At 43.4% G+C, this 57,671-nt stretch carries 51 protein-coding genes and 1 pseudogene (1 of these 52 running past the window's edge); 25 read left to right on the plus strand and 27 right to left on the minus strand.

The annotated features are described in order from the left end of the window. The first annotated feature begins 299 nt into the window (after positions 1-299). Positions 300-2,027, plus strand: a complete 1,728-nt coding sequence (locus VHA01S_RS03605) for an ABC transporter ATP-binding protein (protein ID WP_152820839.1) — start codon at positions 300-302, stop codon at positions 2,025-2,027. A gap of 63 nt (positions 2,028-2,090) precedes the next feature. Here VHA01S_RS03605 and VHA01S_RS03610 read toward each other — a convergent pair whose 3' ends face one another. Continuing rightward, a complete protein-coding gene (locus tag VHA01S_RS03610; RefSeq protein WP_023402988.1) occupies positions 2,091-2,636 on the minus strand; it encodes a DUF4136 domain-containing protein in 546 nt (181 codons plus the stop codon). Between the two features lie 770 nt (positions 2,637-3,406). Between VHA01S_RS03610 and VHA01S_RS03615 the strand changes: the two genes are divergently transcribed. Then, positions 3,407-4,699, plus strand: a complete 1,293-nt coding sequence (locus tag VHA01S_RS03615; protein WP_023402989.1) for a DEAD/DEAH box helicase — start codon at positions 3,407-3,409, stop codon at positions 4,697-4,699. Positions 4,700-4,818: 119 nt separating this feature from the next. Here the strand turns inward: VHA01S_RS03615 and VHA01S_RS18010 are convergent, their stop codons facing one another. The 6 genes from VHA01S_RS18010 to napF all read right to left on the minus strand — a co-directional run bounded on the left by VHA01S_RS18010 (position 4,819) and on the right by napF (position 9,518). Further along, a complete protein-coding gene (locus VHA01S_RS18010; RefSeq protein WP_023402990.1) occupies positions 4,819-4,959 on the minus strand; it encodes a TIGR02808 family protein in 141 nt (46 codons plus the stop codon). Positions 4,960-4,968: 9 nt separating this feature from the next. Next, entirely contained in the window at positions 4,969-5,541 is a 573-nt protein-coding gene (locus VHA01S_RS03620) for a NapC/NirT family cytochrome c (protein ID WP_023402991.1), read from the minus strand. Positions 5,542-5,573: 32 nt separating this feature from the next. Next, complete coding sequence (locus VHA01S_RS03625; RefSeq protein WP_052029571.1) at positions 5,574-6,020, minus strand: nitrate reductase cytochrome c-type subunit; 447 nt, start codon at positions 6,018-6,020, stop codon at positions 5,574-5,576. 177 nt (positions 6,021-6,197) lie between these two features. Beyond that, complete coding sequence (gene napA / locus VHA01S_RS03630) at positions 6,198-8,687, minus strand: periplasmic nitrate reductase subunit alpha (RefSeq protein WP_023402993.1); 2,490 nt, start codon at positions 8,685-8,687, stop codon at positions 6,198-6,200. After that, positions 8,684-9,013 carry a chaperone NapD gene (locus VHA01S_RS03635; protein WP_023402994.1) on the minus strand — a complete coding sequence of 110 codons (330 nt, stop codon included), beginning with the start codon at positions 9,011-9,013 and terminating at the stop codon, positions 8,684-8,686. The genes napA and VHA01S_RS03635 overlap by 4 nt, the downstream gene beginning before the upstream one ends. Then, on the minus strand, positions 9,000-9,518 hold the full coding sequence (gene napF / locus VHA01S_RS03640) for a ferredoxin-type protein NapF (protein ID WP_023402995.1): 519 nt from the start codon (positions 9,516-9,518) through the stop codon (positions 9,000-9,002). Before napF ends, VHA01S_RS03635 begins: the two co-directional genes overlap by 14 nt. Before the next feature lie 142 nt (positions 9,519-9,660). Here napF and narQ point away from each other — a divergent pair, with 142 nt between their 5' ends. Together narQ and VHA01S_RS03650 are read left to right on the plus strand one after the other, a co-directional pair. Further along, entirely contained in the window at positions 9,661-11,415 is a 1,755-nt protein-coding gene (narQ, locus tag VHA01S_RS03645) for a nitrate/nitrite two-component system sensor histidine kinase NarQ (RefSeq protein ID WP_023402996.1), read from the plus strand. A 13-nt stretch (positions 11,416-11,428) separates the two neighbouring features. Further along, entirely contained in the window at positions 11,429-12,034 is a 606-nt protein-coding gene (locus VHA01S_RS03650; protein WP_039970126.1) for a response regulator, read from the plus strand. 114 nt (positions 12,035-12,148) lie between these two features. Here the strand turns inward: VHA01S_RS03650 and VHA01S_RS03655 are convergent, their stop codons facing one another. Further along, positions 12,149-12,355, minus strand: coding sequence for a dodecin (locus VHA01S_RS03655; RefSeq protein ID WP_023402998.1), 207 nt, complete (start codon positions 12,353-12,355; stop codon positions 12,149-12,151). Between the two features lie 290 nt (positions 12,356-12,645). On the opposite strand from VHA01S_RS03655, the gene VHA01S_RS03660 reads away from it, so the two are divergent. After that, entirely contained in the window at positions 12,646-13,008 is a 363-nt protein-coding gene (locus VHA01S_RS03660) for a DUF4019 domain-containing protein (protein WP_023402999.1), read from the plus strand. 83 nt (positions 13,009-13,091) lie between these two features. Here VHA01S_RS03660 and moeB read toward each other — a convergent pair whose 3' ends face one another. Continuing rightward, positions 13,092-13,847: a molybdopterin-synthase adenylyltransferase MoeB gene (moeB, locus tag VHA01S_RS03665; RefSeq protein WP_023403000.1), complete on the minus strand. Its 756-nt coding sequence runs from the start codon at positions 13,845-13,847 to the stop codon at positions 13,092-13,094. 10 nt (positions 13,848-13,857) lie between these two features. Then, on the minus strand, positions 13,858-15,096 hold the full coding sequence (gene moeA / locus VHA01S_RS03670; protein WP_023403001.1) for a molybdopterin molybdotransferase MoeA: 1,239 nt from the start codon (positions 15,094-15,096) through the stop codon (positions 13,858-13,860). 168 nt (positions 15,097-15,264) lie between these two features. Here moeA and folE point away from each other — a divergent pair, with 168 nt between their 5' ends. Beyond that, positions 15,265-15,918, plus strand: a complete 654-nt coding sequence (gene folE, locus VHA01S_RS03675) for a GTP cyclohydrolase I FolE (protein ID WP_023403002.1) — start codon at positions 15,265-15,267, stop codon at positions 15,916-15,918. 13 nt (positions 15,919-15,931) lie between these two features. Here folE and VHA01S_RS03680 read toward each other — a convergent pair whose 3' ends face one another. Together VHA01S_RS03680 and clcA are read right to left on the minus strand one after the other, a co-directional pair. Beyond that, positions 15,932-16,906, minus strand: a complete 975-nt coding sequence (locus VHA01S_RS03680) for a TDT family transporter (RefSeq protein WP_023403003.1) — start codon at positions 16,904-16,906, stop codon at positions 15,932-15,934. A gap of 111 nt (positions 16,907-17,017) precedes the next feature. Then, entirely contained in the window at positions 17,018-18,409 is a 1,392-nt protein-coding gene (gene clcA / locus VHA01S_RS03685; RefSeq protein ID WP_023403004.1) for a H(+)/Cl(-) exchange transporter ClcA, read from the minus strand. A gap of 613 nt (positions 18,410-19,022) precedes the next feature. Between clcA and VHA01S_RS18600 the strand changes: the two genes are divergently transcribed. Both VHA01S_RS18600 and VHA01S_RS03690 read left to right on the plus strand, forming a co-directional pair. Continuing rightward, positions 19,023-19,145: a hypothetical protein gene (locus VHA01S_RS18600; RefSeq protein WP_255209301.1), complete on the plus strand. Its 123-nt coding sequence runs from the start codon at positions 19,023-19,025 to the stop codon at positions 19,143-19,145. Positions 19,146-19,328: 183 nt separating this feature from the next. Continuing rightward, positions 19,329-20,321 carry a CobW family GTP-binding protein gene (locus tag VHA01S_RS03690; RefSeq protein ID WP_023403005.1) on the plus strand — a complete coding sequence of 331 codons (993 nt, stop codon included), beginning with the start codon at positions 19,329-19,331 and terminating at the stop codon, positions 20,319-20,321. Here the strand turns inward: VHA01S_RS03690 and VHA01S_RS18305 are convergent. From VHA01S_RS18305 to VHA01S_RS17770, 3 genes are all read right to left on the minus strand, one after another. Then, complete coding sequence (locus tag VHA01S_RS18305) at positions 20,318-20,479, minus strand: hypothetical protein (RefSeq protein ID WP_023403006.1); 162 nt, start codon at positions 20,477-20,479, stop codon at positions 20,318-20,320. The two genes, VHA01S_RS03690 and VHA01S_RS18305, sit on opposite strands and share 4 nt — an antisense overlap. A 112-nt stretch (positions 20,480-20,591) precedes the next feature. Further along, complete coding sequence (ylqF, locus tag VHA01S_RS03695; protein ID WP_023403007.1) at positions 20,592-21,536, minus strand: ribosome biogenesis GTPase YlqF; 945 nt, start codon at positions 21,534-21,536, stop codon at positions 20,592-20,594. A gap of 335 nt (positions 21,537-21,871) precedes the next feature. Beyond that, entirely contained in the window at positions 21,872-22,492 is a 621-nt protein-coding gene (locus VHA01S_RS17770; protein WP_023403008.1) for a hypothetical protein, read from the minus strand. Between the two features lie 561 nt (positions 22,493-23,053). Here VHA01S_RS17770 and VHA01S_RS03710 point away from each other — a divergent pair. Next, positions 23,054-23,833, plus strand: coding sequence for a glutathione S-transferase family protein (locus VHA01S_RS03710; protein WP_023403009.1), 780 nt, complete (start codon positions 23,054-23,056; stop codon positions 23,831-23,833). 198 nt (positions 23,834-24,031) lie between these two features. Beyond that, entirely contained in the window at positions 24,032-25,228 is a 1,197-nt protein-coding gene (locus VHA01S_RS03715) for a DEAD/DEAH box helicase (RefSeq protein ID WP_023403010.1), read from the plus strand. Positions 25,229-25,379: 151 nt separating this feature from the next. Here VHA01S_RS03715 and VHA01S_RS03720 read toward each other — a convergent pair whose 3' ends face one another. The 4 genes and pseudogenes from VHA01S_RS03720 to nrfA form a co-directional block, all read right to left on the minus strand. After that, positions 25,380-25,988 carry an acetate uptake transporter gene (locus tag VHA01S_RS03720; protein WP_023403011.1) on the minus strand — a complete coding sequence of 203 codons (609 nt, stop codon included), beginning with the start codon at positions 25,986-25,988 and terminating at the stop codon, positions 25,380-25,382. A gap of 214 nt (positions 25,989-26,202) precedes the next feature. Then, positions 26,203-27,564, minus strand: a complete 1,362-nt coding sequence (locus VHA01S_RS03725) for an APC family permease (RefSeq protein WP_023403012.1) — start codon at positions 27,562-27,564, stop codon at positions 26,203-26,205. A 208-nt stretch (positions 27,565-27,772) separates the two neighbouring features. Continuing rightward, positions 27,773-28,408: a TPR domain-containing protein gene (locus VHA01S_RS03730; protein WP_023403013.1), complete on the minus strand. Its 636-nt coding sequence runs from the start codon at positions 28,406-28,408 to the stop codon at positions 27,773-27,775. 60 nt (positions 28,409-28,468) lie between these two features. Next, positions 28,469-29,830, minus strand: a pseudogene (nrfA, locus tag VHA01S_RS03735) (ammonia-forming nitrite reductase cytochrome c552 subunit); the annotation flags it as partial. Between the two features lie 552 nt (positions 29,831-30,382). Here nrfA and nrfB point away from each other — a divergent pair. The 5 genes from nrfB (at position 30,383) to VHA01S_RS03760 (ending at position 35,155) form a co-directional block, all read left to right on the plus strand. Beyond that, positions 30,383-30,967, plus strand: a complete 585-nt coding sequence (gene nrfB / locus VHA01S_RS03740; RefSeq protein ID WP_023403015.1) for a cytochrome c nitrite reductase pentaheme subunit — start codon at positions 30,383-30,385, stop codon at positions 30,965-30,967. An 8-nt stretch (positions 30,968-30,975) separates the two neighbouring features. Continuing rightward, positions 30,976-31,662: a cytochrome c nitrite reductase Fe-S protein gene (gene nrfC / locus VHA01S_RS03745; RefSeq protein WP_023403016.1), complete on the plus strand. Its 687-nt coding sequence runs from the start codon at positions 30,976-30,978 to the stop codon at positions 31,660-31,662. A gap of 1 nt (position 31,663) precedes the next feature. Further along, positions 31,664-32,611 (plus strand): cytochrome c nitrite reductase subunit NrfD, encoded by a 948-nt coding sequence (gene nrfD / locus VHA01S_RS03750; protein ID WP_023403017.1) that lies wholly within the window; start codon positions 31,664-31,666, stop codon positions 32,609-32,611. A 91-nt stretch (positions 32,612-32,702) separates the two neighbouring features. Further along, entirely contained in the window at positions 32,703-34,736 is a 2,034-nt protein-coding gene (locus tag VHA01S_RS03755) for a heme lyase CcmF/NrfE family subunit (protein WP_240432770.1), read from the plus strand. Then, the gene (locus VHA01S_RS03760) at positions 34,733-35,155 is read left to right on the plus strand and encodes a cytochrome c-type biogenesis protein (RefSeq protein WP_023403019.1); all 423 of its coding nucleotides are present in this window, start codon (positions 34,733-34,735) and stop codon (positions 35,153-35,155) included. Before VHA01S_RS03755 ends, VHA01S_RS03760 begins: the two co-directional genes overlap by 4 nt. Before the next feature lie 205 nt (positions 35,156-35,360). Here the strand turns inward: VHA01S_RS03760 and VHA01S_RS03765 are convergent, their stop codons facing one another. Beyond that, entirely contained in the window at positions 35,361-36,161 is an 801-nt protein-coding gene (locus VHA01S_RS03765) for a DoxX family protein (RefSeq protein WP_023403020.1), read from the minus strand. A 116-nt stretch (positions 36,162-36,277) separates the two neighbouring features. Here VHA01S_RS03765 and VHA01S_RS03770 point away from each other — a divergent pair, with 116 nt between their 5' ends. Continuing rightward, positions 36,278-37,198 carry a LysR family transcriptional regulator gene (locus VHA01S_RS03770; protein ID WP_023403021.1) on the plus strand — a complete coding sequence of 307 codons (921 nt, stop codon included), beginning with the start codon at positions 36,278-36,280 and terminating at the stop codon, positions 37,196-37,198. Between the two features lie 186 nt (positions 37,199-37,384). Here VHA01S_RS03770 and VHA01S_RS03775 read toward each other — a convergent pair whose 3' ends face one another. Then, complete coding sequence (locus VHA01S_RS03775) at positions 37,385-38,953, minus strand: arylsulfatase (protein WP_023403022.1); 1,569 nt, start codon at positions 38,951-38,953, stop codon at positions 37,385-37,387. A 406-nt stretch (positions 38,954-39,359) separates the two neighbouring features. Here VHA01S_RS03775 and VHA01S_RS03780 point away from each other — a divergent pair, with 406 nt between their 5' ends. Genes VHA01S_RS03780 through VHA01S_RS03810 form a run of 7 tightly spaced genes read left to right on the plus strand, consistent with a single transcriptional unit; the run spans position 39,360 to position 46,855 of the window. Then, complete coding sequence (locus VHA01S_RS03780; protein ID WP_023403023.1) at positions 39,360-40,364, plus strand: AAA family ATPase; 1,005 nt, start codon at positions 39,360-39,362, stop codon at positions 40,362-40,364. Positions 40,365-40,379: 15 nt separating this feature from the next. Next, positions 40,380-41,318: a DUF58 domain-containing protein gene (locus VHA01S_RS03785; protein ID WP_023403024.1), complete on the plus strand. Its 939-nt coding sequence runs from the start codon at positions 40,380-40,382 to the stop codon at positions 41,316-41,318. After that, complete coding sequence (locus VHA01S_RS03790; protein WP_023403025.1) at positions 41,315-41,875, plus strand: DUF4381 domain-containing protein; 561 nt, start codon at positions 41,315-41,317, stop codon at positions 41,873-41,875. Before VHA01S_RS03785 ends, VHA01S_RS03790 begins: the two co-directional genes overlap by 4 nt. Continuing rightward, complete coding sequence (locus VHA01S_RS03795; protein WP_023403026.1) at positions 41,868-42,890, plus strand: vWA domain-containing protein; 1,023 nt, start codon at positions 41,868-41,870, stop codon at positions 42,888-42,890. Before VHA01S_RS03790 ends, VHA01S_RS03795 begins: the two co-directional genes overlap by 8 nt. Beyond that, the gene (locus tag VHA01S_RS03800; RefSeq protein ID WP_023403027.1) at positions 42,883-44,601 is read left to right on the plus strand and encodes a vWA domain-containing protein; all 1,719 of its coding nucleotides are present in this window, start codon (positions 42,883-42,885) and stop codon (positions 44,599-44,601) included. The genes VHA01S_RS03795 and VHA01S_RS03800 overlap by 8 nt, the downstream gene beginning before the upstream one ends. Beyond that, positions 44,588-45,886 (plus strand): BatD family protein, encoded by a 1,299-nt coding sequence (locus tag VHA01S_RS03805; protein WP_084309052.1) that lies wholly within the window; start codon positions 44,588-44,590, stop codon positions 45,884-45,886. Before VHA01S_RS03800 ends, VHA01S_RS03805 begins: the two co-directional genes overlap by 14 nt. A gap of 60 nt (positions 45,887-45,946) precedes the next feature. Beyond that, positions 45,947-46,855, plus strand: coding sequence for a LysR family transcriptional regulator (locus VHA01S_RS03810; protein WP_023403029.1), 909 nt, complete (start codon positions 45,947-45,949; stop codon positions 46,853-46,855). A gap of 70 nt (positions 46,856-46,925) precedes the next feature. On the opposite strand, the gene VHA01S_RS03815 is transcribed toward VHA01S_RS03810, so the two are convergent. After that, positions 46,926-47,255 carry a hypothetical protein gene (locus VHA01S_RS03815; RefSeq protein WP_023403030.1) on the minus strand — a complete coding sequence of 110 codons (330 nt, stop codon included), beginning with the start codon at positions 47,253-47,255 and terminating at the stop codon, positions 46,926-46,928. A gap of 467 nt (positions 47,256-47,722) precedes the next feature. Between VHA01S_RS03815 and VHA01S_RS03820 the strand changes: the two genes are divergently transcribed. Beyond that, positions 47,723-48,808 (plus strand): DUF6765 family protein, encoded by a 1,086-nt coding sequence (locus tag VHA01S_RS03820; protein WP_023403031.1) that lies wholly within the window; start codon positions 47,723-47,725, stop codon positions 48,806-48,808. Between the two features lie 115 nt (positions 48,809-48,923). On the opposite strand, the gene VHA01S_RS03825 is transcribed toward VHA01S_RS03820, so the two are convergent. The 5 genes from VHA01S_RS03825 to VHA01S_RS03845 form a co-directional block, all read right to left on the minus strand. Further along, the gene (locus VHA01S_RS03825) at positions 48,924-49,646 is read right to left on the minus strand and encodes an SDR family NAD(P)-dependent oxidoreductase (protein ID WP_023403032.1); all 723 of its coding nucleotides are present in this window, start codon (positions 49,644-49,646) and stop codon (positions 48,924-48,926) included. A 192-nt stretch (positions 49,647-49,838) separates the two neighbouring features. Continuing rightward, entirely contained in the window at positions 49,839-50,066 is a 228-nt protein-coding gene (locus tag VHA01S_RS03830) for a hypothetical protein (RefSeq protein ID WP_240432771.1), read from the minus strand. A gap of 279 nt (positions 50,067-50,345) precedes the next feature. After that, the gene (locus VHA01S_RS03835; RefSeq protein ID WP_023403034.1) at positions 50,346-53,609 is read right to left on the minus strand and encodes a S41 family peptidase; all 3,264 of its coding nucleotides are present in this window, start codon (positions 53,607-53,609) and stop codon (positions 50,346-50,348) included. A gap of 227 nt (positions 53,610-53,836) precedes the next feature. Continuing rightward, entirely contained in the window at positions 53,837-55,516 is a 1,680-nt protein-coding gene (locus VHA01S_RS03840; RefSeq protein WP_119006097.1) for an alkaline phosphatase family protein, read from the minus strand. Between the two features lie 93 nt (positions 55,517-55,609). Continuing rightward, positions 55,610-56,395 (minus strand): formylglycine-generating enzyme family protein, encoded by a 786-nt coding sequence (locus tag VHA01S_RS03845; protein WP_023403036.1) that lies wholly within the window; start codon positions 56,393-56,395, stop codon positions 55,610-55,612. Between the two features lie 138 nt (positions 56,396-56,533). Here VHA01S_RS03845 and VHA01S_RS03850 point away from each other — a divergent pair, with 138 nt between their 5' ends. Continuing rightward, a protein-coding gene (locus VHA01S_RS03850) for an anaerobic sulfatase maturase (RefSeq protein WP_023403037.1) crosses the window boundary here: on the plus strand, positions 56,534-57,671 show its 5' portion. It continues 221 nt past the right edge of the window; 1,138 of the gene's 1,359 nt are visible here — the first part of the coding sequence; it begins with the start codon at positions 56,534-56,536; its stop codon lies off the right edge, out of view.

Raw genomic sequence — 57,671 nt, forward strand, 5'->3', positions numbered from 1 at the left:
AATGAGCAGTTATCTAGTACGATTGGTAATAGTAGAGTGTTTGTTGTTTATATTGATGATTTTTATCTGCGCCTCTCATACTAATCTTAATGCCCCATCTAGATTGAACTATCCTTTCTATGACTAAACTTCATTTCAATACATGCAGCAATGCGTACAACAACGCATACAATTAATGCAATTTGTCATCAATTCACTCTCCAAAATAAGAAGGATCTTGTGTGATAAAACAAGACGTTGGCACTGCGCCAACACTCAATAAGCAGTGGCTATATCAACAAGCATTAAAACATAAAAAAATGCTTATCTACGCCAATGTGGTGGCTTTTCTAGCTACGTTAATCAGTGTACCTATACCGTTACTGCTACCGCTTATGGTGGATGAAGTGTTACTGAATAAACCCGCACAAGGGTTAGCGTTTCTTAATAGTTTCTTGCCGCAAAGCGTACAAACCGCCTCAGGATATATAGTCACTGTACTGCTGATGATCATTGCGATGAGAATCGTTAGCCAAGCACTGAATATCTTGCAAACTCGTCAATTTACTTTGGTTTCAAAGCGTCTCACTTGTCAGCTTCGACAATGGATTTTGGACAAGTTGGGTCGCGTATCGATGCAGCAATATGAAGAAAAAGGCAGTGGCGGGCTCACATCTCACTTAGTCACCGACATTGAAACTATAGACAAATTCATTGGTTCAACACTGAGCCGATTTGTCATCAGTGTATTAACGGTTATCGGGACTGGTGGGATTTTATTGTGGCTCAATTGGCAGTTAGGCTTGTTCATTATTTTGATGAACCCCGTGGTTATTTATTTGTCTCGCCACCTTGGACAACGAGTTAAACACCTTAAAAAGAAAGAAAACCAAGCATTTGAACGCTTCCAGCAGCGACTAGTGGAAACTTTAGATGGCATCTATCAGTTGCGAGCGGCGAATCGAGAGCAAGAATATTTAGGGCGATTAAAACAAGACGCAGAATCGATTCGAGTGGATGCGGATAAATACGCATGGCAATCCGATGCGGCCAATCGTTTGTCGTTTTTAATGTTTCTGATTGGTTTTGAGATTTTCCGAGCGGCGGCCATGTTAATGGTGTTGTTTAGCGATTTGAGCATAGGACAAATTTTTGCGGTGTTTGGTTATTTATGGTTTATGTTATCGCCAGTGCAAGAACTGCTCAGTATTCAATATTCTTGGTATAGCGCATCAGCGGCAATGAAACGCTTAAATGGCATACTGGAAATGCCCGAAGAACATCGACCACAAGCCAGCGTCAATCCGTTTACTAAAGGCGAACCGATAGAGATTGAATTTAAAAACGTTAGCTTTGCGTATGACTCAGAGCGAAATATCCTCAATGATTTTTCACTGACTATTCCAAAAGGGAAGCGTGTCGCATTAGTCGGTGCTTCTGGCGGAGGGAAATCGACCTTAATTCAACTTTTATTAGGGATTTACCAGAAAGACAGTGGCCAAATATTAGTCAATGGACATAGCATTGAAGCGGTCAGTTATGAAGCATTGCGCCAAGAGTTAGCGGTAGTGCTGCAGCAACCGATGATTTTCAATGATACTTTACGCCAAAATTTAACCTTAGGTAGGGACTACCATGAAGATGAGCTATGGAGCGCACTAGAGGTGGCACAACTTAACGATTTACGACATACGTTACCTAATGGTTTAGATTCGCATATTGGTCGACAAGGGGTGCGTTTATCCGGCGGTCAGCGACAAAGGCTGGCCATTGCAAGGATGGTATTGAGTAATCCTGAACTGGTTATTTTAGATGAAGCCACTTCGGCGCTGGATACGTCAACAGAAGCGCAATTGCATACGGCATTAAATCGTTTTTTAAAAAACCGCACTACCTTGATTGTGGCACATCGTTTGTCAGCTGTGAAACAGGCCGATCTTATCTATGTACTAGAAGATGGCAAAGTCATTCAGTCAGGTACGCATTTAGATTTGATTGAAACGGATGGTTTATATCAAACTTTATATGGCAGTTTACAAGCGGGATAAAGAGTTAATTAAGTCACAGTGAAAACGCAAGGCTAAAAGAAATTAGCCTTGCTTGTCTGCAAATTATTGAGCTTGTGGCATCTCTTTAAGCATTGAATCTACGTAGCCTTTTATTTGCTGAGTACCTCTTTCTTGGCCAGCGCCTGCTTGAGCAAGAGAGCGCCAACGCAGTTCCATTAATGGGTAACTGTACATAGCGATGACAATTGTTCCTTTTTGCTCACTATTACCGAAATCTTGCGCAGGAATGCCCGTTGCAAGGTGAGTTTTATTAAAAATCTCATCGTCACTCAGCTCGGACTCAATGGCAACGCCGTATCCTACCAGGAAGTTTGGTTGTTGCGACATTGGTACTCGAATATAGCCTTTCTCGGCAAGGCTTTTACCTATAGCCTCGTTAAACATAGTTTGCACTGAGTTTTTATCCGCATCCTCGTCCACATACGCTTGTCCAGATTTAGGATGCCATGCATAGGTTTTTGCACCAGACTGAATAAATTGAAAGTCACCACTGCTCACCATGCCAATGGCAAAGTTATTATTATGCTGTGGGGTAGTGGTACAGGCAGATAAAAACAGGACAAAAACAATTGCAAAAAACCACTTCATGAACACCTCTAAGCGTTTTAAAAAACATTCTATATGCACAAGGGTGCACTGCATGGAAACAGCATAAACGAGCCAGTAACAAAAAGTCCAGATAAGATGATATTTTGTGCAGTTAAAAGAGCGTGGTTTGCGCATAAAAAAATGGCTCATGCCAGTAGCATGAACCATTGCTTGTTTAGGTTTGAGAAAAAATGGAATTAAAAGAAATGTCCCAAACCATGTAGTGAAGATATGATGCTCGGTAATGCAACCAAGCCTAATTTTACGGCTATGATGATTCCTACAAATCGCCAAATGTTATGGGTGGCAGCTTTGTTGATCTCTTCTGCATGTTGGCTATAGATCATAATAACACCTCAGGAGTTAATGAATATGTGTACAATTTACTCTCTATTTTGATCATAAAAAGAGCAGTAGAGTAAAAGTATGAGCTAGGTCTACGGCGATGTATGGTTTTATGATGCCAACCACACAATGTAAAAACATGCGCGATAATACATTATGGGTTAAGTTTCATATTTTTGCTGTTATTTTATGGCTATTTCGGTGTACAAAAATTGAATGTGAGGTGGATGACATTACTGGCAAATACTGTAGTTGTGGCTTAAACGGTTAACTTAGAGCGGCTAAATACCTAATTGAACGTAAATTTGTCACCATAGCGACTAATATTCATCTATAATCATCCACCATATTTTTGGTCAGCCGCTGTTTGTGTTCTTTCATTTGGGAAAGTGTGCACAATAGCCAACTGCTATTAGGAACAAAGAATGTCATTTTCGTCACAAGGTTTTTCATCTGATATTGTGCGCGCACTCACTGAGTGTAGTTACGAAAAACTCACTCCGATCCAACAACAAGCTATTCCGCACATTCGTCGTGGTGATGATATCCTTGCGCATGCACAAACAGGTACAGGTAAAACCGCTGCGTTTTCTTTACCGATCATTCAGAAGTTTGTAGACAATCCTAAGCCACATAGCCGAGCGAACATACGCGCATTAATTTTAGCGCCTGCCCGTGAACTGGCTGACCAAATTGCTAATAACATCCAGAGCTTTGCTAAGTATACCGAGGTGTCTGTTGCCGCTGTTTATGGTGGGGCAAAGATGTCATCTCAAGAGCGTAAATTGCAAGGTGGTGTGGACATTTTAGTAGCAACACCAGGGCGCCTAATTGAACATCTAGAGTTAGGTAATGTAAGCCTAGCGAATTTAGAAGTGCTAGTCTTTGATGAAGCTGACCGTATGCTAGATATGGGCTTTATCGGCGCTATACGCACTATTATGAACGCTCTATCGTCGCACCCGCAAACTATGTTGTTCTCGGCAACATCATCAGCACAAATGAATACGCTGACTCAAGAATATTTGCGTAAACCTAAGCGTGTTATCGTCAATGCAGAAAACTCGACCGCTTCTACGGTTGCACACGTTGTTTACCCAATTGAAGAAGAGCGCAAGCGTGAATTGCTTTCTGAACTGATCGGTAAAAAGAACTGGAAACAAGTGCTGGTCTTTGTGAACTATAAAGAAACTGCGAATGAAGTGGTTAAAGAGCTTAAATTAGACGGTATTAAAGCGGTGTTGTGTCACGGTGATAAGGCGCAAAGTGCTCGTCGTCGCGCCCTTGATGAATTTAAAACCGGTAAAGCGAGAGTGTTAGTGGCAACAGACGTTGCAGCGCGAGGCTTAGATATTCAAGGCCTGCCACACGTTGTTAACTACGATATGCCATTCTTAGCTGAAGACTATGTACACCGAATTGGTCGTACAGGGCGTGCAGGGCAACAAGGCCATGCGGTTTCGTTTGTCAGTCGCAAAGAAGAGCTGACACTGGTGCAAGTTGAAAAACTGATTCAGCATCGCATACGCCGCGTGGTATTAGAAGGTTATGAGCCAGAGAGTCGTGATGCGCTGCTAGTGAAGATGCACAGCAAGCCTGCTTACAAAAACCGTCAAGGTCGCACTAACAACGCCAATGAAAGTAGCGCTGAAAGCCAAAGTAGCGCCGAAGGTCGAGTTCGTCTAATGCGCGCATTAAAGCGCAGAACCAAAAAATAACGACACTAGGTTGGTATGACCTAAATAAAACAATAAACATAAAAATAACAAACCCAACGCATTACGTTGGGTTTGTTTTAGTTCCGGTTCTGTTCCAGATGTTACTTTTGATTATTCGTTTAGTTGGTTTCTTCTTTATCAGCTGTGATAGACAATAGCCAGATACAAATTACCGCCACGGCAGCAAAACCCCCTAAGATAATCACTGGCATCGCACTGTAGCCCAGAACGTGCCAAATGATGGATTCTAATTGACTCATAATTCTCCCTTACCAACCTTCTACGCCATGCATGTCGGGTAATTTGTGTGCAATACCTTTGTGGCAATCTACGCAGGTTTTATCACCTGAAGCCAGTGCTGTCGAGTGTTGTTTGACACTGCGTTCGCCTTGCTCAGAAAAGTCCATATAATCGAACTCGTGACAGTTACGGCACTCAAGAGAATCATTAGCTTTTAAGCGCGCCCACTCACGTTCAGCAAGATGACCACGACGAGCTTGGAACTTTTCATCAGTATCAATGGTACCTATGATATGTCCAAATACCTCTTTAGATGCCTGAACCTTGCGGACAATTTTATCTGTCCATTTATGTGGAACGTGGCAATCAGAACAGATGGCTCTTACACCAGAGCGGTTAGAGTAGTGTATTGTTTCGCGGATCTCTCTGACAATTGGCTCATGACATCCAGCACAAAACTCTTCGCTGTTGGTGTACTCCATTCCTGTATTGAATGCGCCCCAGAAGAGAAGACCCCCAGCAAACCCCATAAAAAGAACGATCCCTGCGGCCGCCTTACTAGGTGTTGAGAGTCTTTTCCAAAACGCTTTTAAAAATTTCATAAATAGCCTCTTATGGTAACAACTAGCAAAGCTTATTGAAGTGAATCAACACGTTTGAATTCGTTCTCTACCAGTGGTTTAGCATTGGCTTGAGGGACGTGACACTGCAAACAGAAATAACGTCTTGGCGATACATCCGCAAGCACCGCATCTTCACGACTCACATAGTGAGTCACACTGACTTTTGTTGCGCCCATCTCTTTAGCATTTTTCCAGCTATGACACGCCAGACATTTGTTGGCATTGAGTGACACTTCATAACCACGGATGTTGTGAGGAATAAGCGGTGGTTGATAAACATAATCACTGCTTAGTGCTTGTTCTCTTGGGTATTTCTTAAAATCATCAGCAGCGCGTGTTGCTTCAAGCTCACTTACGCCACGTAAAGAGTGAACGCCCCCAATGCCACCAGGGTTATACTGTTCAGCTTGCGCTACACCTGCGTTTTCAGCTTTTTCTAAATCTGTTTGTTCAAGCATGCCATCGTCAATTTCGTGAGATTGATGGCTGACGCCTTCAACCTCAGTTTGTGCAATTGCTACACCTATGGCACTAATTGATAACAGAGCAATCAATAGCTTTTTCATTATTATTTCTCCGCCTATTGGCTAATTAGTAGGGGCTATGGAGCTAGCCCCAAATAACGGTCAAAGGCCTTAGGCCACTTTAGTGATTTTAACTGGACACTTCTTAAAGTCGGTCTGCTTCGACAGTGGATCTGTTGCGTCCAAAATCAGTTTATTGATGAGTATCTTCGCATCAAAGAACGGGATAAACACCAAGCCTTTAGGTGGACGGTTACGACCGCGAGTTTCTACGCGGACACGAATTTCGCCACGTTTGTTAGAAACCAGCACTTCTTCACCGCGACGTAGATCTTTCGCTTTAGCATCAGCAGGGTGCATGTAACACACGGCATCTGGCACCGCTTTATAAAGCTCAGGTACACGACGAGTCATAGTACCTGTGTGCCAATGTTCGAGTACGCGACCCGTACAAAGCCACATATCAAACTCTTGATCTGGCACCTCTGGTGGCGCTTCATACGGAGCGGATATAATCCACGCTTTACCATCAGGTTTACCGTAAAAGTCCCAGTCAGTGCCTTTTTTCGCGTAAGGATCTGAGCCTTCTTTAAAGCGCCATAGGGTTTCTTTGCCATCGACAACCGGCCAGCGTAAGCCGCGAACAGTATGATAAGTATCGTAAGGGGCTAAATCGTGCCCGTGTCCACGACCGAACGAGGCGTACTCTTCAAAGAGACCTTTTTGCACATAGAAGCCTTGTGCATGCGCATCGTCGTTAAGCTCTTGCGCTTCAGTGATAGGGTATTTATCGACGTGTCCGTTCTTAAATAGGATGTCGTACATGGTTTTGCCACGAAACTCAGGTGCTTTGGCAAGCAAATCTTCAGACCATACATCTTCAATCTTAAAGCGTTTAGAAAATTCCATGATTTGCCAAAGATCCGATTTAGCGTCACCGATAGCTTCAACTTGTTGATACCAAGCTTGAGTTCGACGTTCAGCGTTACCGTAAGCACCTTCTTTTTCTACCCACATCGCGGTAGGGAGAATAAGGTCGGATGCTTGAGCTGTTGCGGTAGGGTACGGGTCTGAACAGACAATGAAGTTTTCAGGGTTACGGTATCCCGGTAGACGTTCAGTATTAATATTTGGACCGGCTTGCAGGTTGTTGTTACACATTACCCAATAAGCATTAAGCTTGCCGTCGTGAAGCATACGGTCTTGAACAACCGCGTGGTAGCCCGGTTTTGCAGGAATAGTGCCTTCTGGAAGTTTCCAGATTTTTTCAGCTTTAGCACGGTGTTTAGGGTTCGCTACGACCATGTCAGCAGGAAGGCGGTGTGAGAATGTACCCACTTCACGCGCCGTACCACAGGCCGATGGCTGACCTGTAAGCGAGAACGGCGAGTTACCTGGAGTCGAGATTTTACCTAACAACAAGTGAATGTTGTAAATCAGGCTGTTCATCCATACACCACGAGTATGCTGGTTAACACCCATAGTCCATAGGGACATTACTTTGGTGTTTGGATCAACATATTGCTCAGCTAACTGAATCAAATGCTCTTCAGAAACACCAGAGATTTCACTGGCTTTAGCGGCAGTATAAGGCGCAACAGATTTCGCATATTCTTCAAAGCTAATGCCAGACATTTTGCCTGAGTTTGGATGAGCTGCGGCTTTTTGTATCGGATCATCGTCACGCAGACCGTAACCGATATCAGTTTCAGCTTGTTTAAAGTGAGTGTGCTTATTCACAAACTCAGTGTTTACTTTGTCATTTTGAATGATGTAGTTAGCAATAAAGTTGGCAATCGCTAAATCACTTTGCGGATGGAAGATATAGCCATGGTCTGCCAATTCAAAAGAACGGTGATAATAGGTCGACAGAACATTTACTTTCACGTGCGGGTGGCTTAATCGGCGGTCAGCGATGCGTGTCCATAATACCGGGTGCATCTCTGCCATATTTGATCCCCAAAGGACAAATACATCGGCATTTTCGAAATCGTCATAACAGCCCATAGGCTCGTCAATGCCGAAGCTACGCATAAAACCACCTACCGCAGATGCCATACAGTGACGAGCGTTAGGATCGATGTTATTAGAACGGAAACCGGCTTTCATTAACTTAGAAGCGGCGTAACCTTCCATTACGGTCCATTGGCCTGAACCGAACATGCCTACGCTAGTAGGACCACTTTTTTTCAAAGCCGCTTTAAATTTTTCGGCCATGGTATCAAATGCAACATCCCAAGAAACTGGTGCAAAATCACCATTTTTGTCGTACTTACCATTGGTCATTCTGAGTAATGGCTGCGTAAGACGGTCTTGACCGTACATGATCTTGGATAGGAAATAACCCTTAATACAGTTAAGGCCTTTATTTACTGGCGCTTCAGGGTCACCTTGTGTAGCGACTACTTTGCCGTTTTGCGTACCGACCAGCACAGAACAACCAGTACCACAAAAACGACAAGGGGCTTTATCCCATTTGATTTTTGTTTGGTCCGAACTTGCGATGAGATTGGTCGCAGAAGCGGGAAGTGAAATTCCGGCTACAGCAGCAGCTGAAGCAGCCGCATTTGCTTTCACAAACTCGCGTCGTGTCATTTTCATAATGTGTCCTCTTGCGGGGTCGGTGTACCGATGCTGGCATCGGTCGTAGCCGTTGCATGTATGTCGGTGTCAAGGGTGTCAATATCAGTTTCGATTTGGTGATAAACTAAAGCCGTATTAATGACTTCGGGGTGTTCGTTTATCTCGTCAATGGTAGAGGTGATAAAACCTTGGTCTTGCGTTTCCATAACCACAACAAACTTGCCGTCTGACTCGGCATAGATTTCTGTAGTAGAAAAGCTGTTTATCTTGTCTCGAACACTATCCATAGCATTTGGAGAACAGTAGATAATAAAACTTGAAATATGAACTTCACTGGCTGGCATTGCGATCCTCGTTGCAGTCAGTCATCGATATAGCTGTGACGGGGCAAACACTCAAACAAGCTCCACATCCGTTACACAACTGAGAGTCTAATTTTGGCTGGGCAACATGCCCCACCGAAAATGTAAATTGTATTGCTGTCAGCCCGCATTCATCTGAGCAAGTACGACACTCAACATTTTGCGTGGCAAGACACGTATCATTAATTCTAGCCGTAATCTCCCAAGCCACCTCTTTAGTCGAGCGAAAAATATCTTCTGGGCATGCTTCAACACACTTTTGACAAAAGGTACATTCCCCTTTATTAAAGTCTATTGTTGGAAATCCGCCACTACCATTAATGATGATGTTTGTTTCACAAGCTTGCATACATTGACCACATTGGGTACAACCATCAATAAAGGTTGCATCAGTTTTGGCCCAAGGTAGGCGTTGCCCTGTTTCATAAACCAAGCGTGTTTCGGGAGTGCGTCTGGTGAATAACCTGCGCTTTGATAAGTCTACCAATTTCGTCCTTGAGTCAAAAAATGCTGAGCCATATGATGCATACACATCTATACACACACTAAGTCTAGGTGAATAAAATGTATTCGATATAACTCGAAAGGGTTAAACTTGTGCGTAACTTGTTTTAGATCAATTAGTTATTATGACCAAGTTCACAGATTCATTAATGGGAAGAGAAGTGAAAAATAAATCGGCGCAATCCGTATCCTTTACCATAGGCGGGGCGGTGTTTTTGATGGTGATCCTATCTGCGTTAACCATTATGGTTGCAGTAGCCACCGTCTATTCAACTTATGATGATGCTGAAGCGGTAAATGTGTCCGGTTCGATGAGGATGCAAAGTTATAGACTCGCTTACGATACAGAAACTCATGCCAGCAATATAAACAAACATATTCAACGATTTGAAGTTTCTTTGTACTCCTCTTCTATGCAAAATTTAATGCAATGGAATGTACCATCTGATATTCAAGAAGATTACCAAGCTATCATTGAGCGCTGGCAGATCATGAAGAATTTGTTGCTCACAAAGCAATATGTCGAGTATCAACAACACGTACCAATTTTTGTTTCTCGAATTGATAAGTTTGTTCTGAAACTACAGCTAAATACTGAGAAAAAACTATTAGATATGGTGGTTTTTTGTGGTTTTGGTTTAACTTGTATAATACTGATTTCATTAGTAATAATGCGTTTTGTTCGATTGAAAGTACTGCATCCATTGCAAGCCTTAGTACGTGCTAGTCGCAAAGTAGAATCACAAAACTTTGACGTGGTGCTCAACGATTCCGTTGATAATGAATTAGGCGCAGTAGCATCGACATTTAATGGTATGACTCGAAAGCTAAAAGATCATTATGAGCGTCTAGAAGCTATGGTTGAACACAAAACGGAAGAGCTCCGACACGCCAACAGTTCTTTGACTGTGCTGTATAAAAGTACCCAGCAATTGTCTGCATCACGATTGAGTCCGGCGCATTTTCAGCAGATCATCGACAACATGTCTTCGATTGACAATATTGAGGCGGTGAAGCTGATTATTGATGACAGTGCAGGGCAACCGACAGAGTTAGTATCTGGCGAGATATCCAAGGGAGCTTGGGTAGATAAAGCGCTAATCTTGGATGAGGTAAGGCTAGGGAGCCTTCGTTTACAAATTACTTCACAATTTTCAGAACAAGAACTGATCGATAATATGTCTTATATTTTAGCGCGTGGGATTTACTATAATCAGGCACAAAAGAAATTTGAGCAGTTATTGATTTACGGAGAGCGCAGTGCAATTGCGCGTGAGTTGCATGACTCACTGGCGCAATCGCTATCATTTTTAAAAATTCAAACTAGCTTGCTTAAACGCTCTATGAAGCAAGAAGGGCCTGCGGATAACATGCCAAAATCTTCGATTATTGTGCAAGAGATCGATGATGGTTTACGTGAGGCCTATACTCAACTTAGAATCCTGCTTAGTACCTTTAGGTTTAGCATTGATGAAGCAAACTTTAGTGATGCGTTAAATGTATTGTTAGAGAAGCTTCAGACCACCACAGACGCAGAGATTGAAGTTGAAAACAAGCTATCTTCGATTTTACTAGAAGCGCATCAGCAAGTGCATTTATTGCAAATTATTCGTGAAGCCACTAATAATGCGATTAAACATGCGAATTCCACATTAATTCGTGTACAGTGCCTGCAGAATAAAGAACAGATCACTGTTTCTATTACAGATAATGGATGCGGATTCGATACTGATATTGAGAAAACAGGTCACTATGGCTTATCTATTTTAAATGAGCGAAGTCAGTACCTTAATGGAAAATTAACGATAGATAGTGAGCCCAATCAGGGGAGCACAATAAGAATTACCTTTAACTGTAAGGATGAATCGGACAGTGAGTAATACCCATCGCATTATGATTGTGGATGACCATCCACTAATTAGACGAGGCATCACACAATTGCTTTCATTCGAAGATGACTTCGACATTGTTTGTGAGGCAACCAGTGGTACAGAGGCGCTCGCGCTCGCCCATCAACATGATTTAGATTTGATTTTGCTCGACCTTAATATGAAAGGGCTATCGGGGCTTAATACCTTACAAGCATTGCGTGATGAAGATATTTTAACCAAAGTGGTCATACTTACCGTATCAGATTCTACGGCAGATATTGATGCTATTGTAAAAGCTGGCGCCGATGGTTATCTCTTAAAAGACAGTGAACCTGACGAGCTGATTGACCATTTGCGTCAAGCGCTCAACGGCGACAAAGTTTATAGTGAAGTTGTCGCTCAACAAATACGCGACCGCGCAGAAAACCCAAGCTTATTAGACAGTTTAACGGAAAGAGAGCTAGAGATTTTGTCGAAAGTGGCACTAGGGCACCGCAACAAACAGATTGCCGATGTGTTATTTATCTCAGAATCCACCGTGAAAGTGCACATGAAAAGTTTATTGAGAAAACTGCAGGTAAAATCCCGCACAGCAGCCACTATTTTGTACTTAGAGCACTATAGCTAACGCCGTATTTAACGGTATTTATTTAAGTTGCGATATGAAGTGCGATCTTTAGGTACTTCATCATCCCAGATACTTCATATCGACGCTTGAACTTATTCTAAGGTAAATGCTCAGCTAATCTAAAGTAAAACCAATCTTCACCGTCACCTGCCAGTGAGCCACTTTACCATCGTCAATATGACCTCTGACTTCCTGCATTTCAAACCAACGCATGTTATGCACACTTTCACTGGCTCGCGCCACCGCATTATTAATCGCATCATCAATTCCAATAGAAGATGTACCGACAATTTCCATTTTCTTGTAAGTATGATTTGGCATTTGCTAGCTCCTTGGATTACACCGTCATTACTGTTTAAAAACTAGACTGCGTACTCGGCTATAGCAAGGCGTTAGCGATTGTTTTCTCGACAGGGATAGTGGTTATCTAACGGCACGGAGTTGCTTGTCTTTGTTATTGATATTTAACAAGAAATTAATGTCTGAGAGTGTTTTATTCTTAGTGTTTTTGTTACATTGAGGATATAAATATTTTTGCATATATCTAAATGTATGTACCGTTAAAAAGTGCTATTAAAACCACACACTTTCCACAATCAAGAGATTTTAAAATGCTAAATGAACAAACTGCTACTCGACTTGATGTGCAACAGAATGAATCACTGCAATGGTTAAAGATTGTTGATTTACAGCACTATCAGCAGAGTTGGGAAAAGGCGAGCGATTATTTTCAATCACAAATCTCTCAAAGCGACTGGGTGGATGCGGTGTCGGCGGTGCGATCTTCAATAGGTGAGCTAGTATCACGTGACATTACTATGTCAAAACCAGTAACACCTTTATCTGATGCTCCAGAAGACGAATATAGCCAGTGCCAATATAAATCGACGTTTAGCCAAGGTGAATTTATAGAAACAGTCACTTTGCTCAAAGAGAACAGCGGCTGGAAAGTGGTGGGTTACTTTGTGAAGTAGAAGTGGTAAAACGCTTATGTATTAAAAATAGAGCACGTAATTAGAGTAAGGTGGTGCTAAACATTAGGCACCACCAAAGTAGACTACTTATTATCTCCACAAACCATACACTGCGCCTGCTTAGGCAAAGTAAACTCTTGCCATTTCATGCTTAGCGCATCAAACATCATTAACTTACCTAGTTTATGCTCACCTAAATTCGACAATAAGCGCACGGCTTCTAACGCCTGCATACTGCCGATCACGCCGACCACAGGTGCTAGTATTCCAGCTTCAACGCAGCTTAGCTCATTAGCACCAAACAAGGTGCTTAGGCACTGGTAGCATGGCTCATCATCTTGGTAGGTAAAGCTGATGACTTGCCCCTCAAGGCGGATTGCGGCGCCTGAGACGAGTGGGGTTTTATATTGATGACAAAGGCGGTTGAGCTGATTGCGGGTGGTGAGGTTGTCGCTGGCATCAATGACTAATGAGTGGGTGCGTATTGCCTCAGTAAGCTCTTGCTCGTCCAAACGACGAGCAATGGAGGTGAGCTGACAATGGGAGTTTAACTGAGCCAAACTTGCTTTTGCTGAGTCCACCTTAAAAGCGTTTATGTCGGATTCCGTGTGTAAAATCTGACGCTGCAAATTTGACAGTTCCACCACATCATCATCAACAATAGTCAGTGCGCCAACGCCCGCTGACACCAAATACGGCGTTGCCGCGCAGCCTAGACCACCTGCGCCAATCACCAGTATTGAGGCTTGTTTTAGCGCCTCTTGGCCTTCAAAATCGAACGAACGTAGGATGATCTGTCGATTGTAGCGAAGCATCTCTTGGTCACTCAAAATCTCCATCACACAACCTCTAGTACAATGTTGAATTAAACAATTGGATATTGACCGTTTCACCCACTTCAACGCGGCCACGCTCTCGCTCTAGAATCACAAAGCAGTTGGCAAGGCTCATTGAACGAAATGCTCCCGAGCTTTGGTTGCCAGTGCTTTGCACTTCAAATTGGCCTTGTTCATTGATGGTGTAGATGCCACGCTGATAATCGGCACGTCCGGGTGTTTTCTTAAAAGCAGAATGAGTGGTTGCAGGCAGTGTCGGTGGACACTTCCATTCACTTTCACCGCTAAGTTTTGCCAGCAGAGGCTGAACCAATATATAAGTGGTCATAAAGGCAGATACTGGGTTACCCGGCAGACCACAGAACAGTGCATCCCCTATGTTGCCAAAAGCAAAAGGTTTACCCGGTTTGATGGCCAGTTTCCAAAATCCGATTTGTCCTTTTTGCTCTAAGATGTCTTTGGTGTAATCGGCTTCACCAACACTTACGCCGCCGGAGGTGACAACAACATCGGCTTGCTGTTTTGCTTCATCAAAGGCTTTGGCGAGCAATTCAACGTCGTCAGGGATCACGCCAAGGTCGATAACCTCACAACCAAATTTTTTAAACAGAGGAATGGTGCCATAGCGGTTACTGTCATAAATTTCGCCTTCACCTAAGGCCGCGCCAACTGGTTTTAGCTCGTCACCAGTCGAGAAGGTGGCAACAATCGGTTTGCGATATACAGAGACTTGCGCCACCCCAAGTGAAGCCAACATAGGGAGATCGCGCGCCGTCAGTCGCTTGCCTTTGCTGAGCACCAGTTGCCCAACTTGAATGTCGTCGCCAACAGGGCGAATGTTTTGATTGTGCTTAGGTGTTGCGCTATCAAATTTAATTCCAGCATCAGTCACCGTAGCCACTTCTTGCATGATCACAGCATCACAACCGGTTGGGATTTTGGCGCCCGTCATAATGCGGATACAAGTGAGCGGTGGCCATTCATCTTGCAGTGGTGCGCCGGCAAAAGATTGCCCTGCTAATGGCAGCGTAGATTGCTGCTCAAAATCGGCAATACGCACGGCATATCCGTCCATTGCCGAATTGTCAAAAGGCGGCACATGAATAGGGGAGGTGATATCACTACAAAGAACACGACCAATGGCTTTATCTAAAGGTAAAGTTTCAGTTTCGTTGACTGTGAATGTACTTTCGAGAATTTTGGCCATTGCTTGTTCGATTGGCATTAGACCTGGGGCGTCGCAACAATCCATCGTAGTTCCTTGTTTGTGCACTGAAAAAAGCACTGTAACACGATGCCTGCATAGAGACACTTAAGTGATTAAATTAGATAGTGTAATTTTGACCAAATCCAAGTATTCTCTTTCGCCATCGCATAAATTTTGATCGTGCGATGAGAAGATGTAGAAATGGAGAGACATATGTCAGCATTAAGCGAATCAGCACTGCTAGTCAAACAAGCACTTGCCGATAGAGGTTTAGAAACCCCTATGGTGGCAAACGAGCTTACCGCAGAAGATAAAAAGCGCAAGATTGAACATCATATGCGTGAAGTGTTGGAAATATTGCAGTTGGATTTAACCGATGATTCTTTGCAAGATACCCCTAAGCGTATTGCCAAGATGTATGTTGATGAAGTGTTCTCTGGTCTAGATTACGCTCGCTTTCCAAAGATTACGGTCATTGAGAACAAAATGGACGTCAGTGAAATGGTGCGCGTTAAAGACATTACTTTGACCAGCACTTGTGAGCATCATCTAGTGACAATCGATGGTCGAGTAGCAGTGGCGTACATTCCACGTACTAAAATCATTGGTTTATCGAAAATAAACCGCATTGTACGCTTCTTTGCCCAGCGTCCGCAGGTGCAAGAGCGCATGACTCAGCAAATTTTAGTCGCGCTACAAACGCTACTAGAAAGTGACGACGTAGCGGTAAAAATTGATGCGACTCATTACTGCGTTAAATCTCGCGGTGTTATGGATGCGACCAGTGAAACCACTACTACAGCATTGGGTGGCATTTTCAAATCAAACCCAGCCACACGCCACGAATTTCTGCACGGCCTAAGCTAATCGCAACAATGGCTTATTGCGGTTTAATCTTCTTATTTTGAGGCTTAAACCGCTCTGGCCAATACATTACTACATATCCTGCCGATACCCACACCACCAATAGCGTCGCAATCGTTAGCTCAAAGAACCCAAACGTATGCAGCCAATACCAGTTGTCATGATGATATTCAAACCATGTAGTGAGCTTTGACATGGCAATCGCACTGATCACCGATGGAAAAGTCACCGCTGCAATTGAGGGCTGAAATTTAAGCCTGAGCAAATTAATGTAGCAAAGATAGATGAGCAAGGTCATGGTGATGGCAATGCCAGCCAGTGCGCCTGTTAAGATAGGATCTGGGTCTGGAAAGTTCACCAAATAAGCCGCCAGCGTTAAGTTGATGGGGGCGGCCATAATTGCCAGTGTCGGACGAGCATTTCGCGGTAATTTACCAAAGAATACCAAGCGATACAGCACCAGTGGCAACATAAAGAAGTAAATCCCCACACAGGTCATCACTATTGTTTCTGAAAAAACCGTGTGCCCAAACTGAGTCGCGGCGAGCGAGCTACTGATCACTCCCACTGGGTATAAAAACCAACTGGGCACTATATTAGACATCTTGAAATTGGCAATTTGATAGCCAAAAAATAAAACCATCATAGTGACATGCAGTAGTACTGACATGACCCACAAAGGGTAGGCAATATAGGGTGATATTACTGCAAGATAGTCACAGAGGATCAACAGCGCCATGCTCATAGGTGCCATTAGGCTACCTCTAAGCGGGTGTTTGATATCAGCTTTGAAGGTTGAAATACTGGTCAAGTATTTCATTAATACGGGAGTTAATAGTAGGGCGCCAAAGCATGCAAGAAAAGGTCGAATAGCTTCGCCAATTGATGGGATATATAAAGCCCATGCTTGTCCTAAGCCAATAACGCCCAGTGCCAGAGCGGCCTGAGAAGGTGGTACATTTTGATATTGTGTAAAACGTTTCCAGTCCAACAAGCTTTCCTATTTAAAGATGATACTTCGCTACTTCACTTTTTCCTGCATTTATACAGGAAAAAGTGAAAGATCATAGCAAGATCACAGCTTGTATTGCAAATATGTTTGCTATTCGGTCGGAAGATCGTCTTGGCGCAACTTGGTTTTCTTTAGAGTTCTGTTGAGCAGTTGGCTATAGATAGGTTGACCACCGAGTAACTGAGCAAAAATAACCGCACCTAAGCTGGTGATGATTAACGGAAGAATCAAGTAATAGTTATTGGTCATTTCGATAACCAATAAGATACCGGTGATCGGGGCACGAACGGTTGCGGCAAAAAGTGCACCCATTCCGGCAATAGCAAACATGCCTGGAGTAATAGGTAAGTCTGGGAATGCCGCTTGTGCAATAAGACCAAAAGCGTAACCAAATAGAGTACCTAGCGCGAGCATTGGCGCAAAAATACCCCCTGGCGCACCAGAACCAAAACAAAGCATGGTGGTGATAATTCTTGCTGCAAATAAAAACAGCAGTAGATTCACACTAAAACCACCGGTAGTGATTGTTGGTATTAATTCAATACCGCCGCCAGTGACTTCAGGAAGATATAAAAGTATTAATCCGAAGGTACCGCCAATTAAACTACCGGTTAACAGGTAACGGCCACGTTTATTTTGGTGAAGCTTAACAAATGAGTCTTGAGAAAATGTCACTAGACGGTTGAATACGACGCCGAATATACCAAACATGACCCCAAGTAATAAAAATAGCCATAATGTTGATAGCTCTGGAGAAGCGTATTGTGGCGTTTGAATAACGGCATATTGTCCATTCAGAGCGCGGAAAACGATCGTGGCTGAAATAGACGCAATAATAACGGCTCTAATAGAAATTAGGGAGTAACGAAATTGAGGGCGCATCTCCTCAACAACAAACATAATAGCAGCTAGCGGAGCGTTAAATGCGGCGGCTAAACCTGCCGCTGAACCTGATGCCAGTAAAGAGTGACGAGTATCATCATCTTTAACACGGAAGATATCGCTGATCATGCGGCCAATTGCACCACCCATTTGCACGGTTGGCCCTTCTTGACCAAGTACCATACCTGAACCAAGCGTACCTGTACCGCCGAAGAATTTAACCGGTAATACGCGCCACCAGCGAACAGGTCGCACTCCGTCCATTGCCCCTTCGATTTCAGGAATACCAGAGCCGGACGCTTCTGGAGCAAATCTATGCACTAGGTAATAACCGACAAAGGCTAACGCCGCACTGATAAGAAACGCAGCTAACCATAGCGGTAATCCGCCGATAGAATCTTTGAGCCACTCGGTACGGGTATCCGACACAAAATGGACTGCGAATTCAAATGAGGTCGAAACTAAGCCTGCGAGAACGCCAACGATAACAGACATAAATAGTATCGAGATGGAAGTATTGTCGCGAGAGAGAAATTGACTAATGGTATCCTTTGGCACTTTAGCTAATAGGGACCGTGTAATTTTTTCTCTTTTTGTCATTGTTGTGAGCCTTTCGCGCCAATTGTTAAGTGAAATATCTAGTAAAATAGTACGTCTATAAATGAATAACGTTTGAAGAATAGAGCGTATATTTTCATTTAGTGTACATGGTTTATATGACAAAAAATCTATCTATTTTGTCATTGTAAACTTGCAGTTTTTATAAACTTAGCCATAGTTAAAGGGTGAGGTAAGGATTAAATCTTACAGGGAGAACAGGATTGCCTCACTTTGATTAACACATTAGTAATAACGTATAGATAATACATAGTGTAATCGCAACAAAGCTGAAGAGCTTAAAATACTTTAAAGCTCGTTAAATGTTCTCCGGTTTATTATCCGCGAGATTCGCGAACTCACGATTGAGTAACGAGACCATAAGGCGCATGCAAAGTGCGCCTTTGTGTTATTTAGTGTAGTCATAATATCACCGTCTGCCTCATTAATTTTCCGATTATTTATTCCAAAAACGTAAACTTGCTTTTCGATAAATCACATCTGTAAATCGTTTGTTTTTCATGCGATAAATGTATAATTCTCAGTCAAATTAAGGCGTTCTGTTGAGTAATTTGATCGCCTTTTTAGTGGTATGTTTTGGTTGTGGGTGAGGTTTGTGATGAAAGTAGTCGAGTATGTTTTGATGTCGGGCTTGTTAATTGGCATTTTATGCGCTTTGTTTGGTACTTTTACCGCTCATGCAGGTGACATTTGGGGAACAGTGCTAGCGATAAAATAGAGGTCTTCAATGTATCACTTAGCAAATGTATCACTTCACAAATGAGCGACTCAATTAGGTTAAGGACAACCTTTGTTGCGTTGATTGTTCTCACCTCTATGTTCTGCGCCTCTATTTTACCTTTCTAGGTGTAAATGAATCTTGTAAACTTCCTGTACTATTCGTTCGTTCAGGCTTTGCATTATGTCGATTAAAACTCCCACTAATATTATCACTGGCTTCTTAGGCACCGGAAAAACCACTGCGATTTTAAATTTATTAAAGAACAAACCAGAAAATGAAAACTGGGCTGTGCTTGTTAATGAGTTTGGGGAGATTGGTATTGATGGCGCATTAATGTCTGAACAAGGTGCTTTGATCAAAGAAGTTCCGGGCGGATGCATGTGCTGTGCGGCTGGCGTACCTATGAGTGTTGGGATCAATTTATTACTTCGTCAAAAACCGGATCGACTACTCATTGAACCTACAGGTTTAGGCCACCCTAAACAGGTAATGGCGACGTTAACCTCTGAACAATATCAACCTTATATCGCGCTACATACCACTATCACAATGACAGATGCGCGTTATTTTGAAGACGAGAAGTACACTTCAAACGAAAACTTTAAACAGCAACTTGCTGTGGCCGATGTGATCGTGGCAAATAAGACTGAGCTAGCCAATAAAGTTCAAAATGAAACGATGCAAGTCTGGCTGGCAGAACAAGGGTTCACCTATCGTGTCGAAGCCACTTCAAATGGTGAGTTTGATATTGCGTTGCTAGATGAAGTGCTTAAGCCAAGTGTTGCGGTAGATATTGAACAACATCACCATCATCATGCGGCTATGGAGCCACAGTTTGCTATTCCGCCCAATAAAGCTTTTGTAAGAAAAGAGAACAAAGGGCAGGGTTATTTCAGCTGTGGTTGGCTATTTGGCCCAGAAGTTGAGTTTCCTTTTGATGATGTATTCTCGCTATTTTCAGATATCACTGCCGAGCGTGTGAAAGCGGTGATCAATACTGATAAGGGCTGCTTTGCATTTAATGTGGCCAATGGCGTTGTGTCGGTGAATGAAATGTCTTTAGATGGTTTTGAATCACGTCTTGAAGTGATCGACAGTCAGCTTATTCCATGGGATCAGTTGGAAGGTATTCTACTCTCTATCGCGGGCTTACCTGCGGACGTGTGCGATTAACCTGATATAAAGTCGTTAAATGCTTTAATGATGTCTTGCGCCCCATCTTGTAAACTGCCGATGGGGTCAACACTGATAAATTGCCAGACTTCTTCGCCAAATACGGCAGCAATTAACAAAGCAAGTACTAAAACAGGGGCTAAATAGCGTCTAATCATGTTCCTTCCTCCGTTGAAGAAACTACTCCATTATTGTATGAAATATAGTCGAATAGACGCGATTTACCTATTTTTGGTTCAGTTATGTTTTGACGGAAGTGATGTTTGTTGATTAACGCTTATTACGTAAGTAACGTTTACGTCGCTCTAGCTTCTTCTTCGCTTTGGCTTCTTCTTTGCGAGCGGTTTCGATTTCTACTTCGACTAACTCTTCACTGATCATTTCTGGCAACTCTAGAGTCACTTGACCCAAAATACCTTGGCGCAGTTCGTGCAGCAGTATTTCTGATGCTTTATGCAGATCCACTCGGCCACCAGAGCGCAATGCGCCTCGTTTGCGACCAATCGCTTCCATAAGCTCGATTTCTGTTTCTGGCAACTCTTCAAGTTGGTAACGTTCTTTAAGACGTTCAGGATATTGCTGTGCTAAATACTCAACCGTATAAAAAGCCACTTCGTCATATTCCATCGCCGTATCTTTAATCGCACCGGTTGCTGCTAAACGGAAACCGCTATGCGGGTTTTCTACTTTTGGCCATAAAATTCCAGGAGTATCAGAAAGAATGACACCGTTTTGCAAGTTAATGCGTTGCTGACGACGAGTGACCGCAGGTTGGTTACCCGTTTGAGCAATGGTACGGCCTGCTAAGGTATTGATTATTGTAGATTTACCTACGTTAGGGATCCCCATAATCATAGTGCGAATATTTTTACCCATAGCTTCACGGTGCGGTGCAAGCTTGCGACACATTTCCATGATCTTATGGATTTCTTGCGGGTTTTCAGTGGTAACCGCCATCGCTTTTACACCATCTTGCAGTTCAAAATGGTCAATCCAACGCTGAGTTAACTCGGGATCGGATAAATCTCGTTTGTTTAGTACTTTCACACATGGTTTGTCACCTCGTAATTTAGAGATAACAGGGTTCTCTGAAGAATAAGGTATACGTGCATCTAAGACTTCAATAATGACATCGATTTGAGGAATTACTTCTTCAATTTCTTTGCTCGCCTTATGCATGTGCCCAGGGAACCACTGAATAGTGTTATTAACCATTTGAAAAATATACCTTTTGATTTGATGCTTGGCAGGAGGGTTGTGGGTGAGGTACTGATGCGTACAGAACACAATAGCCCTAGCCGTGGTCACTTTAATGGCATGATCATAGCATTTATGCCGGTTTAGCGGAAATAATACCAATGACTTAATTATGCAAGTCGGTATTTTGTTTGCCAAAAGTGTAAAAAGGGAAATTGTGGTTTCTAGTACTATTTATAAACACAAAGGCAGTGACTAAATCATCACTGCCTTTATAGATAGGTTTAATCTTAATTATCAATCTCGTTTTGGAGTTTAAACTAGGTTCAGTTCAACACTCGAGATTGAATCAATTAGAATGCGTAACGTACACCCAGCGCCGCATCCACACCAAAGTGGAAGCTATCAGGGATGTTTACACGCGGTGCCAATGACGCAAAGCCATCCCACTGCGGAGCAAACTGCCAATCAAGACCTAGAGGTACACGGATACCGTAATCGTTAAAGTGGTTGCTTTCATTTTCTTCCCAGTAACCGTAGTAGCCGTTACCTTCATCACGGTAACCATTGTGCCAATGGTGACAATTACCATTGTTATCAAAGCTATCACAGTAGTTATGCGCTGAAGCATATGGATGAGAAACCCAGTGACCATGGTCGCCATGCCATGTTTTATTAAAGTCATAGAAACCGCCTACCGCTACGTAGTAGGTGAAAGGTAAGTTAGGTGCAAAACGCTTGTCTTTTACGACTTGGTAATCAGCAGAAACACCGTCATTACCAATGAACGCATCGATAGTATCGTATAGCTCAGCGTTGATACCAAAGCCTTGGTCAAAACCCACACCAAGTTTGAAGTCTGAGTGATTCTCATAGCTACGTGGTTTTGTGTTTACAGGCGTACCTGGGTTCGCATAAGCAGTAACCGACGTCAACAGCACACCCGCTGCAACCAAAGCTTTAACTTTATTCATGTCATTCCTAGATTTATTGTAATTACATTACGTTGGTTTTCATAACCTTGTGACCATTATCACAATAAAATTTTAAAAAGTTCAATTTAGACAGCGGTATTGGATTGCAAAAATAATTTCCATAATTGTTGTATGGTTAATAAATACTTTCTTATCAGTAGCTTGCATCTAATGAGCTAATAGAAAATGTCGCGCGAACATTTTAAAAAACCAGCACAAAAAACCACCAAAAAGTATCCGTATAACCACAGAGATTCATATCAAAAGCGGGGTCAGGTCTTGAAATTTGCAGGTGATTCTTTCCAGATTATGTGGAGGGGTCAGGTCTTGAAATTTGCAGATAATTGTTTTCAAACTAGCGCTCTCTAACTAATCAAAATGTTAGCGCAATCGCTCTTCATGTGACGCTTCTCTTACCTTAGAGTTGGGCTTGTCGTCGTTCGTCGTTGTCAAAGGGTGCAAATTTCAAGACCTGACCCCGCACTTGCTCACTTTAAGGTTGACAATAACAACTATGTGGGTATTATAATTGATATTATCAACTTGTATGTAAGGTGCTCTATGCCAATAGTTAAACCAACCAATAAATCAGTAGAAACATTGAAGGGATTACATCTCTATCACACGGGGTTTTCAAACTGTGCGATGCGGGTAAGAATTGCTTTAGAAGAGAAAGGGCTAGAATGGGAAAGTCATGCTCTTGATTTGCAAAAAGGTGAAAACCTAACCGCCGAATATTTTGGTATTAACCCTAATGGTGTGGTACCGACCTTGGTTGATGATGGTGTGGTGATCATCGATTCTGCCGACATTATTGATTACATCGATCAGAAGTTTACGCCAAACTCTTTACGTCCAAGCAATGAGTGTGATTTGCAACAAATGTATGAATGGATGTATTTGGCGCGAGATAATCATCTTTCTATTAAAACCTACATGTACAGCAATGTTAAAAATCCGCAGGGCATGAAGCGTAATGAGCAAGAAATGGCGGATTACCGTGAGAAGCAGACTTTTGACAGCGCTTTGTTGGCTTTTCATGAACGTTTCAATTCACACAACGGATTTTCTGCGGAAGAAAAAGCGCAGGCTACAGCAATTATTGATCAATGTTTTTCCAAAATGGATAAGCGTTTAAGCGATCACCAGTGGCTAGTGGGTGAGAATTTTTCTTTAGCCGATATTACGTGGATACCCCAACTCGTAGTATTAAAAGCCGCTAATTATCCCTTTGAAAACTACCCAAACTTAGAGCAATGGAAAAATGCAATTATCCAACGACCTAGTTTTGAACGTGCAGTGAAGCAATGGTTGGTTTTACCTAGCGGGGTCAGGTCTTGAAATTTGCACGTCTCTAGATCTTGTACTCAATAAACTCTTTTTAGAGAAGATCGCTAAAAGTGTTCTGAATAAGTGATAATTCACTCCATTTTTACGTTAGTTTTGGTTGACTCAAATTGAGTGCAAATTTCAAGACCTGACCCCGCAAGTGGGGTGTGGTAATATCGCTCTCAATTTATTGTTTCTATTAGGTCATCTATGTCATTTTCCAAGCTGGGTTTGAGTGCTCCAATTCTCGATGCGATTAAAAAGGTAGGTTACGATAAACCTACTGATATCCAACAAAAAGCAATTCCAATTGTGTTGGAAGGGAAAAACCTTATTGCGGCGGCTCAAACGGGTACGGGTAAAACAGCCAGTTTTGTGTTGCCTATTTTGGAGATGCTGAGTAAAGGTGAAACGCAACGTAAAAAACGTATTCGTGCGCTTATTGTGGTGCCAACACGTGAACTTGCTATTCAAGTTGATGAAAAAATAAAAGAATACGCTGGTGAAACTAAGCTAACCTCCATGGCGATGTACGGCGGGGTTGATTATCAACCGCAGAAGCAAGGCTTAGTTGATGGTGTGGATGTGTTGGTTTCTACACCGGGGCGTTTGATCGATCTGTATGGTCAAAAAGCGGTGTACTTTGAAGAGGTTGAAGTACTAGTTCTTGATGAAGCCGATCGCATGTTGGATATGGGCTTTATTGAAGATATCAACAAGATCATCGCTCGTTTACCGCAAGACATTCAAAACTTGCTCTTTTCTGCAACATTGTCGAATCCTGTTCGTGACTTAGCAAAAAGTGCCATTGATGGTGCGGTCGAAATTTCTATCGGTAAGCACAGCGCCTCTAAGTCAAACATCGAGCAGTGGCTAGTGACCGTTGATAAAGATAAAAAATCAGCGTTACTTGCCCATATGATCAATGAAAATAAGTGGGAACAAGCACTGATTTTCATTGAAACTAAGCATGGTGCTGCCAAGCTTGCAGCGCAGTTGGAAAAGCGTGGTATTCATGCCGAAGCATTCCATAGTGGACGTAGCCAACATATTCGCGCGCAACTGCTTGAAGACTTTAAAGCCGGTAAAATTCAATACATGATTGCCACCGGTGTGGGTGCTCGCGGTATCGACATTCACGATCTACCAAGAGTTATTAACTACGACTTACCTTTCCCCGCTGATGAGTATGTGCACCGCATAGGTCGTACTGGTCGTGCTGATAAAAATGGTGAAGCTATCTCATTTGTCTCAAAAGATAACTTTAAGAATCTATGCATGATTGAAAGCCGTCTCGGGCATTTAATCGAAAGACGTGAAATTGAAGGATTTGCGCCGCGTAAAGAAGTGCCAATATCCATCCTTAATTACGTGCCAAAACATAAACGTGAGCCAAAGGATCAATAGCAATCGTAGGTTAGATACCCGTTATAATTTTGTTTAGTTAAACCATAATAATGAACATTAAAAAAGCTCTATAAGGGAAACCTTATAGAGCTTTTTATTATCTGATGTATAAAACTCAAATACAGACAACTCGTGCCCGTTGGGTTTTATATTACGCAGCTACTTGTTTAGCAGGCGCTTCAGCAGCAACAGTTGCTGAAAGAGTAGGGCGACCTACAGGCAAGATAACACGGCCGTATTCAGCGTTTAGCAGTTGAGCCATTGCAAAGTAGATTGCTGATGCGCCACAGAAGATGCCTTCAATACCAGCGATAAAGCCAAGAGTGTGGTTGCCTGTCATTTCGTGTGCTGCAAGTAGGAAGAATAGGATCGTTAGAGAACCAAAGATAACTTGCTTAGCAACAGGGTAACGTAGTGAACCAATAAACATGAAGCCAGTAAATACGCCCCAAAGAATTAGGTACCAAGCCATGAAACCCGCAGGGCTTGCCGCTTGACCCATACCCGGCATGACAACAAGGCCTACTAGAGTCAGCCAGAAAAGACCGTACGAAGTGAATGCAGTTGTTCCAAAAGTATCGCCACGTTTAAAGCACATAATGCCAACAATTACTTGGCCTAAGCCACCATAGAAGATACCCATCGCTAGGATCATAGAATCCATAGGAAAGAAACCTGCATTGTGGATATTAAGCAAGACGGTGGTCATCCCGAAGCCCATGAGTCCAAGTGGAGCAGGATTGGCCAATTTGTTTGACATATTATTACCTTATTCAAAATAGTGCGTAAAAATTAGCCGTGAATTTTAAAGTAGTGAATCTAATTCGCAAACACTGTATATGAAAACTAAGTTTGCATATATGGCGAGCTTGAAGGATAAAGAAATAAGGCCGAAAGAGATGAAGAAAAGCACTATAAAAAAAAGGGAACTCGTTATCAACGAATTCCCTTTAAAGTGAAATCTAAATTAAAGATCAGTTATTGCGTGGCGTTGACTTCTCATATAGCACGAAGCCAATACAAGCAATCACACATGACAACAAGAACGACGTTGCATGGCTAGGAATAAAGCCATATAACGCATAACCCGTACCACAAATAGCAAGTATTACAAATAGAGGCAGGGCTGGCACACGAACAAGTCGGTTTGCTTTTGGTTGAGTAAAGCGCAGTCTCCAAACACCAATAAATAGCAATGCGTAGATGATCCACACGATTGCGATTGGCAAGTCACCGTACAAATCAAAAATGTCTTTATTAACTCCAGTGCCAACAAATACAAACCCAACCGTCATATAGATCGCAAGTAGCACAAGCATGGTTACGCCAGAGCGTACAGGTAAGTTGGTTTTTGGCGATACAGAAAGTAAAGCTTGAGAGCCTTTAAAGTTACGACGCATAGCCAAAGAATATGGCATACGCATACCTAACAGCATCAAACCGTTAAAGCCGCCCAATGCAGAAATAACAATGAATAACGATAAAGTTCTACCTAGGCTTTCACCAAACAGTAGATTGGCGACTTGAGACACACCCATTTCACCGTTTACGTACGCAGGGCCTTGAGAAACAGAAAGCAAACCTAAAGTGAAGGTTACATATACAATTCCGATGATGGCTAAGCCACCAACCATGGCAAGCGGTAAGTTACGTTGTGGATTTTTGATTTCATGCGCAATAGTTGTAACGTATATCCAACCATCAAGGGCAAATAAAACCGGAATCAATGCTGCTGCAATAGCCGCGCCAAAACCAACTGTTGTTACAGAGGCAACAGCATCAGCAGACGCAGTCACAACATCACCTTGATAGAACAAACCAAATACTGCGATAGACAGTAGAGGGATCAATTTGATGATGGTTGAAATACGTTGTAGCAAGCCACCTAGCGATTCAGCTAAAAGATTCGCACCGGCAAAGACGACAAAATAAAGTGCCGCTAGACCAGCTAATAGTGGTGTAGTCGGTTCAACTTGCAGGAATGCACAAGTAAAGATTGTTGAGTAGTACAGAATCACTGACAGAATGAGTGGGATATAAAGTACAGTTTGCACCCATCCAACGAAAAAGCCGAAGCGCTCGCCCCATGCCGTTTCACTAAATGACATCAGTCCACCGGTTTTAGAACCCATAGACGCGATTTCTGAGATTACAACAGCCGCTATTGTGGTCAGTAATGCAGCCAGAACCCAAGCGATAACAGCGTAAGTACCGTTGCCACCTGTAGCGCTTAAAACAGGGCCTGTTTTAAAGAAGATGCCAATACCTACCACTATACCGACAACCAGTGACACTGCTGTGCCTAAACCGTATTTAGGCTGTAACTTTTCGTGCACTTTATATTACCTCTATGAAAACCTAGCAAGAAACTCGAACATAATTGGACCGAGACTATAATTAAAACGAAAGGCGTACGATTAAATTATTCAAATAAAAATGCATACCACACTACCTTCGGCGTTAGCATATAGAAGCGAAGGCGTGCTTATATTGTGTTAAATCTTAGATTGCATTTATGGTTTGTGCTGAGTTGTTGTGAATAAATTAACGAATGAAGGATTCAGCTTGTTGGATGTGACGGATTATCTTAGCTCTATCGACGCCTAAATGGTTGGAATCTAAAATCATAGTCCAATGAGTAATTGCTTGTGAGTAACGCGCACTGAGAAAATGATCAGAAGCGATAAGTTGCAGTGCCGTTTCGTTAAAAGGATCTATCTCTAAGGTCATGTCGAGTAGACGTTGTACATTCGGGGTGATGGTTTGAGAGTGCTGGTAATAAAGTGCACTGGCAAGAGCGGCAAATTGTCCAGCATAAGGCGTTTTAGAAAGCCTTATCGCATAGTCAAAACAGGTGCTGGCAGAATCAAACTCGTACTGAAGCATGTACAACTGTCCAAGTTCAAACCAAGCTTGTGGGTCATTGGGAGATGAGGTTAGGTGTTGTTGTGTTTCTTCTAGCAATTCCTCAATGGTCTGTGTCTGTTTGCTCACTGGTACGTTAGGCGCAGGGGTATGCACTATTGCCCACAAGCCGAAACTGATAATAAATAGCATGAGACTGCTAATAGCAGAAAGCTTAAGGCTAGATTTCTGGGGCAACGTTGAACTTAATACAGTGTGAATAATAGCGGTTGCTAGCAATGCCACACCAATGAAAGCCAGATATGTTGTTAGCATTAAATCCCTCGCGTTAAAAAGGCTCCGAGATAACGGAGCCTAATGCTTCAATCAAACAACTTAGTAAGTTGCTTCGCGTTTTTTAGCTTCTTCATCCCATTGTGGCACAAGAGTTTTTAAGAAATGCTCTTTTTCCGCTTTCATTCCTTCCATATCCATACCAAGCACCGCTTGCGCTTTTTCTTTGGTAGAAATGTCTGGAATTTGAATTGGGTCAGTAATGCCTTTCTTCGCCAGTAAACGAATCACTTTAGTTCGAGCATCAGCCGCTCTATCTACTGCAGTACCAAGTACTTCTAGCGCCACTTCAGGAGCATGCATATGAACGCCGTGTGAGGCGATAGCGTAGTCCCAACGCCATTGAGCGTGACGAATATCAGTTAAGATAGGCTTCATCTCTTCTTCAGTCGCGCCTGCATCCCATGCCGCTTTCGCTTCAAAGTGCGCCGCTACAATTTGTTTCTCTGCGGTTAGCTTCATGCTTAATACTTGAGCTTTGCGAGTAGACACAATGTTTTGCAGCTGATCTTTGCTCTGGGTATGACAGTTTGCACACGTATCTTCAAAGCGATCAAATGGGTTACCAATCTTATGGTCGGTATACACAGTGCCGTCTTCGTTTTCTACTTTAGGCATATGACAGTCAACACACACGACATTATTTTTTCCGTGAATACCGTCTCGCCATGTCTCATAACCTGGATGCTGTGCTTTTAGCATTGGCGCTTTAGAGACGCCGTGCGTCCAGTCAGCAAAATCGATAGCGTCGAAATAGACTTCCATCTCACCCACGGTGGTGCCCATATCCCATGGGAACTTAACTGCATTGTTGGCGTTTTTATCAAAGTAGTATTCAACGTGACATTGTGCGCACACACCGGCTTGCTGATCTAAGCGTGATTGCTCTTCAAAAGGTTTGCCGATGGCTTTAAACGCACGTTCTGTATAAGGGCGCGTTAAGGCTAGCTCAGGCTCACCATTTTTAAACTTATCGCTTTTGGTATTGTGACAGTCAGAACAGCCAATAGGGTTAACCACTTCTGCGCCCAAACGAGCCCATTTGCCGGCAAAATAACCGTCTTCACCTTCTTCATCAATCAAACGCGCTACGTCAGGGCTTTTACAGCTCCAACATGCCATCGGCATAGGGCCTGACTCTCCGTCCGTTGGGCCGCCAGTGCGCAAGGTTTCTCTGAGATCTTCTACCGCATAAAAGTGACCACGCGCTTTATTGTAATCTTTAGCAAAGCCATAGCCTGCCCACAAGATCACCATGTTTGGATCTCCTGCTAGAGCATCGTCAATTTCTTCACTTTCGCTGGTGGCTTTCCAACTTTGATATTGATCAGGATGAGCCTGTTCAAATGCCGCATTACGCGGATCAAAGCGCTGTTCTTGTTCTGTTGACGCGTAAGCATTGAGGGTGATTAACCCCAACAAAGCTATGGGCGCTAACACACCGAGTTTCCATTTTTTGTTCGCCATATTGTCTCCAAACTTTCATTTTATGAATTGCGTTGTGGGGCAGGTTCCTAAAAAGAATTGGAGGTGATGACCTTATTAAAAATATGCATTAATTCGGCCAACAGTCGCAGTATAAATGAAAAGATTGATTTCATATTAGCCAAGCATAACTAAGTTGATCCTAATCAATAATGGCTATAGATCGCACTCACACTTATATAATATTCTGAATTCATGCTTCTAGATGAGATTAATTGCTATTTGTAAATTAATGAATTATCTCGATTTTCTCACAAATATATAAAAAATAATAAACAAGGGGTGGGTCACTAATATGAACAATTGGACTAGGGAAGGATGTGATTGAAGGCTATTATTAAATAAAGCGTTGTGGCTTATCCTAAATAAGAATTGATTGCACTTATCCCGAAATAAATTGGGCTGAGAGTTGTTAATTGATGGTCGAATTATATTTATAAGAAAAATATTTCGATTTAAGGAAAGGATACAATGGGCAATATTAAATTGACCATAGCCACGATGCTTAAAGCTCTAATCGCATTGTGCCTATTTGGTTATTCTATTAATGCTTTGGCCAATGATGGTGTCCAGAACCATTCAGCGACATCCGAACGCTTTAAAGTAGAGTTCACTCGCGACAAAGACTACAAATGTACTCAGTGTCACAAGGATTCTAAACACACTTTAGCTGAATCTCATGGACAAAACGTTATTGATAAAGTCGGTAAAGAAGTAAATTGTACCGATTGTCATAGCAACATAGGACCGGATCACAGAGACGGTGCCTCTACCGTCGTCAAATATTCTGATGCACAGTCTCGCGTTGGGACAGATAAGCATCAGCTACCACCAGAACTGATTCTAGAAGCTAACGCAGCTTGTACTGATTGTCATACGCCGGAACGTTTGCGCGAAGCCAACTGGACGCACGACGTACATGCTAAGAATCTCACCTGTTCAAACTGCCACACGGTTCATGGAACCGATGCCAAGGTGCTGTCACATGACCACAAGGCAATCGTTGGTATGTGTGTGGACTGTCATTCAGACTTCAACCACAAAGCCAAAGAGTAGGAGATGATATGAGTTGTTCTAGAAGAAACTTCATAACCGGCGCGGGTGTCGTCATCTTTACTACTGGCGTAGCGGGTACCGCGGCATTATCAAGCCGTCGCTCATTTGCCAGCGGTGAAGAAGAAGCGGCCATTAAGTACGGCATGCTACACGATGAAAATGCCTGTATCGGTTGCACCGCTTGTAGCGACGCCTGCCGAGAAGTGAATAAAGTGCCAGAAGGTGTCAGTCGCTTAGATATCCATCGTTCTGAACCGATGGGCGAATTCCCTGATGTTGAGTATCGCTTTACCCGAAACTCCTGTCAGCATTGTGAAAACGCCCCTTGCGTGTATGTGTGTCCTACGGGCGCGGCTTATAAAGACCCTAAAACCGGCATTGTGGATGTGCATAAAGATAAATGCGTAGGTTGCGGCTACTGTTTAGCGGCATGTCCTTATCAAGTGCGTTTCTTCCATCCTGAAAATAAAGCGGCGGACAAATGTAACTTTTGTCGAGACACTAATCTTGCGCAAGGCAAACAACCGGCTTGTGTTGAAAGCTGTCCAACGAGCGCCCTTGTTTTTGGTGATTTAAATGATGCAAATAGCACGATTTCTCAGGCGATAAAAAGCAAGCCTGTATATCGTGACAAAGTAACGTTGGGCACAAAACCTCAGCTTTACAAAGTGCCGTTTGATAAGGGGGAGGTGTAACATGAGTAGTGCATTTCATTTCGACTCTTTAGTGTGGGATTGGATCATCGCGATCTATCTCTTTTTAGCGGGTATGTCGGCGGGCGCTGTCATCGTCGGGTTATATTTAAAACGCAAAGTGATAGAAGGTGATGCGGCGCAAAATGGCATCATCAAAGCGATCGCTTGGATTGCGCCAATTGGCATTATCCTCGGGCTATTAATACTGATATTCCACCTAACCAAGCCGTTAGACTTTTGGAAAATCATGATTTACTACAACCCAACGTCAGTCATGTCGATGGGCGTGTTGTTATTCCAAGTGTATATGGCGGTAGTGTTTGTTTGGATTGGCATTATATTTAGAAGCCAAATCATGAACTTCTTAGGTGGACGCTTTCAGTTTATTGATGGCGTTTTACTCAAGTGTAAGCGCTTTGAAAATGGCTTAGAGCTGTTCTTAGGCTTTTTGGCGATTGCCTTAGCTGCTTATACCGGGTTCTTATTATCGGCACTTAAAACCTATCCGATGCTAAATAACCCTGTACTGCCAATTTTGTTCTTGTTCTCTAGTTTGTCCTCTGGCGTTGCGGCGTGTCTTTTATTTGGCATCTTGCTGTTTAAAGAAAGTGTCTACAGCCCAAGTGTGGCTTGGATTCACAGCTTTGAGCGACCAGTAGTGTTGTTTGAATTATTTGTTCTGGTGACCTTTTTTACTGGGCTTATTTTTGCAGGTGGACAACATGAGGCGGCCGCATGGAACGCCATCGGTGGCGGTTTTTGGTCGAACTGGTTCTGGTTTGGGGTTGTGGGCATAGGAATGCTCTTGCCACTGGCGATGAACTACTTTAGTTCGGCAACGACCAAGCATAATCGTGGCTTCATTTTAGTGGTGACGACCTTGAGTTTGATCGGTGTCTTAATGCTGAGAACATTTGTGCTGTACGCAGGGCAAATGACGGTAATATAAACCGATACCAAAAATGCCCAAGCAATACCCAATATCGGCTAATAACTGATTGGTATAAATTGAATTTCTTCAATGGCTTGGGCCTATTTCTATGAGTGAGACCATGCTAGCAAACCTTGGCTTATTTTGTTTGATCCTGACTGCCATAGTCAGTAGCGCAGGTGTTGGTGTGGGTCTCTATACTGTTGCGCAGTGGCGAGTCTTTCAAACCGATAACACGGGTCAAGCGAATTACTTGTCTGGCAACTCTTCACCACAGCATCGCTTAATGTGGGCTCCTTCTTTAGTACGCTCGTTTGCCTTAATTTCTTTTTTGGCATCGATCATTTCTATTTCATTACTTGCCTACGCCTTTGCCAGTGATGATTTTTCACTGCTCTATGTCTCCGACAATTCAAACAGTGCCTTAGCTTTGCCATTTAAAATTGCCGCCACTTGGGGCGGGCATCAAGGCTCAATGTTATTTTGGATACTGGTGTTAGCGGGGTGGGCGGTGTTGGTCTCTAGGCGACACACTAAAGACAGCGATTATCATGCCAGTTGGTTAATGCTATTGCTGGTTGCCATATTTAGTTGGTTTACTTTAATTGCCTCCAACCCTTTTGTTTTAAATGAGGTTTTGCCACTGCAAGGGCGAGATCTTAATCCCATGTTGCAAGACATCGGGCTGATTATTCATCCGCCACTGTTGTACATTGGCTATGTCGGCTTTGCTTCGGTATTAGCGCTTACCTGCGGCTATTTATTGGCACTAGATAACCTAGGCGATGTGTTTGAAAGGCTGACACGACATGCGTTATTAGCATGGATCTTTTTAAGTGCCGGGATCTTAGTAGGTGCGGCGTGGGCGTATTATGAGCTCGGTTGGGGCGGATGGTGGTTTTGGGACCCGGTAGAAAACGCTTCATTGTTGCCGTGGTTAACCGCGACCGCATTACTGCACTCGGTGATGGCAAGTCGCAAGCAAGGTCAGCTAAAAGTGTTTACCTTTGTATTGGCTATTGTCACTTTCTGTTTAAGTATTTTAGGCACCTTTATTGTGCGCTCAGGGGTGTTAACCTCAGTGCATGCTTTTGCGGTTGACCCGAGTAAAGGTCTGGCGCTGTTGGCTATTTTAAGTGTGGTATTTATCAGTGCTTATGGCTTGCTGGTGGCGCGAGTACATTATGTAAAATCCAATGCCATTACACGTTTTTCTAGTAAAAACTTTTTGATACTAGTGTCGATTAATTTATTGGTGTTAGCCACAGCAATTGTGTTGCTAGGCACTTTTTATCCCATGCTTTATCAGCTATTTGGCTTAGGTAATATCTCAGTCGGCGCGCCGTATTTCAATTTACTGTTTGGCCCATTAACCATACTGGCACTGGTAGTGATGGGCTTTAGCCCGCTAGTAAAATGGCAAGCACAATCGGGCGCATTCCCGGTTAAGTTTCTGTTGGGTTCGCTTATCCTTTGCGGCGTATTAAGCGTGCTCTTTTTGCAGATGTATATCCATAGAAACAGCCACGTCTCTGCCTCTTGGTCTGCTTGGGCTTTATTAACCACATGGGCGGCAATGTGGATGAGCTTTACCCATATTGCGCGCTGTTTTCGCGTAAGAAAACAGGTGTATAAATACAAAGTGTATCTGGTGTCTATGGCGCATATTGGAGTCGCCATATTGGCATTCGGTGCTAGCATGAACAGCTTTTATTCTTATGAACTCACCGCAAAACTGGGCCCAAACAGTCAAGTTCAGTTTGGTGATTATCAAATCCACTATCAAAACACCAAGCTGTATATCGCCAGCAACTATACCGCCGAACAAGGTGTGGTCGAAATTACCGCCCCTAATGGTCAAACGCATATCGCATTGCCGGAAAAACGCTTTTACTCAGTGCGAGTGATGAATATGACTGAGCCATCATTAACTCCATTTTTAGATGGCGATGTGTATCTCACCCTTGGTGAAAAACTCGATACTCAGCATTACGCCGTCAGAATGCAGTTTAAAGCCTTCATCCGCTGGATATTATTAGGCGCAGTATTGACCATCGTCGCAGGAGTAGGGCTACTTGGACGAGGCGTATTAGTGAAGCAATGGTTCATCCAACCTAAAGTAGCCAAGGAGTATCAAGCATGAAATGGCGGTTAGGTCTTGGGATTTTGTTAATAACAGCCATGCTTAACGTCAGCATGGCATCAGGGTATCAATCCATTTCACATCCCGTTGATTTATTTGAGTTTGATTCTGTCTCTCAACAAAAGCAGGCCATTCATCTAGCCAAAACACTGCGCTGCCCAATGTGCCAAAATCAAAATTTAATCGAGTCCAACTCAGCTGTCGCCAAAGACATTCGTTTAAGAGTGTTTGAGCTAATCAAAGCCGGCAGCAGCGATGCCGAAGTTAAACAGTACATGGTAGCGCGATACGGAGAGCACGTTTTGTATCAACCCAGTATGAGTTTAAAAAATGCTTTGTTGTGGGGGACCCCGTTGCTACTTGCAGTCGGGATGTTTGGGTTTATGGTGAGGCATATTCAGCGTTTGGGTAAAGAGTAGGATGTGCTGATTTATGTTTAGTTATTTCAAATAACGGATTAGCTAAAATTTCATGCGCACCCCCATTATTTTACCTCAACCAAGAGTGTATGCAGGCTAGTATTCTGACCAACTGCGTGTTATTGCCATTACTCTTTAAAGGGTAATTAATCAAACGCCGTTGTCTTATCCGACAACGGCGTTTGACGTTTGCGTATAGTCTGTTTTAGTTGCCAGATAAGCGCTTGATTAAACGGTTATTTAACAAGTTGGTGCTGAATGCGGCATCCAAGGAGATTGGTCCAGCAGTTTTTGGTAGCATAAATGGATACATCACCATAAAGAAGAAGAAACACAGTTCCCAACCACCGCCAGGGAGTGCCCATGTGTACCCGACCATAAAGTGACCACTCATCAATTGAGCCGAAATTAGATAGATTGATGCGGCAAAAGCACCGAAACGGCTTAATAAGCCAAGACCTAGCGAGATGGCGATAGTCAATTCAACTAAACCACCAAAGATGATCACGTAGTGTGCAATGTGTGGTGGAATATCGGCACCAATGGTGTTGTGGCCAACTACTTGGGAGAAAAAGTTTAATAACCCTTCGTCGTGCTGAGATAAAAATAGCTTTTCAGTACAGTGAGTAAGCCAGTTTAAACCGACAAATGTTCTCATTAATGACAACGCAAGAGCCGGACCGCCGTGGTTTTTGTAAGCATCACGAGATAGGACAATTAATTGTAATAACAGCGGGATAAAGGTTATCGCAGTTAGCCAGCCGATGATTGACCAATCATGTTGGTCAGCATTACGAACCACGATGATGGTCGGGAAAGTGGTTAATAGAAAACCGACGGTAGAATGATTTCGGAAACGGTAAGCGAATATTGGGATTAAAGCCGAAAACACGACCATACATACGGTAGACCAAGTGCCATCAAACAGACTGATGTTGCTAATTACAGTAACGAAGGACAGTATGCCAGCTAAGGTCGTAAGTAAGAAAAATTTGTTCTTTGTCATAGTTTTTAACTCAGATGGTAAAATTTGTGCAATTAAAATAACTTAATTCATCTAGTAAATAACCTAGCAAACAGTAAAATGATTTTTTAGAAAAACTAAAAAATAGGATGGGCATTGTGAACAAACTGGATAATATGTTGGTATTTAATACCATCGTTGAACATAAAGGATTGACTGCCGCTGCCCATCACCTCAATACCTCTCCCGCTACCATTACCAGCAAGTTGAAGGCGTTGGAGCAATACTACGGAGTCAAGTTGCTCAATCGAACAACACGATCGATGAGTCTTACTGATGAAGGTAAAAAGTTCTATCAATTGAGCTGTAATGCTTTGTCGCATATTGATGTGATGGAGGAGCAATTTCAAAATAAGTCACAACGGCTTTCGGGGAATTTGCGCATCTCTGCAACTCGCGATCTCGGTAAAAATGTAATCGCCCCGATGGTGGACGAATTTATTGCCTTACATCCCGATGTTGTACCTCATCTGATACTGAGCGATGAAGTGTTATCCATCCACCGTTATCGACTTGATGCCATATTTCGATACTCTCACTTGGTTGATAGCCAGTTAATTTCTCGGCGGTTGCGAGCCTCTAAACGGGTATTGTGTGCGTCACCAGATTACCTTAAGCGTCACGGTGTGCCCGATAGCCTGAAAGACCTGCTCAATCATCGATGTATTGGTTCACAACACAACGAAGATATGATTACTCGTTGGCAATTTTTTGTTGATGGTGAATTGCAATCTATTGCGATTAATCCTTGTCGTCTTTCTAATGATGGCGAGATCATAAAACGATGGGCGATAGATGGTCATGGCATAGCATTGAAATCATGGGTGGATATCCGTCAAGATCTCAAAGCTGGGCGGTTAAAAATTGTCTTGCCTTCATATTTGCCAGACTTTTCGGATGGCAGTAAGACGGCTGACTTACATTTAATCTACCCTCATCGTGATTTTCTACCGACTAGAACCCGAGTCTTTATTGAGTTTGTGGTGAACTACTTCAAAAAGGACAATGACAGTCGTTGATTAGGTCCGTTAACCTCGCGGCTTTACTCGTGCAAACATTGACCTTTGACACGCCCTTATATCAGTCCCGCGTTACAGTGGTTCTTCTATTGCGTCCTAAAAGGTCAAGATATTTCCCCTATAAAAAAACAAAAAAGCTCAGCCCGAAGGCTGAGCAAAGGCTCTCTTTAGAGGAAGAGATAAGAACTACTTTTTCATCTGATTAATTTGCTGTTGCATGCTGTCAATTTGGTCAAGTTTGGCTTTTACGCCGAGCGAGGTTTGACTGATTGCAGCAGGGTTTAGCACTTGCCCTTGTTGACGAGGGTACTGGTCTAGAGTGACAAAGAATTTGCCTAGCTCGTCTTGTACTGGAACAAATAACCACATGTTATCTGCCATCCAACGTAGGTACATGCCTGATTCGTGTGGTGCTTTTTCAAATGGGTCTGCACGTAGGTGAATGATTTTTGGCCAGTTCGATTCAAAACGCACCGCATCGGTGATGTTGCCTTCTAGGGTAGCAAAGTGCAGTTTCCAATCTTCCCAGCGAATGGCGTTTAGCTCACCATTGGCACTAAAATACAGCAGTGAATCACGAGGGCCTTTTTCTTGTTTTCCTTCAAAGTAAGGCATGAAGTTGTGACCGTCGATGTGGACGCGCCATTCTTTTCCGTTCGCTGTGTAGCCTTTTGCTAGCTTCTCTTTTACATCTGGTACGCCAGCGGCTGCCATAATAGTTGGTAGCCAATCTTGGTGCGCCATCATGTCGTTGTAGCGAGTGCCGGCTTCAATCACGCCAGGCCAACGGACCAGTTGTGGTACGCGCATGCCGCCTTCCCAAGTGGTGCCTTTTTCACCGTGAAATGGCGTTGCGCCACCGTCAGGCCAAGAAACAGTTTCTGCGCCGTTATCTGTTGAGTAGATGACGATGGTGTTGTCGGCTATTCCTAGTTCATCAAGCTTGTCGAGTAAGATGCCTACATGGTCATCGTGCTCTAACATGCCATCGGCATAAATGCTGATGCCTGATTTACCTTGGTATTTCTCTTGTAGACGTGTCCAAACGTGCATGCGAGTGGTGTTGTGCCAAATAAAGAATGGCTTGTCGGCTTTTACCGCTTTTTCCATAAAGGCGAGGGAAGAATCTAAGAACTCTTCATCGGCGGTTTCCATACGCTTACGCGTCATAGGGCCAGTATCTTCAATGCGACCGTCAGCGTAAGATTTGATTACGCCGCGAGGGCCGTAGTTTTTACGAAACTCAGGGTCTTTTGGATAGTAGTAAGTCTCTGGCTCTTCTTCGGCATTCAAGTGGTACAAGTTGCCAAAGAACTCATCAAAACCGTGCTTGGTTGGCAAGTGCTGATCTTGGTCGCCTAAGTGGTTTTTACCAAATTGTGCGGTCATATAGCCTTGATCTTTTAGTAGATCGGCAATGGTTGGAGCCCAATCAGGAATGCCGTGGGTTGAACCTGGCATGCCAATGGTAAGCAAACCGGTACGAAACGGTTCTTGACCGGTAATGAACGAAGCACGTCCAGCCGTACAAGATTGCTGACCATAGTGGTCGGTAAATAAGGCGCCTTCATTGGCAATACGGTCAATGTTTGGGGTTTTGTAGCCCATCATGCCTTGGTTATAGGCACCTACGTTCCATATACCTATATCATCGCCAAAGATGGCAAGAATATTAGGTTTGTCGGCGGCTACAGCGGTTGCTGAAACGGCTAACATTCCTGCTGACATAGCCAGTTTACTGAATTGATTAGTCATTGAGACTCCATCGCTTTTTTCTAAGGAAAAGGAATTCAACGAATCAGCCCCATGCATTGCTAAGGGAAATATTAAGGCGCTCTTTGCGTGTATTTGAGTTAAATAACTTACAAGAGGGCGATAAACCCGATGCGTTGTGGGGGCATAGTAAATATTGGGCAAATGCTTTGTCGCTTTATAGACCTTATAACCTTTAGTTAATTTAATACTAACTATTTGATTTTTAGTCTTTATTTGATTGATTAGAAGAGTTTGATTAGTGAAAAATGTGAGATGGCGCATCGGTTATTACCGTTGGCTATTTAAAACGCGCGACTTCCAAATAAGCTATAACGACTTTCCTGTATAACCTTTTGTTATGGCGAAATTACATACAATGAGTGGATTCAACGTATGAGGGTCGATTATGAATCAGTCACAACAGGCTATTGCCAATCTAATTTCGCGAGTAGAACAATCTGTGGTTGGGCAGAGGCATGTAGTTGAATCGTTAGTGCTGGGTTTATTAACCAATGGACATGTCTTGTTAGAAGGCTTACCCGGCACTGCAAAAACTCGCTCAGTCAAAGCTTTGGTCGATGCGTTAAATACCTCGTTTGGCCGAATTCAATTTACCCCAGATCTTTTACCCTCAGATGTAACGGGCACAGAAGTGTATCAAGAGGTTGTGAATGGCTCAGGCAATGCCAAGCCCCAGTTGCACTTTCAAGCAGGCCCAATTTTCAATAGCATCGTGTTAGCCGATGAAATCAATCGTGCTCCAGCCAAGGTGCAAGCGGCATTGTTAGAAGCGATGGCGGAGGGAACAATTACTGTTGCTGATGAAACGCATCAATTACCTGAGTTATTTATGGTGCTGGCCACACAAAACCCGATTGAGCAGGAGGGGACGTACCCATTGCCAGAAGCGCAAATGGATCGTTTTCTTTTAAAAGTGCGAGTGGATTACCCAGACGATGATGCCGAGCTAAATATCATGCGCCTTGTGCGTAGTGAAGAGACGCAAGATGATGAGAGTGAGCCTTTAAACGCAGAGCCACTCCCTGCGATAGATCCTAAATGGGTGTTTCAAGCTCGCCAAGAAATCGCCAAGGTTGAAGTCTCAAGCATCGCTGAGCGTTATATTGTGGCGCTTATCATGGCAACTCGTCATCCCCAAAGATACCCAAACAGCCATTTACCGCGCTGGATCCAAGTAGGCGCAAGCCCTAGAGCTTCAATCGCCCTAGACAAATGCGCGAGAGCTTACGCGTGGCTGCAAGGGCGCAATTTTGTTGAACCTGATGATATTCGCTCGGTGGCCCACAGCGTGTTAGGCCATAGATACACCCCAAGCTTTGATGCCCTAGCAGAAGGAATTTGCGCCACTGAGATCATTGATGAGTTACTTGATCATGTCGTGATTGGCTAGCGAGAGGCAGTAAACATGGTTCAAGTATCCCATGATGAACGAATTCATTGTCAATATCAGCGTCTAGTTCAGTTGCAAGGGCAGGTGGGCTCGTTGTCGTTTTTAACGAAATTGAGCGCAGGTACTTTGCTATCTGGGCGTCATCACTCTTTGTTTCGTGGGCGCGGGCTTAACTTTGAAGAGCTGCGTCATTATCAGCGGGGCGATGACATTCGTAACTTGGATTGGAAGGTAACTTTGCGCACTGGCAAGCCCCATGTGCGTGCTTATACTGAAGAGAAAGATCGCAATGTGATTGTGTGCGTTGACCAACGCGCGAGCTTATTTTTCTCTTCTGCTGAGGTGATGAAATCGGTAGTGGCTGCGGAAATTGCGGCGTTGAGTGCATGGCGAGTGCTAAAAGATGGTGACAGAGTAGGCTTTGTCATCGCTACACCGAGCGGGCCGCAGTGGCACAAACCTCAGCGCAGTCGTGCGCATCTTTTACATCATTTAAAGCATCTTGCGGACGCTAATCAAGCGTTAAATGTGCGTTGTCATGATGGTGAGAGCGCTTCATTTTCCCATCTTATGACAGCCTTGCATCGCAGTGTCACTAAAGGCTCAACGGTGATCATACTCAGTGACTGGCATGGCGTGAGCCAAATGGATATCGAAGCTCTCAAGCAGCTACAAATTCATAATGATGTGCTTACCGTGATGATTTCCGATGAGTTTGAGCAGAGCTTACCTGCTAGCACCTCACCGTGGGTACTGGGCGATGGTCAACATCAGCTTAATCTTGGCAGTACTAATCAAATCAATAAAGCCAGTCGCGGTCTAACGCAGCATCAAGCCATGAAAAAAAGCCAACTAGTGCGCTTAATGACGAGCAAAGGTTTACCTCTGATTTGCTTGGGCACAAAAGGCGATCACCTTGCGCAATTTAAGCGGCAAATGGGGGCGGGACGATGAGCCTACACACTCCACCACAAAGTTATATGTTGCGTGACATAGTGGAAGTTGCGGTCGCGCCTTCAGTAAGCTGGTTGCCACAGACGATAGGCTGGAAGGTTTTAGCATTCGTGTCACTCGGCGCTTTTTGTGTATGGATGGTTAAGCAATTTAAAATTTGGCGCAGTAACCGCTATCGCCGAGAAGCGTTGAATACGCTGAACCGTATTGCAAAAGCGTGTCACGGCAGTATTCACGATTCGGCGGCCTTTCGCCGTCAGGTTAGTTGCGATCTTTTTTCGGTGATGAAAGCGGCGCTGTGCGTGGTAAATCCGCAGAGTGCCAGTTTATACGGCGCCTCGTTTTTACAAGCGTTAGATACTCACCTGCCAGAAAATAGCCGTTTGTTTGAAGCTAAATGGTCGCACTGGATGCGCGGTTTGATGGACAGCCAATATGTGCTGAGTGAGATTGAATTACTGCTGTTGCTAGAAGATTGCCAAAGATGGGTAGGTGAACATCACGCCTTTCTTACAAAGAGTAACTGTGAGGTTAACAGCGAGGTACCAAATGTTTAGTTTTGATCTCGAACTGGCGCATCCACTTTGGCTGTTGGCTTTGCCTGCACCTTTGCTTATCTACTATTTTATTCCTGCCTATCGCACCAAACAATCAGCCATTAAAGTGCCGTTTTTTGGCTTGTTGCTAGAGGTGCTAGGTGAGAGCCCAACACAGGGTGCTAGCCAGTTGCGTCCATCACTTTGGCAACGCTGTATTTTAGTATTGTCTTGGTCACTTGTGGTTTTGGCTATGTCGAAACCGACCGTACTTGGCGCGCCACAAACAAAGCAGCAATTAGGGCGTGACGTGATGGTGGTGGTCGACTTGTCTCAGTCGATGGAGGAGCGTGATTTTACCTCATTAGATGGCAAAAAAATATCAAGGCTAGAGGCGGTAAAAGAGGTATTACAAAACTTTGTGCAATCTCGACAAGGCGACCGCCTTGGTTTGATTTTGTTTGGTGATGCGGCATTTGTGCAAACCCCATTTACCGCCGACCAAAGTGTTTGGCTGGCATTACTCGAGCAAACTCAAGTAGGAATGGCAGGGGCAAGCACGCATCTGGGAGACGCAATCGGCTTGGCGATAAAAGTGTTTGAACAAACGCCTGCGACAGCGAATGAAGCGCGCGAGAAAGTCGCCATTGTCTTAACCGATGGTAACGATACCGGAAGTTTTGTCGAACCCATTGACGCGGCAAAAGTGGCTAAAGCCAAGCAGGTGAAAATTCATGTGATTGCTATTGGCGACCCAACAACGGTCGGCGAAAAAGCCCTTGATATGTCGACGATTGAACGTATTGCTTTGGAATCTGGAGGTGAGTCATTCCAAGCGTTAGATAGACACTCTTTAACACTCGCCTCTAAAAAAATTGATGCATTAGAGCCAGAGCTTTACCAAAGCACCACTTATCGACCGAAAACTAGCTTGCATGCTTACCCTATCATGCTGGTGGTTGCGCTTTATCTGTGCGCTTTTGCTGTTAGCTTGTGGCGTCGCATGCTGAATAATAAGGAGCAAAAGTATGTTTGATTTTGCCCTTGTTGAGCAACTGTTTTGGCAACAAATACTGACGCAGTTCCATTTTATAAGACCGTTATGGCTGTTGGCGTTGTTGCCATTGTGTACAGTGATTTATTGGCGCTGGAAATTAGACACCCAACGCCAAGGCCAAGCCGTTTTTCCTAAGCACTTAATCCAAGCTTTATCCATTGGACAACAAGGGTGGCGAAAGCAATTGCCACTTAAATTTTTGTCTGTGGTGATGAGCTTGGCAATCGTGCTCTGCGCAGGCCCCACTTGGCAGCGTGCATCATCACCATTTGGCGAAGACAAAGCCTCACTGCTTATTGCGTTAGACACTAGTGCTTCGATGCAAAATGAAGATTTAGCGCCGACACGCTTAACGCGAGCAAAGCAAAAAATTCATGAATTGCTAGAGCTAAGAGATGGAGGACAAACGGGCTTAGTGGTGTTTGCGGGGACGTCACATTTGGCGATGCCGCTGACTAAAGACCGTCAGGTATTTGCGCCATTTTTGGCGGCTATTGATCCCGACATAATGCCTGTAAAAGGCAAAAGAGCCGATAGCATTATTGAGAAAATTGAGAGTCAGCTGTCTGAGAAAATGCCCGCTAGCGTATTGTTAATCAGTGATGGTGTTACGCCAGATAGTTTAGTGCGTTTGGCGGAGTACTTTACGCAAAGCCCTCATCAATTATTGATTTTAGCGACAGGTAATCCAAAGCTAAAAAGCAATAATCCAATGGATCTTAGTTCGTTGCAACGCTTAGCTGGTCAAAGTGGCGCAAGTTTAGAAGTGGTCAGTATTGATAATACCGATGTGCTGGCGCTAGATAGAAAAATACAAAGGCACATGCAGCTCAATAATGAGTCGGCAATGCCGTGGCAAGATATGGGCTATTACTTATTGTTTCCTATCGCTTTGCTTTTATTGCTGTGGTTTAGAAAAGGCTGGCTAGTGCAATGGGTTGTTATTGGCTGTGTGATAGCGCCTTGCTATTCAGCATCGGTTATTGCTGCACCGGTTTATTCTGTTAGCGCTCATCAAGCAGAGAACGTAAGCGCTTTTGAAGAAGTGACTACGTTGGATAAAGTCTCTAGCGCATGGATAAACCTTTGGCTAACTGCAGATCAACAAGGGCAGTGGCACTTTAATCGACACCGCTATTTGCAAGCTGCCACCCACTTTCAAGATCCCATGCGCAAAGGCATTGCCTATTACTACGCCGCAGAATACTCATTGGCTCATTCTGCATTCTTAAATGTAGACTCCGCCAATGGCGCTTTTTATGCAGGCATTGCGCTCGCAAGGCAAAGGGAATATCTAAAGGCGCGTGACCTGTTTTCTTATTTATTAAGCGAAAAACGCTGGCCGTTAACGGCTGAATTGCGCTCGCAAATCGAGCACAATTTAATGGTAATGCAAGGCATAGTCGACGAAGTAAACCGTTTGAGTGCTAGCCAAGCAGGAACCACTGATGGAGCGGAGGATTCCATTGAGTTGGGAGATAATCCACAAACCGGTGACGGCGCAGAAGACACTGCGGTTGCTGAGATGATGCTAAAAGAGTCGCTCAATGCTAATGAGATTTTAGGCAGTGAAGAGTTGGCTGATAAATGGCTACGACGGGTAGAGTCCGATCCCAAGCTCTTTTTGCGCGCTAAGTTTCAAATACAGCGAAGCACACAGCAAGCACAGGAGCGAAATGATGGCCAATAAATGCTTAAATATCGTATTGATAGTGTTGTTATGTTTGCTAGCGATGAATGGCTATGCACAAAGTCATGACAATAAAAGTGCGCCGCCTCAGCCTAATATTCAGCTAAAAAGTTGGCTACAAAAGCAGGGCGACACAGCCAATGCGCCACATACGGAGCTTCAAGCACAGGTCAATCAGCCCATTACGCTGTTTGTTGAAGTATCAACGCCGCGATGGTTTACCGCAGGTACGCAAGTGAGCCTGCCAGAAATTGCCAATGTCATTGTGCAAAAGCCCTCTCAACTTGCGGTAAATTACGCAGAAAAACGAGCGGGCAGTACTTGGTCAGTGCAGCTTTGGGAAATTCATTTATATCCACAGCAAGAAGGGCATTTTGTTGTGCCGCTTGTACGTGTTCAAGCGCAAGTCTCGGTGCAGAGTAGGGGCAATGTTCAACGTGAAATGTACACTCAGCCACTTAAATTTAACGCGCAACTGCCAACAGGATTGTTAACTCAGAGCTCAGCGTGGATCAACAGTCCGCAGGTTGAGGTTACGCAAAAGTGGCAACAATCAAGTGCAGAATTAAAAGCCGGTGATGCGATTACCCGCACTGTGACGGTTACCGCTGACAATACTCTGGCTATGCTACTGCCACCGATATTTAATCGTAAGCATGATTTAGCCCCCGATCACTACCAATTGTATTCGCAGCCAATCAAGTTATTGGACGCGCAACATCGCCATCAATTTCAGGCGCAAAGAACGGAGCAACAAGTGTATGTATTGCAACATGGCGGGGAGGTAATGCTACCTGAGCATTCAATACTGTGGTGGAATTCTCGCACACAAAAATTGGAAAAGCTGCAAGTGGAAGCTCGCACTTTTAAAGTCGCACATACACTTACATCGTGGATGAACTACTATAAGAATAGCATCGCTATTTTGTTGTTATTTTTGATTGCTTTTTCTATGTTAATCATAGCGATGCGACGATTTTATAAAACTAGGCCACAGCCTCTGTTTTGGCAATTTTTACAAGTGTTGTATCGCGGTGATACAGGCGAAATTAGAGCAGCTTTATACGCACATTTAAGGCGTTGTTCCAGTGAGTTACAAATGAGCAAATTATCTAGCGCAAGCCAATGGCAGATAGTCGCCAACCAGATACAAACTCAGCCAATTTCATTTGTTCAAGGATGGTTGGTGTGGTGCAAAATAGCGTTAATGCGCAGGTGCACAATAGGGCAAATAGGCTTGCAAAAAGCATTGCCAGAATTAGACAACATCAATCGCCGTTATTAACTCCGGTTAATAACAACCTTGGCGGTTGGTATACAAGTGACGCAAGAGTAACTTTAAACTATGAAAAGCACTGAGCTTAATTTGATTCCTTTCTTTGTCGCTGTGTATGAAGAAAGCAGTATGTCCAAAGCGGCTAATCGTTTAGGGGTGAGCCAACCTGCGGTAAGTAAAGCCTTAAAACGTCTGCGTGAAATTTACGACGATCCTTTGTTTCATCGCAGCCCTGCTGGGGTTAAGCCCACTACTTTTGCCTCTGATATTTACCCTGCGCTGTCGGCGTCGTTTAAAAACTTCACGTCTACATTAACTGCCACCAGAGATTTTGATCCTAAGGTATCTGAGCGGATTTTTTCTATCGCTTGCATTCCTTTGGTAGGGTATCGATTGATGCCTGAGCTGCTTTTGAAAATCAAAAGTTTAGCACCCAATATAGATCTGGATGTTCATCCGCTGTTTACCGAAGACCATGAATTAGATTTAAGACTGCAACGCTATGATTTGGTGATAGATATGCGCCCAATCGAAAAGACCAGCTTAAAGATAGAAAAGTTAGGTACTGAAAGCGTGCGTGCGATTGTCAGACAAGGGCATCCAAGGATCAGTGACAGTATCAGCATTGAACAGTTTTTAGCTGAAGAGCACATAGCGGTATCGCGCTGGCAAAGCAGAAGCTCATTTTTATCGAATGATCACTTTCCTGAGCTGAGTAAGCGAAAAATTGTGTATCGTTCGCCGGGTATTTTAGAAGTGTTGCCTGTGGTATCCAGTACTGACTATATCTCGTTATTTCCGTCATCACTGATAAAGCAAGTGGGCGGCAATTATCCCATCCAAGTGTTAGAGACGTCGTTTTTAGATATATCAGAAGATTTATGTATGTTGTGGCATCCAAGCCGAACCGCAGAAGCCGGTCACAAATGGCTAAGAACTCAAATTCAGAGCGTATCTAAATCGATCTTTAATGATTAGAGTAAAGGCGCGGTAACCGTCTTGGTATTGTTTTTCCCTTACAATACCAAGAAGGTTTCTAAGCGACAGCTTATAGGCTATACCAAGCTTTTCCCGCTTTAAAGCCGATCAGTGATGACATTTGTTCAAGATAAATAGCTGGGACTTTTGACAACTCTTTTGGCAATTCTGATTGAGATACAAATTGAGCTAAAAATGACTTGTACGTAGAGAGCATACCTTCATTTGTATCTGTAGCACCTTGTGCTCTGGCGATTTTACGCGCTTTTTGTGTTAAGTAGCTTTCGATAATGCCCGCTTGGCCACGAAGTAAAGCATGTTTGTTCACCATACCCAGTTCATCGTTGGCAATATCGTTAGAAATTGTCGTTTTTAGCAGTGTTAGCTTAGATGTATCCATTGTTGTATTCCCCCACAGAATCAAAATAAAAGATGAATTCGTGTCTCATTATTTGCGCACTAAACTAGGCACATAAGCTATGCAAATAAACCATGCACAAAAGGTGTTAAATAATGAACAACGAAAAAAGATGATGCATCCTAAATCCAGAATGTTAACTAGTCCACAAAAATCGTATGAATATGTAAGATTGCGAATAAATTAGTTTACTTTTCGCTCTGTTTATGGGTTGAAATTAAGCAATTTAAAGAGGGTTGTCATTAATTATTAGTACAGTGATCTTTTAAATAAATAGGCGAGATATTAAGGTGCGCAGTATTAATACTAAGTGGATGGACTGTAGTTTCATGCGTAGTACGACATAATTTACTATGCCTCATAGGAAACACTAATAAACAAGATCTGCATTATAACAAAGACTTACAAGTGATATATCATTTTGGTGAATATATTTTTTGGAGAGAAACATGCAGATTGATGGACATCACACTTTAACCTATGTAGTTGCTAGATATGCGGGAATGGATCACTCTCAAGCAGAAAAACTGGCTTATTGCGCACAATATGTAGATGAGGCAACAAATTCTGATCCTGTTCATTTCGATAATGGTGCCATGTATAGTCGCGTGGCTTCCGCACACAAAATGCTCGACTACCGAAACGCTAGTGATCTGGCAAACCATCTTGTATGGATACCGTTTCATTTTCTACCCGGTAATCAAGGCTTAGAGTCTACTAAAGTACCTGATGGAGGTTTTGTTCAGCGTTTAGTTTGTACACCCGATAGTCATGTTGCAAGAGATATGCTGCGTATGGTTGCCCAATATAGGCAGACACCATTTGCATTACATATGATGGGCATAGCAATGCACGTCTACGCAGATACTTTCGCACATCAAGGCTTTGCGGGTATAAGCCATGAGATAAATGTAGTGGATGAATTAACATCTGAAGATTGTGATGCAGGTTTATTCAGTAGGGTTAAAAAGAGTATGCTGAGGTGGAGTATTTCATCAATATCTCCTCTCGGTCATGGTCCAGCGTTAATATTTCCGGATCTTCCATATCAATCGTGGAATTATGTTGACGGTAACGGGAACAAAGTAGAACGAAATAATACAGAAGACTTTCTGTTAGCCGCGAACCAAATGTATAGAGCAATCAAGTGCTTTTTAAATGAAGATAGTTCGATGGATTTGGAGAAACAGGAAGATCTGTCGGAAGAACGAATAAAATGTCTAAGAAGTATATTAGAAGAGATCAAAGATGATGATGGAGAAAAACGTCATAAAGAATGGTTAACGCGTATTTCTGATGGTTTTTTTGATTTTGGCCCTGATAAACTAACATTTGAAACTTGTGGTAAAGATAGCTGGAAAGAAATAGCTAGAGGGAAAGCCGTTGCATCCCCATTTTCCAATGGAGCTTCAATTTATAAGTTTAGTGATAGCTTTTTAACGTCGGATTGGAAGTATTTTCATGATGCTCTAAAAACATATCGATTAGCTATTATTAGGGATGTTCTTCCAAAGTATGATATTTGTGTAGCTTAATAGTTAAAGCGGTCATGTTTTTGATAGGTAACTAATCACTACGAGAAGACACAATTCAGAGCCTATAACCCAAGTTACAGGCTCTGCAAATAGCTTAAAACTTACAAGCTATAACTTACAAACGCGCCGTTGCTATTTCGCCACCGTCGATGTGTAATACTTCGCCAGAGATGTAGCTGGCTCTTGTAGAAGAGATAAAGACGACGGCGTTCGCCACTTCTTGTGGGCTTGCTAGGCGGCCCATTGGGTGGGCGTCTTCTTTGGCTTTAAATTCTGTTGGTGCTGAGATTCTGTAGCCGTCCCAACCGCCGCCAGGGAAGAGGGTTGAACCGGGTGCGATAGTATTAAAGCGGATTTTTCCTGCGTGCTCTTTTGATAGCGAGTAAACATATTGGGTAAGAGCGGCTTTAATTGATGCGTAAGCGCTAGTGCAATCTGTGATAGTCGCGCTAATTGAACCAATGAAAGTGACGGCTGGATTTGGGTTGGTCATTGCAGGGATAACCGCTTCGATATTTTTCACAGTGGCAAGCAGGTCAACTTCGATTGAATCTTCCCAGCTGCCACTTAATGCGCTGACGTTCGGAACAAATACGTCAACAGCACCAATTTCTGCAATCCACGCTTTAAAGTCGGCTTCTTTAGTGACGTCTAGTTGTTTAGCGAAAACATTGCTGAAATCTTTTAGATTTTCTAGGGCAAGGTCCAGTTTTTCTTGGCTGCGACCACAAAAGTACACGTTGGCACCTTCTTCTAGAAAGGTTTTTACCATAGTCGCACCAATGCCAGTGCTACCACCGGTAATTACAATATTTTTGCCTTTGAAATTCAGATCCATATCGTCAATATCCTCATTATTTTTAATACTTTAGGTTTGCTTGTCACAACCTAATTTTATGATTCTTATAACAGTATATGCTGATCTGCAATCGAAAAGGCAAGGTGTTACTTACTTTGTATTTTTCAAAGGTAATCGTCATATTGAAGCTAGCAATAACGGCGTGCTTCGGAGTGAATTCGATCGCTTAATTTAGGCTGATGGCGCAGCAGATGAACTCGCCGGGTACTCTATATCGTGTTCAATATAATCATCTTCGCTAAACCAAGTTACTGTGCCCACATAATCATTTTCATTTAGTCTGCTATCGATAAGAGCGGCAAAGCGGGCGGTCATTTTGAATAAGCCATTTTTATTTTCGAGGCCAGAGAGCAGATCTGCGGCAATGCCTTGTGCTTTGTCGTCCAGTTGTAAGTTCATGTAGTGCATCTTTTACCTGTCTATATTTCCTGATCTATATTGCCCAAATGGCAAGAGTCTTGCTCCAAGCGCCACAGTATGCAGGTTAGCGTCTCAAGTTGTAAGTGAATTCGTTATTCGGTGAGGGCAGGTGATACCAATCGTACTAAATAACTGGTCATTTTAACAAGCTAGCTCTGATCACTTACTTAGTGTGATTGGTATGAGTTTGTGGAGTGATAAAAAATGCCGCAAAGCGTACAAGCAATGCGGCAGATTATTTAAGTGTCAATTCAGCGCTTATTTATTGGAAAGCAACTGTTTAACTGCGGTTTCTAGCTGAACATCACGCTGGTTCGCAATGCTGTCAGGATAGTTATGAACAATCACATCAGGCACTATTTCTTGGTTTTCTAACCAGTTACCGTGTTTGTCTTTCATACCAAGTTGTGGCACGCCATAGACAAGCATTGGGTTTTGCTGGTGTTGCCAGTTTACGAAAGTACCAGTCCCTGGAACCGTATCACCGACAACTTTACCTAACTTGTTGTCTTGATATAGCTGTGCCATAACCGAAGCGTCAGAATAACAGTAAGAGTTGACTAACAGTACAGTAGGTTTGGTCCAACGTCGGATTGGGAATTTTGCTGCTTGATAACCGTCACGACTAACCGCTGTGCCGTATTGAACCGCAGATAATAGGTCAACAATTTGGTCATGCAGATTACCACCAGTGTTAAATCGGATATCAATTACTACTGCATCTTTATCACGATTTTCGCCAAACAGTTTATCGACTAACTGCTTATAACTGTCTGAGTCCATTTGCGGTACGTGCACATAGCCAATTTTTCCTTTTGATAGGGTATCAGCCAGTTTTTCGTTTTTAGCGACCCAGTATTGATAAGAGAGTTTAAATTCTTGTTTATTATCAATAGGGAATACCTGCACATTTACCACTTTGTCTGTATCAGGCTTAACAACACCAAGGGTAGTTGGTTTGCCGATAAGGTTGCGTAAGTATGGGTAAATATCATCAGATTTTTGGATAGCTGTACCGTTAACGGTTTTGATGATGCTACCTGCCACAATGGCAGAGTTAGGTAGATCGGACGGGCCGTTGTCTAACACTGTATCTACGCGCACCCCTTCACCTTGGTAACTGTCGTCATAAAATACGCCTAAGGCACCTACTTTTTCCCAATCTTGCCCTTGTTCGTAGAACGAGGCGCCAGTATGTGAAGCGTTTAATTCACCGACCATCTCACTGAGCAAAATCGCAAAGTCTTGATAGGTGTGAACCGCCGGCAAATGGCGTGCGTAACTGGTTTTTAACCCAGCCCAATCAACGTCGTGTAACTTGGCGTTGTAAAAACGTTGTTCAGTCAAACGCCATACATGGTTAAAGATGTAATTTCTTTCTTGTGCAAAATCAAATTCAGCTTGTAGATCAAAAGCTTGAGTCTTTGATTGATGAGTAGCAAGGCTGTAGTTTTCGATAGTGCCATTGCCTAACATAATCAAAGAGCTGCCATCATTACTCAACTGAATTTGCGATACAGCTGCTGCAGGACGAGTAAATAACGGTGTGAACTCTTGGGTTGCGACTGAGAAAGTGGCAAACACAAGGTTCTCTTTTTGATTGTAAGCGACCAGTACATCTTTGTTGTCTGGTGACAACGCCGCAAACTCCAAATTAAGTGACAGTGGTGTTAAGCGATGTATGCGCTGAGCAAGTCCTTTGGCGTCCACCTCAGTTTTAGGTGCGGTTGGTGCTTGTTGTTCATCTTGTTTTTTCGCTTTGCTGTCGTCTTTGTCTTTCGATTTATCTTGGTCACTTGTCGCAGTGAGTGCGACGGCATCTTGATGTTTAAACCAGTTGTACTCTGTGAATTTATTTAAAGAAACACCATACACATCAAGCTGTGTTGGTGAGCCATCTAGTTTGGTTACGCCGTCTTTTGTGGTTAGCCAATAAGCAATTTGACCATCGTTTGAGAAAACGGGCGAGAACTTACCAAAACCACTTTGGCTCAACACGATGCGGCTATCTTTTTTGTTGCTATCAAACATCACAATTTTGTTTGCGCCAAACAAACTGCCAGTGCGAGATATGACATATTGGCTATCTGGTGACCAGTTGTAGCTCCAATCACTCCTAGCATACGAATAAAGCTCAGTAGATTTAACCAACGGTATAATCGATTTATTGGCAAGGTTTTCAACAACTAAGTTATTAATATCAACGCGGTAGGCGATTTTTTTGTTGTCAGGAGAGAGAACGGGTTGGTACTCATCTTGCGGAGTTTGCGTAATTGCTGTTTCGGTAATAGATGTCGAACCAATAAAGCCTGGGTCGGTCGCATTCACTTGACTGCGGTAGATATCCCAATTGCCGTTTCGCTCAGAGCTGTAGTACAGAGATTTACCATCATTAGAGAAAGACACGTCTTTTTCTTGTTGCCCAGTGTGCGTGACGCGAACTACGCTACCACTGTTCATAGAGACGACGAAAATATCACCACGCGCCACAATAGCGGCTTCTTTGCCTGATGGAGACACGGCAAATTCGGTAGCTTGATATTTAAGGTTAACGTTGCGCTCACCCGCTTGCAGTTCTTGCTTGCGGATATGGATAGCGACTTTATGACTTTTGGCTTCTTGGCTAGGTTTTATCCAAATATCGCCATCATAACTAAACACTAAATCGTTTTGCTTACTTACTGACAATGAACGCAGTGGGAATGTATCAAAAAACGTTTGTTGCTCAGGTTTCGCTGAAGGGTTGTTAATCTCTTTACGCCATACATTAAATGAGCCTGAACGTTCAGATAAATAATACATAGCGCTATCGTCAGCGGACCAATGTGCGTCTCTGTCTTCACCCTTGAAGTAGGTTAGCTGCAGGTGTTTACCGCCTTTGTATAGCCAGATATCACGCGCCGATGCCGAGGTATGGTGCTTGCGCCATTCTTGTTCAATAGAAGGTCGGTCGGTATAGAGAAAGCCTTGCGCCGTGTGTGCGCTATCAAAGCTGCTGACCGCATTGCCAAGCTCTAGGTGTTCTCGTCCGCCTGTGGCATTGACCGAGTATAGGTAGAAGCCGCCGCCAAATAAGCCGTTGCCCATATTGGCTTTGTTGTTACCAATGCGGCGACTTTCGAAATAAACCGTGCTGCTATCAGGGCTGTATGCGTAAGGGACGTCTTTGCTTGGATGGTAAGTTAAACGCTGTGATTGTCCGCTATTTACATCCATAGTAAATACATCACCAGTGCCGAAACGGTTAGAGGTGAAGGCAATGGATTTGCCATTTGGAGACCATACTGGATGACTGCTAAATACTGACTCGCTGGTTAATGGAAGTGCATCTCCACCAGTGCTTGGCACAAGCCAAAGCTGCCCAGCGTAACGAAAGACAATTTGTGAACCATCGGGTGATACTGCGGCATCGCGATACCAGTTTGCAGAATTGGCAGTGTCAGTTTGCTGTACTGGGGCGGCAAACACCACCGAAGTAGAAACAGCCAACAGGCCAAGTGTTTGAGTCAGGCGTTTAAACACGAAATATTCCCATCTAGACAAAAGATAAACGGTAGCAAATTGCGCCTTAGCTTTGGGTTATATTATCGGTAAATTAGCTTTCAATAACCGTGCTAAGTCTTTGCTAAGCAAAGAATAAGAATAGTTGAGAGCGTGGTGATTTTAAAATAAATAGGGCTAAACCTCATCAAAGCTATGTTTGATGCGATTTAGCCCGATAAAACCATCAGTATTAAATGAATAAACCGTTATTTTTTGCTCGCTGTATTGCTCATGGTATTGGTCACTTCATTGAGCACATTACCGGTCGCGCCACTAGGTAGGGTGATGCCCAATAGGTTAGATAAAGTGGGTGCAATATCATAAGGGGTGATAGCAGTGGTGACTTTTTGCGCGCTGATGTTATGCCCGGCAAAAATGACAGGTACATGCGTATCATAACGCCACGGCGAGCCATGAGTGGAAGCTACCGTTAAGCCATCCATATCATTAATATAAGTTCTAGGCTCGAATACCAAATAGACATCACCGGAGCGATTAGCATGATAATTGTTGCTGATCATGGTATTGAGATAACTATCGGCTAATCGCCCTGTTGCGATATCTTCACTGGTGACAGCGCTCGCAACGCCTTTTATTTTCATCGCTTCCTCGGCAATAACGGCTTGTAATTGTGCAAGGTCGATGGATTTTTGTTTGATTAACTCGTGATTCAAATACACATAAGGCTGAGCATAAAGCCTTATGATCTCTTCATTAACCGCAAACTCTGTGGCAAGTCGTTGTTTGAGGTTGTCGGTGAGTAAATTGGATTTATCAAAATACTGGGCTTGTTTTAACCCAAGTGAAGCGGCCACAGGGGAGGCTTCAGGCGCGCCATGATCGGCGGACAATACAATCACGGTGTTGTCTAAACCCACGTGCTTGTCTATCTCAGCAAACAATCCTTGCAAGGTTCTATCTAAACGAATCAAGTTATCCTCGGCTTCAAGGCTTGATGGTCCATAAAGATGCAGCACATAATCATTGGATGAAAAGCTGATCGCTAGAAAATCGGTGACACTGCGACGCCCTAATTGTTCGTCCTTGAGCAAGGTTTTGGCAAAATCTGCGGTGATTTCATCGCCTGCAGGGCTGATGGTGAGCATGGTCGAATAATAAGGGAAACTTTCTGGCCCATAAGGGTGGGGAAAGGTTCTTTGAAAACCGGCCAAATCGAATTTGTGTTGCTGTGAGACTTCTTCAAGTGTGTATTTATCCCTTGCTAGAGCAAGTTCCCAACGCTTACCTGAATATTGTGAAGGCATGTTCTTGTTATTCCACGCCTCGACCCAGTGCGGATAGCGGGTGTAGTAATAATCACTGGTGACAAACTCTGCAGTGGCTTTGGAAAACCAAAAGGCTTTGCCTGTGTGGCCGGCCAGTGCAATAGCGCCGCGATCTTTAGTGGACACGGCAAACACTTTTGAGCGGCCATTGTTGGAAATTGTCAGCTCATCACCAAAAGTGGAGACTAGCATTGGTGCAGGTGAGCGGCCGTCTTGCTTAGCGGTGCGTTGGGTTGGATCAATTTCTGTGGATTGATCAACCCCTGCTTGTTGAGTGAGCATTTGGTAGTCACCATCTTCAACGTTATACACCAAGCGTTGCAGGGCGCGGTCATACCAAACGTTGCCGACCATGCCATGCACCGAAGGAGGCGCACCGGTGGCGAGTGAAGCGTGACCGACAATAGTTTCGGTGTTGGCGTGTTGATAATGGGCATTGTTATAATAGACGCCGTTATCCATTAGGTAACGAAAACCGCCATCGGTGAAATTATGCTTATAACGCTCTAGAAGATCTCCGCGCAGTCCATCGACTGTGATCTGCAATACCAGTTTAGGTTGGGTGTCTTGCGCGTAAGCAAAAGCACTAAATAGCCCCATACTGGCAAAGCTTAAACCCAGTGCAATTAGTTGTTTTTTCATAGTAATGACCTATTTAGACCTGATTTTAAAACCTGGTTTTTAAAACGCACACTAATGTGCACTGCGCACTAACCGTAATCCCATATCCGACATGGTGATGGACTGACTGGCGAAGTCTCGTCGAAAGTTCTCCGATTGCTCAGCGCTATAGGCAAAACTGCCGCCGCGCACGGATTTATGGGCAAGTTTGATGTCAGTGTGCTGGGCGTTATTTGGGTTATCTTGTGGGGAGTTGCGGTAATAGGTTTCTTCAAAGGCATCTATGGTAAATTCGCCAACATTACCCGTCATATCATACAGCCCAAGCTCGTTGGGCTTTTTCTGACCAACGCGGTGCGCTTGATTGTTGGCATTGCCTGCATGCCACGCCACCTCATCAATATTGTTGGAACCGCTATAGGTGTAACCTTGAGAATAATTGCCTCCTTTGGCGGCAAATTCCCACTCCGCTTCGGTAGGTAAGCGGTAGTTTTGCCCAGTAACTTCGTTTAAGCGCTGCACAAAAAAGTACGCTTGTTGCCAGCTTAAGTTATTTACTGGCACTTGCGGGTCTTGGAAAAAGCTTCGAGAGTGTCCCATCACGTCTTCAAATAAAGCCTGAGTCACTTCATATTTGGTGATATAAAAGCTATTCACTCGCACTGTATGTGCCGGCTTTTCTGCCACGTTTGCGGTGGGTGAGTCTGAGCCCATGACAAAGGTGCCACCTTCAACGAGCACCATATCCGCTTCTATTTTCGCGGTAAGAGGGTGAGGTTCTACAAGAGAACATCCTGTCGTTGTTAACACTAGCGTCCATGCTAAGAGGGAGTAAGAGTTTTTCAAAGGCAGGTTCATGCTTAGTCTCTTTAGAAATCAAAACATAAGCTTATCAAGGAGCGACTTTCCAAATGGTTATAAGCGCAATAACAAGCCTTTTGTATAACCAAAAGTTAAAATTAGGCTGTTTTTGGCAACCAAAATAACGGTATCGATATGTTGTTGACTCAAGGCCCACAGTTTAATGGTCACCCTTCTAAAAGAATGCACGTAATGGCAAAGCCGATTGGCGCGGCGTGTAATATTGATTGTAATTATTGCTACTACCTAAGTAAGCAAGACCTTTTACAATACAAAAAAGGCTGTTCACCACAGATGAGTGATGACGATCTTGAGTTGTATATCAAACACTATATTGAGGCGCAAAATACCCCAGAGATCATTTTTTCTTGGCAAGGGGGCGAACCAACGTTATTGGGGTTAGCCTATTTTGAAAAGATTGTAGAGTTGCAGAAAAAGTATCAGCCACAAGGCGTGAGTATTGCCAACGATCTGCAAACCAACGGCACTTTGTTAAACGCTAAGTGGTGTCAGTTTTTAAAAGCGAATGACTTTTTAGTAGGACTAAGTATTGATGGCCCTGCGATGTACCACGACGCTTACCGCACTAATAGAGCAGGGCGCGGCACTCATAAACAAGTGATGGAAGCGGTAAAACTGCTGCATGAGTATGAAGTACGTTTTGCTACATTAACTTGCATTAATAACCTGACCAGTCGTAATCCGTTAGAGGTGTACCGTTTTTTGCGCGACGAAGTGAAATCGCCACAAATGCAGTTTATCCCAATTGTGGAACAAAAGACGTTCCGCGACACTGCGCCGCAAACTTGGGCAGCAAACGGTCAACCTCGTCAAGGTGATAAACGCTTGATTCCGGGTGCAAAAAACTCGGTGATGGAATCATGGTGTGTATCAGATGAAGCGTGGGGGAATTTTTTAATCGCTGTATTTGATGAATGGGCAACCCACGATATCGGCACGGTGTTTGTGCAATATTTTGAAGCCTTTATTGAAACTTGGATGGGGCGCAAGAATCCGCTTTGTACCTTGAGTGAATTTTGTGGAAAGGGCTTAGCAATGGAGCCAAATGGCGACGTATTTGCTTGCGATCACTATGTGTACCCTGAATACAAAATCGGTAACTTGCATACGGATAAGTTAGACGAAATGGCATTTTCTAGCCAGCAGCAACGCTTTGGCTTTTCTAAAACTCGCAATTTAACCGAGCAGTGTAAGCAATGCGATTACCAGTTTGCTTGTTTTGGTGAGTGTCCTAAAAACCGCTTTATCCGCA

The sequence above is a fragment of the Vibrio halioticoli NBRC 102217 genome (assembly GCF_000496695.1).
GTDB lineage: Bacteria > Pseudomonadota > Gammaproteobacteria > Enterobacterales > Vibrionaceae > Vibrio > Vibrio halioticoli.

Bases quoted from the DNA above. Each gene is read 5' to 3' on its own strand.
- nrfC (WP_023403016.1), top strand. From the start codon at position 30,976: ATGAGTTGTTCTAGAAGAAACTTCATAACCGGCGCGGGTGTCGTCATC.
- VHA01S_RS03605 (WP_152820839.1), top strand. From the start codon at position 300: ATGCTTATCTACGCCAATGTGGTGGCTTTTCTAGCTACGTTAATCAGT.
- VHA01S_RS03610 (WP_023402988.1), bottom strand. From the start codon at position 2,636: ATGAAGTGGTTTTTTGCAATTGTTTTTGTCCTGTTTTTATCTGCCTGT.
- VHA01S_RS03845 (WP_023403036.1), bottom strand. From the start codon at position 56,395: ATGAACCTGCCTTTGAAAAACTCTTACTCCCTCTTAGCATGGACGCTA.
- VHA01S_RS03710 (WP_023403009.1), top strand. From the start codon at position 23,054: ATGCCAATAGTTAAACCAACCAATAAATCAGTAGAAACATTGAAGGGA.
- moeA (WP_023403001.1), bottom strand. From the start codon at position 15,096: ATGGATTGTTGCGACGCCCCAGGTCTAATGCCAATCGAACAAGCAATG.
- narQ (WP_023402996.1), top strand. From the start codon at position 9,661: ATGACCAAGTTCACAGATTCATTAATGGGAAGAGAAGTGAAAAATAAA.
- VHA01S_RS03715 (WP_023403010.1), top strand. From the start codon at position 24,032: ATGTCATTTTCCAAGCTGGGTTTGAGTGCTCCAATTCTCGATGCGATT.
- VHA01S_RS03795 (WP_023403026.1), top strand. From the start codon at position 41,868: ATGTTTAGTTTTGATCTCGAACTGGCGCATCCACTTTGGCTGTTGGCT.
- VHA01S_RS03660 (WP_023402999.1), top strand. From the start codon at position 12,646: ATGCTAAATGAACAAACTGCTACTCGACTTGATGTGCAACAGAATGAA.
- napA (WP_023402993.1), bottom strand. From the start codon at position 8,687: ATGAAAATGACACGACGCGAGTTTGTGAAAGCAAATGCGGCTGCTTCA.
- VHA01S_RS03825 (WP_023403032.1), bottom strand. From the start codon at position 49,646: ATGGATCTGAATTTCAAAGGCAAAAATATTGTAATTACCGGTGGTAGC.
- VHA01S_RS03785 (WP_023403024.1), top strand. From the start codon at position 40,380: ATGGTTCAAGTATCCCATGATGAACGAATTCATTGTCAATATCAGCGT.
- nrfD (WP_023403017.1), top strand. From the start codon at position 31,664: ATGAGTAGTGCATTTCATTTCGACTCTTTAGTGTGGGATTGGATCATC.
- folE (WP_023403002.1), top strand. From the start codon at position 15,265: ATGTCAGCATTAAGCGAATCAGCACTGCTAGTCAAACAAGCACTTGCC.
- ylqF (WP_023403007.1), bottom strand. From the start codon at position 21,536: ATGGTTAATAACACTATTCAGTGGTTCCCTGGGCACATGCATAAGGCG.
- VHA01S_RS18305 (WP_023403006.1), bottom strand. From the start codon at position 20,479: ATGATTAGACGCTATTTAGCCCCTGTTTTAGTACTTGCTTTGTTAATT.
- VHA01S_RS03755 (WP_240432770.1), top strand. From the start codon at position 32,703: ATGAGTGAGACCATGCTAGCAAACCTTGGCTTATTTTGTTTGATCCTG.
- VHA01S_RS03730 (WP_023403013.1), bottom strand. From the start codon at position 28,408: ATGCTAACAACATATCTGGCTTTCATTGGTGTGGCATTGCTAGCAACC.
- VHA01S_RS03720 (WP_023403011.1), bottom strand. From the start codon at position 25,988: ATGTCAAACAAATTGGCCAATCCTGCTCCACTTGGACTCATGGGCTTC.
- VHA01S_RS03650 (WP_039970126.1), top strand. From the start codon at position 11,429: ATGATTGTGGATGACCATCCACTAATTAGACGAGGCATCACACAATTG.
- VHA01S_RS03800 (WP_023403027.1), top strand. From the start codon at position 42,883: ATGTTTGATTTTGCCCTTGTTGAGCAACTGTTTTGGCAACAAATACTG.
- VHA01S_RS03780 (WP_023403023.1), top strand. From the start codon at position 39,360: ATGAATCAGTCACAACAGGCTATTGCCAATCTAATTTCGCGAGTAGAA.
- VHA01S_RS03790 (WP_023403025.1), top strand. From the start codon at position 41,315: ATGAGCCTACACACTCCACCACAAAGTTATATGTTGCGTGACATAGTG.
- VHA01S_RS03815 (WP_023403030.1), bottom strand. From the start codon at position 47,255: ATGGATACATCTAAGCTAACACTGCTAAAAACGACAATTTCTAACGAT.
- VHA01S_RS03625 (WP_052029571.1), bottom strand. From the start codon at position 6,020: ATGCTTGAACAAACAGATTTAGAAAAAGCTGAAAACGCAGGTGTAGCG.
- VHA01S_RS03765 (WP_023403020.1), bottom strand. From the start codon at position 36,161: ATGACAAAGAACAAATTTTTCTTACTTACGACCTTAGCTGGCATACTG.
- VHA01S_RS03620 (WP_023402991.1), bottom strand. From the start codon at position 5,541: ATGAAATTTTTAAAAGCGTTTTGGAAAAGACTCTCAACACCTAGTAAG.
- clcA (WP_023403004.1), bottom strand. From the start codon at position 18,409: ATGACAAAAAGAGAAAAAATTACACGGTCCCTATTAGCTAAAGTGCCA.
- VHA01S_RS03820 (WP_023403031.1), top strand. From the start codon at position 47,723: ATGCAGATTGATGGACATCACACTTTAACCTATGTAGTTGCTAGATAT.
- VHA01S_RS03775 (WP_023403022.1), bottom strand. From the start codon at position 38,953: ATGACTAATCAATTCAGTAAACTGGCTATGTCAGCAGGAATGTTAGCC.
- VHA01S_RS03760 (WP_023403019.1), top strand. From the start codon at position 34,733: ATGAAATGGCGGTTAGGTCTTGGGATTTTGTTAATAACAGCCATGCTT.
- VHA01S_RS03615 (WP_023402989.1), top strand. From the start codon at position 3,407: ATGTCATTTTCGTCACAAGGTTTTTCATCTGATATTGTGCGCGCACTC.
- moeB (WP_023403000.1), bottom strand. From the start codon at position 13,847: ATGGAGATTTTGAGTGACCAAGAGATGCTTCGCTACAATCGACAGATC.
- VHA01S_RS03690 (WP_023403005.1), top strand. From the start codon at position 19,329: ATGTCGATTAAAACTCCCACTAATATTATCACTGGCTTCTTAGGCACC.
- nrfB (WP_023403015.1), top strand. From the start codon at position 30,383: ATGGGCAATATTAAATTGACCATAGCCACGATGCTTAAAGCTCTAATC.
- VHA01S_RS03810 (WP_023403029.1), top strand. From the start codon at position 45,947: ATGAAAAGCACTGAGCTTAATTTGATTCCTTTCTTTGTCGCTGTGTAT.
- VHA01S_RS03655 (WP_023402998.1), bottom strand. From the start codon at position 12,355: ATGCCAAATCATACTTACAAGAAAATGGAAATTGTCGGTACATCTTCT.
- VHA01S_RS03635 (WP_023402994.1), bottom strand. From the start codon at position 9,013: ATGCCAGCCAGTGAAGTTCATATTTCAAGTTTTATTATCTACTGTTCT.
- VHA01S_RS03840 (WP_119006097.1), bottom strand. From the start codon at position 55,516: ATGGGGCTATTTAGTGCTTTTGCTTACGCGCAAGACACCCAACCTAAA.
- VHA01S_RS03805 (WP_084309052.1), top strand. From the start codon at position 44,588: ATGATGGCCAATAAATGCTTAAATATCGTATTGATAGTGTTGTTATGT.
- VHA01S_RS17770 (WP_023403008.1), bottom strand. From the start codon at position 22,492: ATGAATAAAGTTAAAGCTTTGGTTGCAGCGGGTGTGCTGTTGACGTCG.
- VHA01S_RS03830 (WP_240432771.1), bottom strand. From the start codon at position 50,066: ATGAACTTACAACTGGACGACAAAGCACAAGGCATTGCCGCAGATCTG.
- VHA01S_RS18010 (WP_023402990.1), bottom strand. From the start codon at position 4,959: ATGAGTCAATTAGAATCCATCATTTGGCACGTTCTGGGCTACAGTGCG.